Source organism: Desulfovibrio sp. GTC20076 (assembly GCF_055385905.1).
The window spans coordinates 2000408-2055542 of sequence record NZ_AP039366.1 but is presented as its reverse complement, the minus strand read 5'-3'; the positions used below and the strand labels follow the sequence as shown (position 1 = coordinate 2055542).

Sequence of the window (55135 nt, the reverse complement as noted above, 5' to 3'; positions counted from 1 at the left end):
GTTGGAGAGTACAAAGCGGTCGCGGTTGAACCACAGGGGATTGGCAGGATTATGCCTGAAACCGTGCCGCCAGAGGGCTTCGGCCATATCGGCCATGCCGAGGGGCGCACCGGGGTGGCCGGAGCGGGCTTTCTCAATAGCGTCCATGGCAAGGGCGCGGATGGCGTTGGCGCACTGTCTGCGGGTGGGCATGATCATTCCTCTATTTTTGCTTGGGATGAGTAAGGGCAAAGGTCTGACGCCGGGCGGCCTTTTGCAGCGCGGGGCGCTGCTCGCGGCCGTCCAGAGATTTCATGAAGGCCGCCAGGCGGGCGTCATAGGGCTTGTGCCCGAAAAAGGCCGAGCCTGACACCAGCACGTCGGCCCCGGCTTCTACCAGCTGGGCCGTATTTTCGGGGCATACGCCACCGTCCACCTGAATAAGAACGTCTTCGCCGCCGCAGGCATCCAGCAGGCGGCGGGCACTGCGGACCTTGTCAAAGGTGGCGGGAATGAAGGCCTGGCCGGAAAAGCCGGGGTTGACGCTCATGACGAGCAGCATGTCCAGATCATTGACAAGCCAGCGTATGGCGCCAAGGTCTGTGCCGGGGTTCAGCGCCACGCCCGCGCGGCAGCCCATGTCGCGGATGGCGGCAAGCGTGCGCTGCGGGTGGCGGTCGGCCTCTGTATGAATAACAAGCATATCCGCCCCCGCGTCCCTGAAGTCCTGAATATAGCGGGCGGGGTTTTCCACCATGAGATGCACGTCAAAAAAAAGCCCGCTGCCGGGCCTCAGGGCCTTGATCAGCGGGGGACCAAAGGTGATGTTGGGTACAAAGGCCCCGTCCATCACATCAAGGTGCAGCCAGGTAACCCCGGCGGCCTCAAGAGCTTGCAACTCTTCGGCCAGGCGGGAAAAATCGGCGGAAAGCAGCGAGGGTGATAGAATCATGGGAGTAGTTCTGTCTTGTGTTATGGGGAAGGGCCTTCGGGCTTGGCCGTCCGCAGAGTCTGACTGACCCGGCCGCCGTGTGCAAAGGAGTCGCCTTCCCCGCGTCCCTTTGCCTCAACCTGATGTTCCACCGTGCGCAACGACCGGATATTCGGCCGGATACCATATGCCCGGCCAGTATTGCACACCTGATCGTTTTTTGCCGCGCGGTGTACCGCGCTTTTTTACAGTCATGCCCACCCGGCGCATCTTTATTTTGAGAATATACCTCTCAAAATTTTTTACACGCCTGCTTTGGCAGCCAGCCGTGCAGGTATACTGCGCTGCTGCCTTCATCCGCAAGCTCTGCGGCACGTGCTGAAGCTGCGCCACGCCTTTGTGGCGGACGTTTGCCCGCGCCGTGGTCAGGCAACCTTATTGCACGATTGCCCTGCTGCGGGCCGATGCGCTTGCGGCATCTCTGGCCGGTTTTTTGTCCGGCCTTTGCTGTGCGGCTATGCGCCTACTGGCCGCTGAGCAGACGGCGCACCGCCGTAAGCTCGCGCCGGAGCATGCGCATGAAGTCCGGGTCCGGCACTGCGGCAACACGCTCAGGCAGGCTTTCGTCCAGTACGGCGCTGCCGTGCAGCACGCGGCGCGCGCCCTCAATGGTCATGCCCTGTTCATGCAGCAATTGCTGTATGCGACGCAAAAGACCTATGTGGTCTTCTGTATAAAGGCGTTGCCCCTTGCCCGTGCGCAGGGGGGCCAGCTGGGGAAATTCCGTCTCCCAGAAGCGCAGCACATGGGTCTTGAGGTTGAGCATTTCCGCCACTTCACCGATGCGGTAGGTTTTTTCTTCACTGTGATCCGACATAGGGCACCCCCTGACGCCCTCGCGCGGCATCATGCCGTCATAACGCATGCAAGCGCCAAGCGCCGGAAGCATGGCGTTCCATGCTCCGGCGGGCGGCGTAATTTTCAGAGCGGTCTCACTTTGCCTGCCGTGTTGCGGCGCGGCAGCGCGACTAGATTTTTACTCCCAGAGCCGCTACGAGCGACTGTGCCACTTTTTCCCGTTCCTTGTCCACTTCTGCATCCTTGAGGGTGCGGTCCGCGTGGCGGAAGGTCAGGCGGAAGGTGAGGTTTCGCACAGCCTCCTGCCCCTCGGCCGGCTTGGGTTCAAAGCAGTCTACAAGAACAAGGTCTTCGAGCAGGGGCAGGGCAAGGCCGCGCACATGCGCCATGACGGCGCTCACAGTAAGCCCCGGCCCGGCCATGACCGTAATGTCGCGGCGTACCGGCGGATACACGGGCAGAGGCCGGAAGCGCACCTGGGCCGCATCGTGCAGCTCGCGCAGGATTTCCAGGTTCAGCTCGGCCAGCCATACGTCTTTGCGGGCATGAAACTCATCGGCCATGGCGGGCTTGACACGCCCCATAACGCCTGCGGCACGGCCGTCAACGGCAACTTCAACGCAGGGCAGCAGGAAGGGATGTTCCGCGGCAAGCGTGCAGACCGGCGCCGGCAGGTGCAGAAAACGCATAAGGTTTTCCACAATGCCCTTGAGGTCCATATAATCCATGTCGCCTTCAGCCTGGGGCCATGCCGTGTCAAAACGCGAGCCGTACAGCAGCACGCCCAGCATGCCGGTTTCGCGGGCAGTGGTCTCGGAGGCGGCATCAGCCTCAAAGGTATGGGCAAGCTCGAAAAAGCGCAGCCCCTGTGCGCCCTGGGCCAGGTTGTTGCGCAGGTCGTGCAGCAGGCCGGGGGCCAGTGCGGTGCGCAGGGCGTCCTGCTCCGCTGACAGGGGATTCATGATGGAAATGCGGCCTTCGCGTGGCAGCCCCAGGTGATCCAGATCCTTATGGCCCACAAAGCTGTAGTTGACGGCTTCATTCAGGCCCAGCCCCGCTCCCCAGTGCTTGAGACGCAGCCAGAAGGCAAAGCGCGATTCCGGTTCGCCCGCATGCGCAAGATCGCGGCAGACGGGGGGCAGTTCGGGGGCGATGGTGTCCAGCCCGTGAACCCGGCCCACTTCTTCGATAAGGTCGGCCTCGCGGGTGAGGTCGGGCCGCCAGGAGGGCTGCCCCACGCGCCACACGTCGGTGGAGGCGTCTACCGTGCAGCCCATGCCGGTAAGCACGGCCTGGTCAAATTCCGGCGCGAGCTTTACCCCCAGCAGGGCATTGGCCCGGGCCGGGCGAAAGTCGATGCTCGCGGCCTTGAAGGGGCGCGGTTCGGAAACGGAAAGGCCCGGCTGTACCGTGCCGCCGCTCAGGGCGGCCATCATGGCGCAGGCGCGGTCCAGCGCCCATACCGTGCGCTGCTGGTCAATGCCACGTTCAAACCGGTAGGAAGATTCGGACGAAAGTCCAAGCCGGCGCGAGGTCTTGCGGATGGCCGCAGGCAGGAAAACAGCACTTTCAAGAAAAACATTGCTGCTTTCTGCGGTGATTTCCGTATTGAGGCCCCCCATTACGCCCGCCAGTGCCACGGCGCGCGAAGCATCGCGGATGCACAGATCCTGCGGGGTGAGGATGCGCTCCTGCCCGTCGAGGGTGGTGATTTTTTCGCCGTCCTTGGCGCGGCTGACTACAATGCGGCCGCCCTCGAGCTTGTCGAGGTCAAAGGAGTGCAGGGGCTGGCCGTATTCAAGCAGGATGTAGTTGGTCACGTCCACAATATTGGAAACCGGGCGCACACCCATGGCATGCAGGCGATGCCGCACCTGCATGGGGGAGGGGCCGATTTTTGCTCCCGTGATGACCCTGCCGGAATAGAGGCGGCAGAGGTCGGGATCTTCAATATCAATGGGAATGAGGCGCTGCGGCGCACTTTCGTCCACCTGAAGGGGCAGGCCCGGAATGTTCAACGGCAGGCTGAAGGCCAGCGCGGCTTCACGGGCGAGACCCAGGACGGAAAGGCAGTCTGCCCTGTTGGGCGTAACGGAGATATCCAGCAATTCACGGTCCAGCACAAGCTGGTCAACCAGTGGTTTGCCCACCTCAAAACTGTCGGGCAGCACCATAATACCGGCGTGGTCTTCGGTCAGGCCCAGTTCGCGCTCGGAACAGATCATGCCGAATGACGGCGCGCCGCGCAGTTTGGCCTTTTTGATGACGAGGCCGTCAGGCATGGTCGTGCCCACAAGGGCTACGGGCACCTTTTGGCCTTCGGCCACGTTGGGGGCGCCGCAGACGATGTCCAGCAGTTCGCCCTGGCCCGCGTCTACCTTGCAGACATGCAGGTGGTCGGACTGGGGATGGTCTTCGCAGGCGACTACCAGCCCCACCACAATGGAGCCGATGGCGTCAAAGGGACGGCGGATGTCTTCCAGCTCCAGGCCGAGCATGGTCAGGCGGTCGCCCAGAGCTTCAGCCGTGCCTTCGTAAGGCGTAAATTCACGCAGCCATGAAAGTGAGAGCAGCATAGCATGTCCTGTTTGCGCGGGGCCTTGGGCCGCCGCGTTGGGCGTCATAGGTAGTGGTGTTCATTACAAAACAGGGCCGCAAATAGATGCAGCCCACGCGCCGCAGGCCTCAGTTGAAATTCCAGACCGGAGTGTCGTCAACCTGTTCGGGGTCCGGCAGGGGGCGGTCATGCTCCTGCGCGGGCCTGTGTCCGTAAGCTCCTGGCCGTGGCCGCCGCTTGGGCGACTTTTCTTCCGGCTGCGACTCGGTGACAGTATTGCCGTAGGCGTCGGTATAGCCCATGCCGCCCTCGGCAGTACGGCTCATGTCCTTGCCGGGCAGGCCTTCAATGGGCTTCGGGCCGCCGGGAGGCTCCAGGCCGGAATTGCGCGGGCTGAAGGCTGATTTTGCCAGAGCAGCGCCGCCGGTCTTTGTGCCTGTCGGAAAACAGCCGTCCGTCAAGGGCCAGAACGCAGGAACCAGCAGCAGGGCTGCCGTCACTGCGCAGGTAAGGGCGTGACGCAGCATGCCGGAGGCGGCACGAGGACGGCAGGGACGGCTGGCGGAACGCAACACGGCTTTGGCCTCAGCGGGCGAATTGGCCCAGAAAGCGTACGTCGTTTTCAAAGAACATGCGCAGGTCGCCAATGCCGTATTTGAGCATGGTCACGCGCTCCACGCCCATACCGAAGGCAAAGCCGCTGACATCGGCATCATAACCAACGGCTTCAAACACTGCCGGGTCCACCATGCCGCAGCCGAGAATCTCAACCCAGCCCGTGGTTTTGCACACACGGCAGGGGCTGCCGTCAATATGGCCCTGGCCGCCGCACATGCAGCAGCTCATGTCCACCTCGGCAGAAGGCTCGGTAAAGGGAAAAAAGCTCGGCCGGAAGCGCACACGGGTGTCGCTGCCGAAAATGGCGCGGACAAAGGCCGTGAGTGTGCCGCGCAGGTGGGCCATATTGATGCCCTGACCAACCATCAGCCCTTCGATCTGATGAAACATGGGAGTATGGGTAAGGTCGCTGTCGCGCCGGTAGACCTTGCCGGGAACCACAACGGCAAGCGGGGGCTTGCGGTGCAGCATGGTGCGGGCCTGCACGGGCGAGGTGTGGGTGCGCATGAGCACCTTGTCGGTGATATAGAGCGTATCCTGCATGTCGCGGGCAGGGTGCTCGGGCGGCATGTTGAGGGCCTCAAAGTTATAGTAGTCCAGCTCCACTTCAGGGCCGGAGGCGACGTCAAAGCCGAGTCCCTGAAAAACGCCGCAGATTTCCTCCATCACCAGAGTGGTGGGGTGCAGGGTGCCGCTCCACGGTGCGCGCCCGGGTACGGAGGGGTCGAAGCGCTTGAGGGCTTCGGCTTCACGCCCGGCCTCCAGCGCGCCCTTGCGGGATTCAAACAGCGCATTGCAGCGTTCCTTGACGCTGTTGGCTGTTTGCCCCACGGCGGGGCGCTGCTCCGGGGCGAGCGAGGGAAGGCGGCTCATGATCTGGGCAATCCTGCCCTTGCGGCCCAGAAAATCCACCCGCAGGGCTTCAAGCCCTTCCAAAGAAGAAGCCTGATCCAGACCTTTTTCAAGCTCAGGGACCAGGCCTTCCAGTGCAGAAATCAGATCCATACGGATTCCCGATGCCGCCTGCGCGGCGCTGACGTTGAATTTTGTGTGGCTCAAAAACAGGGCGTGGGCAGCACATGTGCACCGCCCACGCCCTTATAGCACGTATGGCCCTGCTCCCGCAAGCCGACCCGCCGCACGTTATCATGTGCGGGCCAGCGCGGCCTGGAGGCCAGCTCCGGCGCGGGGAGCGCCAGCCCGGGGCTTATTTGCCCAGGGCAGCCTTGGCCATGTCGACGATCTTGGCGAAGTCGTCTTTCTTGTAGACGGCCAGATCAGCAAGAACCTTACGGTTCAGTTCAATGCCTGCAAGCTTGAGCCCGTGCATGAAGCGGCTGTAGGAAAGACCGCTCAGGCGGGCGCCGGCGTTGATGCGCAGGATCCACAGGGTGCGGAAGTCGCGCTTGCGCAGCTTGCGGCCCACATAGGCGTACTGCAGCGAACGCTCAACAGCCTCGCGGGCGGTGCGGTACAGACGGCTGCGGCCGCCGCGAAAACCTTTGGCGGCGGTCAAATATTTCTTGTGGCGACGATGACCGGAAAGACCTCTCTTGACACGCATGGTGTAACCTCCTTCTCCCAACCAGGCGGAGGAAAGCCCGTTGGGGGGTGTAAAGTATCATGAACCCTCGGTGAGGGGGGCGGATTGAACATCGGTTACGGCTCCGCACACGCCGCGACGCTTGCGCGTCTTGAATTTTCAAGCCTGCGGCAGGGCCGCTGCTGTTTCCAAACAGGCTTGCCCGGGACAATACAGCTGTAACAGGCTGTAGTTCTGCGCGGATAGTTAAAAAAACACACCGCCAGAGGTTCGGAAGGGAACCTGATTGCCGGGCAGGCAGGCCGGGGCAAAAGCCCTAGCCGTTGGGCAGCATGCGGCGCACGGCCTTTTCGTTGGCTTTGTCCACGGTGGTGGACTGACCCAGGCGCATTTTGCGGCTGGCGGCCTTTTTGGTAAGAATGTGGCGCAGGTTCTGGCGACGACGCTTGAACTTGCCGCTGCCGGTTTGCGAAAAACGCTTGGCGGCGGAACGCCGGGTTTTGATCTTGGGCATGGCGTACTCCTTACGAAAACATATACCCGGCAGGTCTGCAGACGCGCCAGGGGAAGGGCATAATGCCCCAAAGCGCCATAAGGCGCAAGAGCTGGAACAACTTCAATGCAAAATTGTTCTCGCGGATATGTGGGCAGGCGTTCTTCACGAGCCGCAGACAGGCATAGTAATCCTGCCGCCGCCGGACTGACCGCGTTCAGGCCTTGAGAATGCGTACTCTCAAGAGCCGGCTGCTCCAATGTGTTTTGCCGTATGAGGCCGGTTACTTTTTGGGTACCAGCATCATCTGCAGGGTGCGGCCTTCGGCGCGGGGTTCCTGATCGACCCTGGCAATATCGGCCAGGTCTTGCACCACTCGCTCCAGAATGGCTATGCCGCGGTCTTTATGGACGATTTCACGGCCCCTGAAAAACACGGTGATCTTACAGCGGTCGCCTTCTTCCAGAAAGCGGCGGATGTGGCGGACCTTGGTTTCGTAGTCATGGTCATCCGTCTTGGGGCGGACCTTGATTTCCTTGATCTGCACCACAGCCTGGCGTTTTTTGGCTTCCTGCTTTTTCTTCTGCTGCTCGTATTTGAACTTGCCGTAATCCATTATGCGGCAAACGGGCGGCTCGGAGTTGGAAGAAACTTCCACCAGGTCCATGCCCGCTTCTTTGGCCATCACAATGGCTTCGTTACGTTGCAAAATACCAAGCTGCTCGCCATCGGCGGCGATCACGCGCACTTCACGGGCGCGGATCATTTCGTTGCGACGTACGCTGTCTTGCGGCATGTCGCGGCGGAATCTCATGTTAGGCGAAGCTATAGCGCATCCCTCCTTGTTTGAAAGGCTCTTCGGCGTCCGTGCGTATGAGTGCGGCGATTTCCGCTACGGACTTGAGCCCCAGGTTGTCTCCATTGCGCAGGCGCACATTGGCGCCGCCCGCCTGCACTTCCTTTTCTCCCACAACAAGAATGTATGGAACTTTGGCCAGTTGGGCCTCACGCACCTTGAAACCCAGTTTTTCATTGCGCGTGTCGGCCTGGGCGCGGATGCCCAGAGCCTTGAACTCTTCAAGCATGCTGCTGACGGCTTCGTCGCCGGCTTCGGTCACCGTAAGCAGGCGCGCCTGCTCGGGCGCAAGCCAGGTGGGCAGCGCCCCGGCGAAGTTTTCTACAAGAATGCCGATGAAGCGTTCAAGAGAACCCATGATGGCGCGGTGCACCATGACAGGGCGGTGGCGTTCGCCGTCCTGCCCCACATAGGTGAGATCAAAACGTTCGGGCAGGGTAAAGTCCACCTGAATGGTGGAGCACTGCCATTCGCGGCCGATGCAGTCCAGCAGGCGCACGTCGATCTTGGGACCGTAAAAAGCGCCGTCGCCCTCATTGATGGTGTAGGGCAGGCCGGCCTTTTCCACTGCCTGCACAAGGGCGCTGGTGGCCATTTCCCACGCTTCATCCGTGCCGATGCTGCTTTCGGGCCTGGTGGATACTGCCACCTTGTATTCAAAGCCGAAGAGATTCATAAGGTCACGGATAAGATGTATGACCTCAAGAATCTCGCCTTCAAGCTGTTCAGGCGCGCAGATGATGTGGGCATCATCCTGGGTGAACTGGCGTACACGCAAAAGACCGTGGAGCACGCCGCTTTTTTCGTGGCGGTGTACTACGCCAAGCTCAAAATAGCGCTGCGGCAGGTCGCGGTAGCTGTGCAGTTCGTTCCCGTAAATAAGCATGTGCGAGATGCAGTTCATCGGTTTGACACCGTAGGCGTCTTCCTCGATCTGCGTAAAGTACATGTTTTCGCGGTAATGGTCGTAATGGCCGGATTTCTGCCATGTTTCAACACGCAGAAGCTGCGGCCCCTGTACTATATCATACCCGCGCTTGAGGTGCTCCTTGCGCCAGAAGTCCTCCAGAATGGTGCGCACAAGCATGCCCTTGGGCAGCCAGAACACCATGCCGGGGGCCACGTCTTCCTTGAAGGTGAAGAGCGAAAGCTCGCGCCCCAGCTTGCGGTGGTCGCGGCGTTTGGCTTCTTCCATCTGCTTCAGGTAGGCGGCAAGGGCTTTTTCGTCCGCAAAGGCCGTGCCGTAAATTCGGGACAGCATACGGTTTTTTTCGTCGCCGCGCCAGTAGGCCCCGGCAACGCTCATGAGCTTGGAGGCTTTGGCAAAGCCCGTGTGCGGCACATGCGGGCCGCGGCACAGGTCTGCAAAGCCGCTGCAGGTATAGACCGACACCGTATCTGCATCGATGCCTTCGATGATTTCAACCTTGTAGTCTTCGCCCATAGCCTTGAAGCGCTCTATGGCTTCAGCCCTGGAAAGCACTTCGCGGGTAAAGGGTTCGCGCGCATTGGCAATGCGCTGCATTTCCGCTTCAATGGCGGAAAAATCTTCGCTGGAAAAGGGTTTTTCCACGTCAAAGTCGTAGTAAAAGCCGGATTCGATGGAAGGCCCGATGGTAACGCGGGTTTTGGGAAAAAGCTGCTTCACCGCCGCCGCCATGACGTGGGCGGTGGAATGGCGGAGTATCTGCAGGCCCTCGGGCGAGTCGGCATACACCGGCTCGATGCCGGTGCAACCGGCGGGTACCGGAGAGGAAAGGTCAAGCAGTTCTTCCGCGCTGTCAAGGGCGCGGGCGGCCACAACGGCCTTGAACTTCTTGCCGCTCAAGGCTTTCTGGAGTATGGCGGCCACGCTGTCGCCAGCCTGCCCCTCTACCATCTGCCCTTCCACACGGACTTCCATGACAATCTCCTTGCATCGCCGGAGGCGCTGCCCGGCCAGACAAAAAAGCCAAAACAAAATGGGGAGGTAAACCTCCCCACTGCGCCGATACCGGTCATTCGGCCACCCTGCGGCAGCCTGTGCTATGGGCGGGGCCAAGGCCTTCCGCCGTTAAGGGGAACCATCCCCGAAGTTTCTTTTGGTAGGAACGAGCAGACTTGAACTGCTGACCCCTTCCGTGTCAAGGAAGTGCTCTAGCCACCTGAGCTACGCTCCTACATGAGGCAAGGGGTTATATAGCTACTCATGTGTGGCCCGTCAAGATTTTTTTATGCCTTTCTGCATTTTCTTTAATTTGCTTACGAATCCCATTTTTTTGCCGTAAAAGAGATGACCATCTGTTTTTGTGTTTTATATAAGGAAGTGCGCGCCGGAAAGATGGTGGAGCAGGGCCGGAGGCCGGATGCGCCTGTGGTGTGGTCGTCATCCGGCCTAATGCGTTGCCGGCCACGATCCCCTTTGTTGCATAATATGCGCGCGGTGCGTTGCGGCCCGACATCTGGCACTGGCGGGGCAGTCTCGTTGTGGCCGGAAGAAATGATGAAAAACGTGGGTATATCGGGATTTCAAGCTACGCGCGGTGTTTTTTCATCTGTTTTTCGGAGGAATTGCCGGGACGCAGGGTAATGGATACGTTGACTGTAAAGGGCGTTGCCGGGGGTAGAGCCGCGATTGCGGACAATGGGCAATGGGCGGAGAGTGTCGCGCTGACGCCGCAGGCCCTGGCGTGGGCCTGATCCGGCCCGCACAGTATTAATGAGTGTATCTGTAAAACATAGGAAGATAGTATGGGTATTATCAAGGCCATCTGTGTCAGCTCCAAAAAAGGTACAGCCAAGCAAACCGCTTCTTCCGCCACGCTTGTGGTGGATCACGGTATTGAGGGTGATGCTCACGCCGGAAAATGGCACCGTCAGGTCAGTCTGCTTTCCTGGCAGGCCATCGAGGCATTCAAGGCCAGGGGAGCCATTGTGACCCACGGGTGTTTTGGTGAAAATCTTGTCGTGGACGGCATTGATTTTGCGGCTCTGCCCGTGGGAACCCGCCTGTCCTGTAATACTGTGCTGCTGGAGGTTTCGCAGATAGGCAAGGAGTGTCATAACCACTGTCAGATATACCACACTATGGGGGATTGCATCATGCCCCGGCAGGGTGTGTTTGCCAGGGTTCTGAAGGGCGGGCTTGTTCGGCCCGGCGACGTCATGGATGTGCTGCCTGCCGCAACGGATTGCCCGGAAGGGACGGCGCCGTAACGCGGGATGGCCCTGTCGTGCGCATCACGTTGAGGAGATGGCTTCAAGGCCGTACCGTTTAGAATCCAAGCCACATCCAGAGTTTTGTGAAGGGAAAAATAAGCACAAGGGATGGGATCATGGTAATAATGGGAATGGTTTTGATGCCACACATCCGTATTCCTGTCGCAAGAAAAATGATGCCCCCAGTAGAGGTGAAGTTTTGCAGCATTTCAGGAGTAATCAGCGGTATGATTTTATTTCCTGACCAGCATAGCCCGGCAAGTATCAAGAATTGAGGAATAGCAATAATCCCGACGTTGGCCCCCAGGCTGGCTCCGAAGATAATGCCGCTGCATAAATCAAGAACGCTTTTTGTTAATAATAGTCCTGTAGTTCCGGTGATGCCTTCTTCAACCGCGCCGAACAGTCCCATACTTCCGAAGCAGAATGCGGAAACAAGCGTTATATACTGAAGGGCAAGTTCTTCGTTGTTGATGTCGCCGGATTTTCTTGAACGTGTCAGAAGGCGTTTGATTGCAGTTTCAAGGCCTTTTTCAAAATAAAACAGTTCCCCAATGGCAGCGCCGACAAGGGTGGAAAGAACAACCGCAGGAAAATGTGCGGCTTTTCCGACCAGGGAGCTGCCCAAACTTAGCGTGATAAGCCCTGCTGTCAGGGGAAGTGATGATTTTACACGTGCTGGAATATAGCAGGCAAAAACAGCTCCTATGATGCTGCCTGCCGCCAAGCAAGTGCTGTTAATTATGGGACCTGTCATGGGCTGCCTCCACAATAAGATTTGCCGATGCTATCCGCTCACATGGATATGGTTGTGTGTCAAGATGGGATTTGTGCATGATATTTGCGTGGTGGTGCGGCTTTTAAGGCAGGGCCGCGTATTTCATCCATCTGGATGGACTGCTCAATGCCGCGGCGGCCATCTTGTGCCGGGCCGGAGCGGAGCTGTTCGCACACGGGGCGTTGTGAGCGGGCTTCCAGGGGGAGTGCGTCTGGATTATCTGGCAGGAAAGCGTGAGATACACAGCGATATTGTGCTTGGGCTGAAATATCGGCATGGCTCCAAGCCTCGTCAGGCAGAACTGCAAAATGTGCGGAAATTATGAATACTGCAAAAGTTGCCGGGCTACGCGGCGTAGCATTGTAACTTTCAAGCAACAAGCCGGCATCGATAGTAGCGATCGACGCCGGTTTGTTATTTATTTTTTATGATGGAGAGTATTTTTTCTTCTTTGCTTTTGAGAACATTTAAAACAAGGCGTAATTTGTAATTCATAGTTACTCCATTTTTTTTAGATACCAGAGGATCACAATACAACCATATAATTGTTGTGCAAAAATAATTATAAAAATAATTTTATGCTGCTATCTAGCTACCAATGCTGGTAATAATTTAACAAGGTTTGGTTTTTATGTAATAATAACAAATCTGCTAAAATAGTTATTGACAACGTGCGGCCCTGTCTTTACGTTTAGAAATCATTGATTGGGTATAGTAAATTTTTCGCCAGAGACTTTACATGGGTAAGGCTTCAGCAGAAAGTCTACCTCCCCCGTAACCCCCCCATGGAGTCTTTTATGGCTACTTCTATTTATGTTGGTAATCTTTCTTGGTCTACCACGCAGGGCGACGTTGAATCCCTGTTCAGCGCTTTTGGTCAGGTGCTTTCCGTTAACCTGATTTCAGATCGTGAAACCGGTCGTGCTCGCGGCTTTGGTTTTGTTGAAATGGAAGATGACGATGCTGCCAACGCGATCTCTGCTCTTGATGGCAAGGAAGTTGACGGCCGCAGCTTGCGCGTGAACAAGGCCGAGCCCAAAAAGCCGGCCGCCCGCCGCTGGTAAGCCTAGCGCATACTAATGAAACAAAGCCCCCGGCACAGATTGCCGGGGGCTTTGTTATTTCCTTTTCCGCGCTGGCGTCATGACGATTACTCCCCCCCAGCAATTGCACCGTACTGCCAACGTTATCCTGAAATGCTGGCCGGCCGGGCTGTGGTAGAAAGAAGAGGTGTGAAAAAACAGGTCGTTTTCATGCGTCTGCCTGTTTTTTGCGGTGAAGCTGTCAAACACATGTTGCTCAGGAATAATACATGGGCTGCCAGCCCTGCTGGGTATGAGTCGTCCGTCAGAGGCCATGTTTCCGAATCCGTGAACTATCATGACGCCCTTGGCGTATACCCTTGTCTACACACAGGCCAAAGATGCAGACGGCCTGTGCCAGGCCACAGCCGCCGCAACCCCACGGCGTGGCGTGTCCGTAACGGCGCCCGCCATGCGAAGCTGTACAGACCAGTGCGCTGCCGGATGTTGTCGGAAGGAGGTCACTGGCTGTCAGCGGCCAGCGGCGTACAAGGGCTTTCTTGACCTTAGGGTGGCACCAATGCCGAGAGCAACGCCAGCATGCTGACAACCCTGCTTGACTACATGCGCAACCCACCCGCCGGCGGCACAGTGGCAGATTGTCGCCGCTGGCGCGGTCTGTTCCCCGGTGTGGTAGATGTCACGGTTTACTGCTACAGCAGGGATCGGGTAGCCACACCGCAGCGTTTTACGATCTGGACGGGCAGACATACCATAAGATGTTCTGGCAGCGCACCTTAAAAGCGGTCAGCGAGAGGAGTATCTGCGCGATAATTTCCATCGCACTACAGTGCATAAACTCCGGCAGTTCCGGTATGTGCGGTTTCTCAAGACGAACTGGCAACGTCGCCTGAGATTGCCCATCGAGCCGTATCCCAAGCCGGAAGTGATGTGCTGAAAATGACACAAAAGCTGGGTTGTTACCCCGCTTTTGTATGTGCCAACGTGCGCGCGAATCAGTGTCAACTTTCGCGCCTGCTTATTGTTTCGGCCTAGTCCCCTTATCCCGCTATATCCCTATATATTTTGGAATATCCCGGATCACCTTCTCGGTAACTCTATGTATCGCTTAACATTAAAACCGTGATTGACATGCAGTGGTACACAAGAACAGCTTGAAAGGGCCTTATGGTTTTACCCATAAGGCCCTGTTTTTGCTTGGTACCCGGAGCGGGACTTGAACCCGCACACCTTAACGGCCAGGGATTTTAAGTCCCTTGTGTCTACCGATTCCACCATCCGGGCATGCACGTAACCGAAGGCCGCGCAGTGTCGGCCTTTTCCTCATGGGCGAGTGGCAGGTGCAAATTTATTCCGCCCCTTGATCTCTCGCTGCAGGCGTGCCCTCGCCAGTGTGCCAGACCCTGAGGCCCGGCGGCGGCTCAAGGGGAACAGTGCGTTCCTCTTCCTGCCATTGCCCTGCGCGCAGCCAGTATATATGCAGGGAATTGAAGTCCTTGTCCAGACACAACATCTGCCCCCGCACGCCCGAAGGCAACAATGCGGCCGTTTCCAAGGCAATTTTTCGGTAAACGTAGAGCTTGTGTGCTTCAAAGGCGCACTGGAACATGAGCGCGTCGCCCAGTGGGGTAAAGTCCAGGTGCGCGGCGTCTGCCCGCAGCAGCAGGGCCGTGAGGTCAGCGGTAAGGTTTTCTTCCACAGCCAGCAGATCCTCATAGGTCAGGCTGTCATCATAGCTGAAGCGCCCAAAAAGTTCGCTGCGGTTTTTGTCCATGCCATGCCTATACGGGAAAGCTGTTTTTTAGGCAATAATGCGCAGGTCGAGCATGAATATCGGGGCGGAAAAGTATGCGTCGCGCTCGTTTTGTATCCGGCCATGCGTGTTTTCATTCTGGCCCTGGATACATAAAATGGCTAGACTGCATGCGCGAGAGTTTTTTGCCAGGCAGGAGGACGGTATCCGCATTTCGGTTGCGCGCTGAACCTGGTCCCTGTCTGCCTGCTGACGTTTTTTTGCCGCACTGTGCGGCGCTCAAATCTGTCCGGAGCAATAATGCGCCTGAAAGACCAGTTGGTTCTGTACTTTTGCCGTCTCGGTGTGGCCGGGCTGGACCCCAAGGCTCCCGGAACCTGGGGAACGGCCATGGCCTGTTTGCTGGCCCCCTACATTTTTTTGCCCCTGAATATCTGGCTGCGGGCGGGGTTGCTGCTGGCGCTCTTTTTTCTTGGGGCCATGGCTGCCACGCGCGCGGAAAAGCTGTTGGGCCGCAAAGATCCCGGTGAGGTCGTCATTGACGAACTGGTGGGGGTGTGGCTGGTGCTGCTGCCTTTTCCTGATCCGAGTTTTTTTATGGTGCTGGCGGCTTTTGTGGCTTTTAGGATTTTTGACATCGCCAAGCCCTGGCCGGTCAAGGCTTCGGAAAAGTGGCTACCGGATGGTTACGGCGTCATGATTGACGACGTGGTAGCCGGTTTGTGGGCCTTGCTGTGCGTAGGCGCACTTGCCTGGATGGGGCTTTCGTAACGGAAATGAAGACGCAGCATGGCTGCGAAAAGAGAAGAGGGGGCGCGGCCAGGGGCGGTTCGGCCACAGCAGTGGCTATAGAAAAGCCGCCGCGCCCGCTGCTACTTCATGCGGTAGGTGATGCGCCCGCGGGTAAGGTCGTAGGGAGAAAGCTCTACCTTGACGCGGTCGCCGGGCAGGATGCGGATATAGAATTTGCGCATTTTGCCGGAAATATGGGCCAGCACTTCGTGACCGTTTTCCAGCTCCACGCGGAACATGGCGTTGGGCAGGGCTTCCTGCACTACGCCGTCAACTTCAATGGAACCTTCTTTAGCCATGTGATCTCCGTAAAAAATGATTAGGATAAACGGCAGACAGCTTCACAAAAAAGTGGGCTGGTGTCAACTGCGCGGCTGTTTGACACAGGCACGGTCAGGCGGCAGCCTGCAGAAGCAGGGCCGCCTTCTGTGTGTCGTGAGCTGTCCGGCGTTGCTGTGTGCGGGCCGTGCGGTGGCGCTACAGCAGGGTTTGTGCGCAAAATATGTTATAGGCTGCCGGGCGTGGCGTGTGTCTGCAATGCCTGTTTCAAGCCGACAAGATGACGTTGCCCGCAGCAGCAAGCGGAAAAACGCTCTGCGCCCGGCGCCTCGTGTGCCGGATGTGCTTCAATCCGGAGCAAGGCTACTTTTTCGGCTTGCGTTTTTTATTGTTGCGGCCGTCCGGCTTTTTTGTCCCGGGCCGGTCTAGGACCACATGCATGCCCTGTTGCATGACCGGAGCCTGACGGCAGAGCAGCCACAGGCCGACAGCCATGAGCGGAAGGCAAAGCACCTGCCCCATGGTCAGCCAGCCGAACGCAAGGTAGCCAAGCTGGGCATCGGGTACGCGCACAAACTCGACGATAAAGCGGAACAGGCCATAGCCAAGGGCGAACAGGCCCGAAACAGCTCCCCGCTTGCGCGGTTTCAGCGAATATATCCACACCAGGGCAAAAAGAACCAGTCCCTCCAGCAGCGCCTCATAGAGCTGACTGGGGTGGCGCGGCAGGGAACCGGCGCCGGGAAAGACCACGCCCCAGGGGCCAGCCGTCACCTTGCCCCACAATTCGCCGTTGATATAGTTGCCCAGGCGCCCGAAAAAGAGACCCTGGGGAACCAGCGGGGCCACAAAGTCCGAAATATCCAGAAAGGAGCGGTGCCGTGTTCTGGCAAAGTACCAGAAAGCACCAAGTACGCCAAGCAGGCCTCCGTGAAAGGACATGCCGCCGTTCCAGATGCGCAGGATTTCCATGGGGTCAGAGATGTAGACGGGCAGATCATAAAACAGCACATAGCCCAGGCGTCCGCCCAGAATAATGCCGATCATGACGCAGGTCAGCAGGTCGTCCACATCGGTGGCCCGCCAGTCTGAGCCGGGCCGTGAAGCGCGCCAGCGGCCCAGCCACCAGCCCAGGCCAAAGCCCGCCAGATACATGAGTCCATACCAGCGCAACTGCAGGTTGCCAATGCTGAAAGCAACGGGATCAATGTAAGGCAGCATCATTCTTCCATATCAGGCGCGTTGAATTCGCCGCTTTTGCCGCCGCGCTTGTGCAGCAGGCGCACCCGGCTGATGATGATATCGCGCTGCACGGCCTTGCACATGTCGTAAATAACGGCTGCAGCGGTTTGCGCGGCCACGATGGCTTCCATCTCCACGCCGGTATTGCCCACGGTGCGGGTTTCGGCCTCAATGCGGATGCGCGGCGGCGTTTCGCTTACTTCAAAGCGGATGTCGGCATAGGTGAGGCTCAGCGGATGGCACAGGGGAATAATCTCGCCAACGCGCTTGGCAGCCATGATGCCGCCGATTTTGGCGCAGGTGAGTACGTCGCCCTTGGGCAGGGCCACCTTGAGCAGAAGCTCGAGGGTTGCGGGGCGCAGTTCCACCACCGCTTCGGCAATGGCCACGCGCTCTGTGGCCTGCTTGCCTCCAACGTCCACCATGGTCACATTGCCCTGCCCATCCAGATGCGAAAAACTGCTGTTCATAAACACCTCGTCGGCATTGTTGTAACGTGTATGGGCGATTGTGGCCGCCCGGCGGGGTAGCCTCAGCGCAGCCCGGCCAGCCAGTCTAGAATCCCGGGTGAAGCGGGCGGCTGGGGGGGCTGCCAGTGTGAATCCTTGCCGCTGTCGGAAAAGCGCAGACGCTCAAGCAGAAGATGCACTTCAGGCGGTACTTCCGCCTCCGGCGTACCGTCTTTTTTTGCAGCGGGCATTTCCAGTTCCGCCATGTACCGGAAGGGAATATCCGCATTGGGGCGACTGGCCATGGCGGCGCGCACCAGCTTCAGGCTGCTGCCGAAGCGCAGGTCATGAAAAAGCATGTATGTGGTACGCCCTGAAGTTTCAGGGACTGCGCTGCCAGCGGCCCGAGTGCCGGGAGCGCCGGGCGGCATGTCATCGGCAGGCAGCGGACGCATGACGGGCAGCAGGGTAAAGTCGAAAAAGGCATCCGCCGCCACGGACTGGCGGGCCAGTACAGCCACAAGCTCCGGCGGCGCGGCCTTGTGGGGAACCGGCGCGTCGTGAGGGCGGCCCAGGGCATCAAGCCCCTGGCTGTAGACAATGCGGCCCTGGGGGCCGTCCTCTTCATAAATGGTGCGCCAGAACAGGGGGGCGAAGCCGTCGGGCAGCACTACAATCCGGCTTGCTGCGCGGCCTTCCGCGATCAGCCGCTGTTCGGCCTGTGTCGTGTGCCATGCGTTGAGCCCGATGCACAGGGCCGGGTAAACAATAACCCAGGCCAGGGCCAGCCTCATAAGGCCACGCCGCCCGCGCCACCGCAAGACGGCCCAGAGCAGGGGCAGGGTCAGCAGCAGGTCTATGATAAAGACCGCATTAAGGCGTACCCTTTCATGCGAGAATGGCAGATATATCATGGTTCCGTAGGTGGTGATGACATCCAGCCAGATATGCAGCAGTACCATGCAGACCATGAATAGCCAGACTTTGGCAAAGTTCCAGTGCTCCGGCGTGTGCGCCCGCCACAGGGGCCGCGACAGCAAGGCCAGCAGCAGGCCCATCAGCGGGGCCGCCGCCAGTGAATGCGTGATGCCCCGGTGTAGCAGCAGGAATTGCAGGGGGGTGTGGCAAAAGATCACATCTATGTCAGGCGAGGCTGCCGCAAGGGCGGCCAGCGGTACGGCCCACCGGGTGGCGGGGCGGCGCGGCATGGCCAGCATGGCCACAGCGCCGCTGGCGGCATGGGTAATGGGATCCATAGGCTATTGCTTGAAAGGGCTGCGTTGTTTGGGAACGGCCCTGTATTCCGGGTGTTCCGGGTTCTGGTCGCGGTCAAGGCCATGCGCACGGTTGAATTGCTGCAACCGCCATTGCTGCGTGTTGGCCATGACGTCGGGCCTGTTCTGGATGTAGAGCAGTTGCTGTGTCCGGCTGGACCCCATGATGGGATAACGCAGCTGATCTTCAGGGGTTACGCCTTGCGCGGTTGCGGGGGCGTCGCCGGAAGTTCCCGCGCCTATGTCTTTGGGGCCGCACCCGGCCAGCAGGCATGCCAGGGCAAGACTGCATATGACGGCTCGGGCCGGAAGGCGGCGGGTGAACATGCTGCTCATGCATTATAGTATAGTCCCGGCGGCGGCATACGGCAAGGGGCGCAGCGCGGTCATATTTTGCGGCAATGGTGATGGGGCGGCCCGCGGCCGTGCCGGTCATCGGCCGTGCCGCCCTGTGTCGAAACCGTTTTTTTGGGGCCGAATGCAGGATATTGGCGCATTTTACCTTTGAAAAGGCTTGCATGCGCTAACGCTGCACGAGAGTGCAACGTGCCGTAATACGGCGTGGATCCTGCCGAAAATTGTATTTCATCAGAATGACAATTTTTTTTAACATGTAAGGCATTGCAACGTGAATCTGCTCCAGGCATGCTGCGGGTAAGGCGGTCCGCCCAGTGCCTGCTTTTTTACTTCCGCTTGCCATGCGGTCCACATCAGTCTATGGTATTGCATTGATTGCGCAACAGCGCGGCCCGGCCGCGCATTACGTACAGGAGATGCCATGCGTCCCGCCCATTGCGGAATTACCCCCGAAGGATGGCCCTGCATCGGCCTTACCGGGTTTTCGGCCCTTGTTTTTGCCGCCCTTGGCTGGTGGCCCCTGGCTCTTGTTTTTCTGGTCCTGTGCTGGTTCAGCATGCATTTTTTCCGCGATCCCGAACGCGTTACCCCTCGGGGTGAAGGGCTGGCCATCAGCCCTGCCGATGGAAAAATCATCCGCATTGAAGAAAAAGCTGATCCTTTCAGCGGCGAAAAACGCCTGTGCATCAGCATTTTCATGAACGTGTTCAGCGTGCATGTGAACCGTTCGCCCGTCGCCGGAACGGTGGAGGACATCCGCTATTTCCCCGGTGCCTTTGTCAATGCCGCCTTTGACAAGGCCGCCACCGACAACGAACGCTGCGCTTACAGCCTGCGCGATGCTGACGGCAAGCTGTGGAGCATGGTGCAGATTGCAGGGCTTGTGGCCCGGCGTATTGTCTGCCGCACGGACGTGGGCGATGCCCTTGAACGCGGGCAGAGGTACGGCATGATACGTTTTGGGTCACGTGTTGACCTTTACCTGCCTGAAGGATATGTTGCGGCTGCGCAGTTGGGGCAGCAGGTTTTTGCCGGGCAATGTGTTGTTGCCCGTGCAAGGCAAAGCTAGCCTTTTTCGGCGCTTAACGGCCCCCGGGCCATAACTTGGTGAAGTATGACCACAGAAGTCAAAAAGCCGCGCAAGGGAGTTTACCTCCTGCCGAACATGATCACGACGTTGAGCATGTTTCTTGGCTTTTTGTCTATGGTCTGGGCCGGGCAAGGGCGCTTTGAAGCTGCCTGCATGGCCATTCTGCTTTCCGCCGTTATGGACGGGCTTGACGGCAAGGTGGCCCGCCTGACCAATACGGCCAGCGAGTTCGGCGTACAGTACGATTCGCTTTCCGACCTTGTGGCCTTTGGCCTTGCCCCCGCCATGCTGCTCTGGCAATGGCAGTTGCAGAGTTTTAACCGCGTGGGCATTGCCGCTGCCTTTATTTATGCCGCATGCGGGGCCTTGCGCCTTGCGCGTTTCAACGTCAGCACCGCTGCTGCGGGCAAGCGTTTTTTTATTGGCCTGCCCATTCCCGCCGGCGGCTGCACCATCGTGACATTTGTGTTTTTTGCCGCTCTTTTTCCCGAAGTGTTGCAGCCTGTTACGCCGTATGTGGCCCTTTTGCTGGCCCTGGGCGTGGGTACACTGATGGTGAGCCGGGTGCGTTATTTTTCTTTTAAGGAATACGACTTCTTGCGCGCGCACCCCGTCCGCACCATGCTTGCCTTTCTGCTCGTTCTTGCCACTGTGATATCGTTTCCGCGCGTCATGGGCTTCATGCTCTGCGCCGTGTACATTGCCGGTGGCCTTGTCTACACCTTCGTTATCCTTCCCCGCCGCGACCGTCAGCTACTACGCGCCCTATCGCCCCAGAGCGATTAAGGTTGCGTAACGGCTCGCCGCCCCTATGGGCGGAATGCCTCCCTCCCTGGACCAGCCGCCCTGTCGGTGGCCGTTATGCAAGAGATATTACTTGTCATACCCAGAGGAGTTTCTCATGAATAATCGTGTGTATTTTTTCGACACCACCTTGCGCGATGGCGAGCAATCGCCCGGCGCCACCATGAATTTACAGGAAAAACTGCGCCTTGCCCATCAGCTTGAAGTGCTCGGCGTGGATATTATGGAGGCCGGTTTTCCTGCCTCCAGCCCCGGTGATTTCGAGTCTGTGCAGCGTATTGCCGCACAGGCCGGAGACATACAGGTAGCGGGCCTCGCCCGCTGCGTTGCGGGCGACATTGACCGCTGCTGGGAAGCCATCAAAAACGCGCGCAATCCCCGCATTCATATCTTTCTTTCCACTTCGCCGCTGCACATGCGCCACAAGTTGCGCAAAGATCCCGATGACGTGCTCAGAATGGCCGTAGAGGGGGTGAAGCGTTGCGCCATGTATACGGATAACGTGGAATTTTCCTGCGAGGATTTTTCCCGTTCCGAACCGGAATTTCTCTGCCACGTGGTTGAGGCCGTCATCAAGGCCGGGGCTACCACCGTCAACCTGCCGGACACCGTGGGCTACGCCCAGCCCGCCGAGTATGCGGCCCGCATAGAGCATGTCATCAGCAATACGCCCAACAGTGACAAGGCAGTTTTCAGTGTGCACTGTCATAACGACCTGGGGCTTGCCGTGGCAAACACGTTGGCGGCCTTCAGGGTAGGGGTGCGCCAGGCCGAGGTGACGCTCAACGGCATCGGCGAGCGCGCGGGCAATGCCTCACTGGAAGAAGTTGTCATGAACCTGCGGGTGCGCCAGGATTATTTTGGTCTGGAGCACAATATTGTCACCGAGCAGCTTTACCCTTCGTGCCGGCTGCTTTCCATGACCATCGGCCAGCCCATACCCAACAACAAGGCCATTGTGGGGGCCAACGCCTTTGCGCATGAGTCCGGAATCCATCAGGACGGCATGCTCAAAAACCGTGAAACCTACGAGATAATGACGCCACAGTCAGTGGGCCGCACTGAGAGCAACCTTGTCATCGGCAAGCATTCGGGCCGCAATGCTGTGCGTAACAAGTTTGAAGCTATGGGCTACAAGCTTGATGACGACCAGCTCAACCTGATTTTTGAAGCTGTAAAGCAGTTGGCCGACCGCAAGAAAAATCTGCATGACGACGACCTTATGGCGCTTGTGCAGGAAGAGATATACCGCGCACCCGACCGCTTCCGTTTGCGCCATGTGAGTGTGCAAAGCTCGGATACCGGCGGCGTGCCGCCTACTGCCGCCGTGATTATGGACGTGGACGGCAAGGAAAGCAGCGGTGCGGGATTTGGTGTTGGCCCGGTGGATGCGCTTTTCAATGTCATTGCCGACATGGTGGGCCGTGAGGCGGAGCTTGAACAGTATGCCATCAATGCCATTACGGGAGGAACCGACGCCCTGGGCGAAGTGACCGTACGTCTGCGCGATGGAGAATACAGCGCGGTGGGGCGTGGAACGCATCCCGATATTTTCGTGGCCAGCGCCCGTGCCTATGTCAATGCCCTGAACCACCTTGCAAAGAAAGAAGAAGAGGGGCCGCGCCTGCATTGCCAGCACGACTGAGAGGCGTTTTTTTCCTGAACGGACGACCGGCGGCATGCCGGTATAAACGGAACCTCGCGGCGCAGGCCGCAATGCCGGGTTACGGCAGCTCCCCTTTTTGAGTGGTATGTCCGCGGCAGGGGATTCATGCAACAGCGAATCCCGCCGGGCATTTTTCAAGGGGCGGTTCAAGCTTCAAAGGAGAACAGATCATGGCTCAGACGCTTGCGCAAAAAATATTGCAAGCCCATACGGACGATGCGGTAGAACAGGACGGCCAGATCGTCCAGTGCCGTGTATCCATGGTGCTTGCCAATGATATTACCGGGCCGCTGGCTATCAAGTCTTTTTACGGCATGGGCGCGAAAAAGGTTTTTGACCGCACAAAGATTGCCCTGGTGATGGACCACTTTACCCCGCAAAAAGATATTGATTCGGCCAATCAGGTGCTCATCAGCCGCCGTTTTGCCGAAGAGCAGGACATTGTGCATTACTATGAAGGCGGTGACTGTGGTGTGGAACATACCCTGCTGCCGGAACAGGGGCTGGTGGGGCCCGGTGATCTTGTTATCGGCGCTGACAGCCACACCTGCACCTATGGCGGCATCGGCGCTTTTGCCACCGGCATGGGGTCCACAGACATCGCGGCGGGCATGGCCCTGGGCGAAACCTGGCTTAAGGTGCCGTCCACCATCCGCGTCAATATCAGCGGCGACATGCCCCGGTGGCTGCGGGGCAAGGATCTGATGCTCATGCTTATCGGCGCGATCGGTGTGGACGGCGCCCTGTACAAGGCTCTGGAGTTCGGTGGCTCCGTGGTGGACGCTCTTTCCGTTGAGGGCCGCCTGAGCATGGCCAACATGGCTATCGAGGCCGGGGGCAAGGCCGGGCTTTTTGCCGTGGATGCCAAGACCCGCACCTATTGCGCCGAGCACAAGCGCCCCGGCGTGCTGGAAAACATGGCCGCCGATTCCGGTGCGGTATATGAGCGCGTGGTGGACATGAATGTGACGGGCAAGGAGCCGGTGGTGGCCTGCCCGCATCTGCCGTCCAATGTGAAGCCTGTTTCCGAAGTACGCGATACCGCCATACAGCAGGTTGTTATCGGCTCCTGTACCAATGGCCGTATCAGCGACATGCGCGATGCCGCCGAGGTGCTGCGCGGCCGCAAGGTGGATAAAGGCGTACGCTGTATCGTGTTGCCCTCCACGCCCACAGTGTGGAAGCAATGCCTCCGCGAAGGACTTATCGAGGTATTTATGGAGGCGGGGTGCATTGTGGGACCCAGCACCTGCGGACCCTGTCTGGGCGGGCATATGGGCATTCTGGGCGATGGCGAGCGCGCTGTGGCTACCACCAACCGCAATTTCAGGGGGCGTATGGGCAGCCTGAGTTCCGAGGTTTACCTGGCAAGCCCGCTGGTGGCGGCTGCCTCGGCTGTAACGGGGTATGTGGCCGGGCCGGACCAGTTATAAAAACAGTGTGCTGCGGCCGTTCAGTCCGCTGTCGGGCAGCGTCCCGAACGGGGGTGAACAGCAGGGCGTCACTGGCCGGAAGATGCAAGGAAATCTGCACAATCCATGCCGGGCAGGCAATAAGGACCATAATCATGAATTACAAGGGCAAGGCCCACAAGGTGGGCGAACATATTGACACGGACGCCATCATTCCCGCGCGCTTTCTTGTAACCACCGATGCACAGAAGCTCGGCGAAAACTGCATGTCCGGTCTTGAGCCAGGCTGGGCAAGCCGCGTGGCCCCCGGCGACATTATGGTGGCCGGGCGCAATTTCGGTTGCGGCTCATCGCGCGAGCATGCCCCCATCGCCATTCTGGGGGCGGGCATGCCCGTGGTTATCGGCCACAGTTTTGCGCGCATTTTTTACCGCAACGCCTTCAATATGGGGCTGCTGCTTATGGAAGTGGGCGATGAGGTGGACAAGATCAGTGATGGAGATGCACTGGAAATTGACGCCTCCACAGGAGCAATCCGCAACCTGACCACCGGGGCTGAAATCACCTGCCCGCCATTGCCTGCGTCAATGGCCGCCATTCTGGCAAAGGGAGGGCTGGTGGGCTACGTGAAGGAAAGGCTCGCTTAGGTATAGAGGCTTTTCATTTTTCTGCGTGTATTGTCGCTGAAGCAGCGTCATGTTGCCATTGCTCTGCGGCTGCGTGTAAAGGCGTCTGCCACAAAGGCGCAGCGTCTCAGTGCGGTGGCGTGCCGGAATGAGGTTTGAAAAAGGTTGAGCATGCACATGCTCAGCCTTGCAGCCCCCAGGGAAAGGTCCACGCGGCGACTGGAAAGCTTGAACCGGGGAAGGAGCCATCGCGGCATGTACGCGCCTTCCTGGCGGGATGATCAAAATATGCAAGGATGTTTCATGAAAAAGACTATCTGCCTGTTGCCCGGCGACGGTATCGGCCCGGAAATAGTAGCCCAGGGCGTCAAGGTTCTGGAAGCCACGGCTGAAAAATCCGGCCATCAGTTTGTTTTTGAGACGGCCCTTATCGGCGGGGCGGCCATTGACGCCGCGGGCGATCCCTTACCTGAGGACACAGTACGGCTGTGCCGCACTGCTGATGCCGTGTATCTCGGCGCGGTGGGCGGTCCCAAATGGGATGGCATGAGCCAGGATCTGCGGCCCGAAAAAGGGCTGCTGCGCATTCGCAAAGAGCTTGGCCTGTTTGCCAATCTGCGTCCGGCCATGCTTTTGCCCGAGCTTGCGGGGGCCTGCCTGCTGCGGGCCGACATTGCGGCCAGGGGGCTTGACCTTATGGTGGTGCGCGAACTGACCGGTGATGTGTATTTCGGCGAACCACGCGGCATTGAAGTGCGCGACGGCCTGCGCACCGGCTACAATACCATGCTGTATACTGAGGAAGAGATCCGTCGTATCGCCGTGATTGCGTTTGAAACGGCCCGCAAGCGCAGACGCCGGGTATGCTCGGTGGAGAAGAGCAACGTGCTGGAATGCTCGCGCCTCTGGAAAGAAGTTGTCATGGAGGTGCACCGGGAATATGCCGATGTGGAACTGAGCCACATGTATGTGGACAATGCCGCCATGCAGCTTGTGCGCGATCCCTCGCAGTTTGATGTGATTCTGACCGGCAATATTTTTGGCGATATCCTGTCGGACGAGGCTTCGGTCATTACCGGTTCTCTGGGCATGCTGCCTTCGGCCTCTACCGGGGCAGAAGGGCCGGGGCTGTTTGAACCCATACACGGCTCGGCTCCGGATATAGCGGGCCATGATATAGCCAATCCCCTGGCGACCATTCTTTCAGCCGCCATGATGCTGCGGCTGGGCTTTGATATGGCCGAAGAGGCTGACCATATTGAAAAGGCCGTGCGCAAGGCCCTGGCTGACGGTTTTCGCACTGCCGACATTATGGAGCCCGGTAAAGAACTGCTGGGCTGCGCTGCCATGGGTGATAAGGTGGTGGAACGCCTGTAGGGCAATTTGCATTGTGCTGGCTGGCGCGCGAGGAAACGTCCGCCTTCGGAGGCCCGATCATCTTCCGCCGCTGCCTGCAGGGCTTGTGGATGAAAACATCTGTGCCTGGGCTTTGCCCGGCAAGCCCGCAGTGTTTTGAGAATATATCTTCGTAATGGTCAATGTGTGAAAAATGGCCGCAAGCCATAAAAAAGCCCGCATAATGCGGGCTTTTTTATGGCGTTATTGTGCGATGCTCTGTGCGATGTCCTGCGTGGTACCTTGCAGCATGGGCATTTGCCCGGCATCATTGCTCTTCGGGAAAAAGGGAATCGTGAGCGCTTTTTTGTTCCCCGGCGGTCAGTTCCGCATAAAAAACGCACTGGTTGCGGCCCCGTCTTTTGGCCTCATAGGTGGCCATGTCGGCATGTTTGTAGAGTTCCGAAAAATCATGCCCGTCAGTGGGGTGGCAGGACACTCCCACGCTGGCGGTAAGGGGCTGGTCGTCTTCCCCCTGTCCGCAATGAAGCCGCAATTGCCTGACGAGGGTTGCGGCTCTTTCGTGTATTTTGGAAAGCGGCATGGTTTCGGTGCAGAAGACAAGAAATTCATCGCCGCCCACACGGCCCACAATATCACTGCTGCGGAAGTTACGGCGGATGATCTGGGCCATCTGGTAAATGGCCTTGTCACCCACGGTATGGCCAAACCTGTCGTTGATGCTCTTGAAGTTGTCAAAATCTATCATGAACATGGCGTAAATGCCGATACTGGAGCCGTTGTGCAGGCTCAGAAACCGCGAAATGGCCTGTTCTGTGGCGCGTTTGTTGTACATGCCTGTGGCGCTGTCGCGCGTGGCCTGGGTGCGCAGGCGCAGTTCCAGCGTTTTTTGCCGGTCTATATCGGTAATGATGCCGATAAAATATATGGGCTTGCCCTGGGCGCTGATGAGGCTTGAGGCCTCAATGCGGTACCAGTGGTACAGGCCGCTGGCATCGCGCAGGCGCAGTTCAACCTGTTTTTTATGTTCGTGCATGTCCTGATGTACGCGCTTTTGAAAATCTTCAAGCAGTTCGTGGTCTTCTGCATGCACGGGAATGCGCCCCTGTTCCGGATTCGGCTCAAGAATGTTGAACACGTGACCGAAGGTCTGCATCCATTTTGCAGAACAGGAGAAGTTGCCGGTAATAAGATTCTGCTCAAAGATAATAATATCATGCTGCTCCAGAATGAACTGGTAGCGCTCGTCGGAAATCCGTTTGGCCTGTGCGGCCTCTTTATTTTGGGTAATGTCAAAAACGATGCTCTGGATATACGTTTGCCCTGGTCCGGCCTGCACCGGAGACCCCTTGTGGTACAGCCAGATAAGAGCGCCGTTTTTGGCGCTGGTGCGGTATTCCACATCAATGGGAATGCCAGCTTCCAGTTGCTGCTGCATGGTGCGGAGGGCGTTTTCCCGGTCAGGCTCAAAAATGGACAGGGCAAAATCCTTGCCGAAGCGTTGCTCGAACTCGTCTTTGCGGTACCCCAGCATCTTGAGAAAATTGGGGCTGATAAACTGGAATGTGCCGTGCAGCCCGCCGAATTTGATGACACCGCCGGATATGCTTGCAATGATGGAGCGGTAGTCTTCCTGCTGGCGGTGGATGGTGCGGTGGTAGCTTTGCATGACGCCGATGATGAGAACCAGCAGCAGCCCGGCCAGGATGGACAGCCGCCAGGCCAGCGTGGTGGTAATGTCGTTCTGCCTGTCCACCAGATGCTTCACCACTTCTTCCGGCAGCAGCGAAACCACCTGCCAGCCATATTGCTGTAGCGGCACGTGCGTCACGTAGTAGGAGTGGTGGTCGTCTTTTATCAGGCAGTCTGTTTTCCGCTGACAGTCCGGCCCGGGCCTGATATCGGAAAAAATGGTCAGCAGGTGTTCACGCAGTGAGGTGGGCAGCCCTTTTTCCGCCATTTGCGGAAACAGCCTGTCCAGACTGCCCGGCGGCGCGGCCGAGAACAGCAGGCGCCCGTTGCCGTCGAAAACCATGTTACAGGTTTTATCGCCAAATGCCCTGGTAAACAGGCTTTTTTTCATCGGCTCGTCTTCAAGTTCGCCGATGAGAACAGCCACAATTTCCTTGTTTCGCTGTATGGGCAGCGCTACGGCAAGCTTGCTGCCCTTGCCGTCAGGCACGGCGGCAATATTGGCTGTTCCGGCCAGGGCACGTTCGAACAGGCTTTTTTTGCTGTTCTGTTCAATATCAATGGGTAGCCCCGTCATGGAGCAAAAGCCCTGGCCGTCCGGGCTGATGATGGCAAACCTTTTCAGGCCGGCGGCACGCAGCAGCGGGGCATAATGCAGCACACAGTCTTTGCGGGGCAGGCAGTCCTCTTTAGCCAGAAAACCGGTAATGCCTTGCAATTCAGTCAGTTTGTTGTCAATGCTGTGTTCAAAGTCGTCGGCCACACGCAGGCTCACTTCGGCAAGCCGGGTAGTGATGTCCTGTGACAGATGGCGTGTTGTTTCCACGGTGTATTCGCGCACCACTATGAGCAGCGCGGTGAATAACATCGCGAGAACAACGATAGCTATGAAGGTTTTGGACGACTTGACCATGCGTTTGCCCGTGTTAGAATAACCTTTTAACAATACGCATTTTGGATGACGAAGGGAAGAGCGCCCTGGGCATGCAAAAAAGCAGTCCGATCATGGCGATCTTTAAGGATAACAACTTCGATATAAAAAATAACATGTTATTGATTATCGCTCTCATACTTGCCAGAAGCCTTTTTTTCTTACACTCTGCCCGCAGAGGAGAATATATGCAAAAATTGTCCATAGCCGTGGTGGGTGGTGGCCTTGCCGGCTGCGAATGCGCGTTGCGCCTGGCCCGCTCCGGACATACGGTGGAGCTTTTTGAACAAAAGCCCCTGTTCCGCTCACCAGCCCACGTCAGCGACCATCTGGCGGAGCTTGTATGCTCCAACTCCCTGCGATCGGACGAACCAACCTCGGGCGTGGGGCTGCTCAAGGCTGAAATGCGTGCCTTGGGCAGCCAGTTTATGGAGGCTGCCGACGCCTGCCGCGTACCTGCTGGCAAGGCCCTTGCCGTAGACCGAGAGGCTTTTGCCCGCAGCATGAGTGAACGTGTTGAGGCCGAAGCAAACATCCGTCTTGTGCGGCAGCAGGTGCAGTCGCTGGACGATGCGGCGCTGGAGCCGTTCAAGGGAGAAGGGCGCGCTGTCATCGTGGCCGCAGGGCCGATGGCGTCCGACGGGCTGTCGGCTTCTCTGGCCGGAGCGCTGGGCGAAAAGCACTGCTATTTTTACGATGCCATAGCTCCTATCATCTGGACGCATTCCTTGAATATGGACATTGTTTTTCGTGCTTCGCGTTATGGGCAGGAAAATGGCGAGGCCGAAGGAGAGGGCGATTACCTGAACTGTCCCATGAGCCGCGAGGAATACGAAGTTTTCTATCAGGCCCTGCTGGACGCTCAAAAGGTGGCCGCGCACGAATTTGAGCAGGAAAAACATTTTGAAGGATGCATGCCGGTGGAAACACTGGCCGAGCGCGGTCACCGCACGCTTACCTTTGGTCCGCTCAAGCCTGTGGGCTTTGTGGACCCGCGCACAGGCCGCCGCCCCTGGGCCATTCTGCAACTACGGGCTGAAAACGCCAACAGCGATACCTGCAACCTTGTGGGCTGCCAGACCAAGCTGACCCAAGGGGAGCAGGCGCGTGTTTTCCGCCTTGTGCCGGGGCTGGAAAAGGCGGAATTTGCCCGCTTCGGCAGCATGCACCGCAATACCTATGTAAACGCGCCGCATGTGCTGGATGCTGACCTGTCCCTCAAGGCGCGGCCGGGCATTTATCTTGCCGGGCAGATTACCGGCGTGGAAGGCTATGTGGAATCCGCCGCCAGCGGCCTGTGGCTTGCCCTCCTGCTGGATGCGCGCGCCCGTGGAATTGATCTGGAGCGCCCCCCGGCGGAAAGCGCCTTTGGGGCTTTGCTCGGGCATCTGCAAACCCCGGCCAAACGGTTTCAGCCTTCCAACGCCCACTTCGGCCTTATGCCGGACCTGGGGGAAAGGGCGCGCAAAAAAGACCGCAAGGCGCTTTATTCGGCCCGGGCGCAAGAAGCATTCGCCCCCTGGCTGCATGAACTGAAGACAGCCGGTTTGGCCTGAGCCTGCCTTGTCTTTGCAGGAAGCGGCCAGCTCCCGGCAGGAATCGGTCCGAAGCACGTCTGAAGTCCGGCCCGGGCCGCCAGTCCTGCCCGAAGTCAGCATGACCGCCTGACGCACAGGCATACTATAGTACCTTATCATTATCATTGTTTACGCCCGGATGCTGTATCGGCATCCGGGCGTTTTTGTTTATACAGAAATTTTGTCAGGCAGTGCAGACGGCGATGCCGCATATGCGGGTAGACAGGGCGGGCGGTGTCACCGGCGGGTCAGCGGCCGGATGCTCCGGGATTGTCACCCGTGCGCCTTGCTTTACGGCGCTCCAGCAGGTGGCGTATGTGGCCGCCAAGCATGACCAGAACCACCGAAACCGCAATAAGGGCCAGTCCTGTAACCAGCGACAGGCTGAACGGCTCGTTGAACACCAGTATGCCCACGACCACTGCGGTAACAGGCTCCAGCACGCCCATCACTGCCGCCAGGGTAGAGCCGATGCGCTGTACGGCCAGGATGAGGGTGTAGTTGGAAAGCACCGCTGTTACTATGGCCAGCAGGGCGGCCAGGGCCAGTTCCTGCCAGCTTTGCAGCAACTGGAAGCTGTTTGTTGCCAGCGAGTTTGCCAGCGAGCATAACGCGCCGAAGGCCATTACATAAAAAGTGAGCACAAGGCCCGTCATATTGCTGATGCGGGCTGCGCAAAGGCTGGTGATGTAGATGGCATTGCACAGGGCGGAAGCCAGGGCCAGCGCCAGGCCGAACATGCTCATGTCCGCTACGCTGCCGGGCTGCGCGCCGCCGCTCAGCAGGTATACGCCACTGATGGCCAGAACCACGGCCAGAGCGGTGACCGCGGAAAAACGCTCATGAAAGAAGACAATCATCATGAGCATGACCATTACCGGGTAAGAAAAATGCAGGGTCGCCGCCACGCCGCTCGGCATGTACTTGAACGCCTGCATGAACAGCAGGGCCGCCATGGCGTACATGAGGCTCATGCCCGTCAGTTTGGCAAGGTTGCGGCCCGAGGTATGCAGGCGCTCGCCGCGTAGGAGGAGCAGTATCCCCAGTACAATGGAAGCAATGAAAAAACGGTAAAAAAGTACGGTAGCCGGAGAAAGTCCTCTGGCCATGAGCGGCAGGCTGAAAAGGGGGATAAGCCCGAAGGCTGCCGAAGAGAGCATGCTGTAAAAAAAGCCCATGACATCCTTCTTTGAACATGAGGTGCAAGAGGCTCATACAGAATAAGCACAGGGGTGGCAAGGCCCCCGCTCCGGCGGTGGAAAATGCCTGTCGGCCCGAGCCGGATCGGCCTTTTTGCTGTGGGCAGGCAGGAACTGTTTTTACAGTGCTCCTGTGGACTCTCTTGTCCATAAAACAAACCCCCGGCCCTGTGCGTCATACAGGGGCCGGGGGTGATGCCTGCAGCCTGAACCCGCTCTGCGCGGGCCGGGTGGTCGCAGTATTACGACCGTAGCGAGGCCGTACATAACTGTGCCGCAGGCGCTTGCCTTTGGTGCGGCGCGCCGGGCGACTGAAAAGATTGCCGAAAAATCGGTGCTGCGTGTGCTGCGCTACAGATACAGGCTGCTAGCGGGAGTGCCCCAGTACAACTTCTGCTTCGGGATGGGCCTGGCGCAGGGCCTCATGCATGGCGGCGGCATCCGCAAAGGCACGGAAGGGGCCGATGCGTTCGTCTCCCATGGCGGCATTGTAACGCACATAGTAGGCCTGATCGGCCTGCAGGGGGGTTCCGCTTTCGTCGCTGACCACCTCAAGCTCCACCTTGCCCACGCCACGTGTGCCAAGGTCAAGCTGCTGGGCAGCGGCAAAAGAAAGGTCAATGATGCGGCCGCGCACAAAGGGGCCGCGGTCTGTCACGCAAACCATGACGCTCTTGCCGTTCTCCTGGTCGGTCACACGCACGACAGTGCCCATGGGCAGAGTACGGTGGGCAGCGGTGAAGGTGTACATGTCGTAGTTAAGGCCGCTGGCTGTGGCGCCGCCGTGAAAGTCGCGGCCGTACCAGGATGCTTTGCCGGTGAAAACTTCGCTTTGCTGGGCGCGTTTGAGCCATATGTCGCGGCTGTCAACGCTTTGTTCGGATACGGCTTTGCTTTTGGCAGAAGACTTTGCTGCCTTGCCGCTTTTGGCAGTTTTAGCCGCTTTGCCGGACTGGCTGGTTTTAACAGCTTTTTTATTCTTTTCAGACTTGGCGGGGCGCGCTTGGGATGATTTTTTTACAGCTTTGGAGGCGCCGGATGAGGATGCGTTTGAAGAGAGTTCAGCGGAAGGAGCGCTTGCAGAAGCCGCGTCGGCTTTCATGGGGGCGGCCAATAGCATACATGCGACCGCGACCGCCAGCATGGAAGGCCAGCGTGAATACTTCATGATCATTCCTTGGTTACAGTTCGAGGCTGTCCGGCGGATGCCGGGCGGACCACGCCCGTGGTCCTGACCCCGGAGACTCTCCAATGACGGTGGAAGCGCCTTGCGCTCCTGACCGGTCCGTCTCGTTGGGGGATGCCTTTTCTTGATAGGGGAATATACCGTAATAAAAACTTCGGTGTCAAACTGACAAAGATATGTAATTCAAGTTGTTATCAGCAAATTTTTTCTAGACAAATGCTAGAGTACTGTAAATAGAATGTAGTATATTGTTTTGCATGTTTGCAGGGTGAAGCAAAAATACCTCTCCGCGCGCCAAGCGGAAAAGAAGAATCCAGCCGGAAAATGTGGGCGGCAACAGAAAAAGCTACCCGGCCGACGCTACTGTTCGGGCAGCTTCCAGGCAGATCTCGTTGTGTGTGCGCTGTGCGCTGCACTGCTGTCTGCGAATATGGGTAGCAACTGCATGTGGATTGGGGATGCAGAAAAATGCCCAGCGGCGTGGTGAAAGGGTGCGCAGCTGGCTGTGTGCGGGGAGCCGCCTGCGGGCGCGGCCCAAACGAAGTGTGTGAGAGCGCGGTAAACTGGTAGCTGCTTCAGAGCATTTTCATTTTAAAGATGCTCTGGCGGCTGCGTGAACGAACGCCTGCTGTGGAGTGCAAGTATAATTTACTTGCGTGGCTAGGCGCCGGCGGGATGTATAACTCACCTGGAGAACGCACATTCGCGCGGGAAGAAGACTCGACAAGGATTTGTCTCCAAATTCTTGTCGCCAGATGCTTGTAGGACGGCTTTGCCGACCGTTAAGCAATCATTTGAAGCCGTAATTACTCTAAACCCGTAGGGTACATGTTGCCAGCTTTGAGAACATGCATTCTCAAAGGATAAATCGTCCTATATGTCACTGCGGGGCGGCCGTTGCAGCAGCAGTTCCAGGGCAGCGGAGGCGGTTTCGCTTGTAAGCCCCTGACGCGGAGCCAGCTGGGGCAGATTTTCAACCGCATCGCAGGGGCGCACATAGAAAGGTTCCAGGTCGGCATTGGCATAGTCGCCGTGCCGGGCAAGCAGGCACAGGGACTGGATGTCGGGGTTTACCAGGTCATCCAGTGCCGTGACCGGCGCGTTTTCGGTGTCGGCGCAGTACTGGCTGCCGTCCGGGGAGGGGCGCAGGGGATCCAGCGAGGAGAATACCGCGGCATTCCGGGCAAGCCCGCTGCCGCAGGCCCACACTATGCGGCTGCCTGCGGGAACCCCCTGGGGCAGGGGGGCTGTGCGGCTGTCCAGAATGCGGGCAAGGGCTTCGTGCGGCGTGCACAGGTCTACCGGAGCCAGCGGCTGCGCGGGAATCATCGGCCCGTAGGACAAAAAAAACTGGCAATGCACGAGGCTGCGCCGTGCATGGGTAATCGCCCACACGGGCGCGCCGAAAAGAAGCTGGCGGCGCTGTACGGCCGTGGTGGCAAGGGCCTGCATATAATCCAGCCCGGCCAGCCCGGCCCTTCCGCCCCTGCGCAGGGCGGCCGCCGTAGCCAGTACAAGCCGTATGCCCGTAAAGGAACCCGGGCCGCGTACGCAGGCCAGCCGCCTGAAAACAGCGGGTTTTATGCCCAGGGCGGTGCAGATGTTTTCCAGCGCCGGGGCCAGGATTTCCGTGGCGCGGTCAGCTCTGCGCCATTCCTGGGCGCAGAGCAGTTTTTCGTCATCCGTGACAATGATCTGCAACACGCCCTCGGCCGCATTGAGAATAAGCTCAAGCCCGGTGGAATATGCGCTCATGATCCGCTCCCGAACCAGCCGGCCCCCTTTACTATGCGCCAGATGTCATTGTAGGTGGCCAGCAGCATGAGTGTGACCAGCAGGGCCAGCCCGGCCCGCATGGCATAGTCCTGCACCCTGGCGTTGACCGGGCGGCGGAAGATCATTTCCCACAGGCAAAAGACGATCTGGCCGCCGTCAAGCACGGGAATGGGCAGGAGGTTGAGTACCCCGAGGTTGATGCTGATAAGCGCGGCCAGGGCCAGCAGCCCGGCCATGCCTTCATGGGCCTGTTTGCCCACCATCTGCATGATCATGATGGGACCGCCCACCTGATCAAGGGGAACCACCCGTTCAACCAGCTTTACAAAACTTTTCCAGGTCAGGGCAAGCATGTTTGAAGTCTGGCTTGCCCCGGCCACAGCAGCGCCCCAGAAGCCGTGCTCCACAAGGCGTACAGCGCCGGTATTGCGTATCCCCACAAGCCAGGCTTTTTCATCCTCACCGAATATGGTTTTGCGCACGGCCATTTCAGGCCTGATTTCCACCGTCAGCAGGCTTGCGGGCGCGATGGCGTCGCCGTTGGCCGCTGTCTGGGCATGGCTGCCTTGCGCGGTGGCGCCTTCATCCGCCTGGGGAGCGACGCTTTCCGCCCTGTGGGGCCGCTTGAGCTTCACGAGCATGGCCTGCCCGTCGCTGGCGGCAATGGCGCGGGTCATGTCTTCCCAATCCACAATGGGCTGACCATTGATGCTCACGATGGTGTCGCCGGCCTCAACGCCGGCTCTGGCGGCGGGGCCGTCCTCCACAAGGCCGCCCACCTGGGGCAGCAACTGGGGCGTGCCCCAGCCGAAAGCCAGTATCCAGCACAGCAGCCAGGCCAGCAGCATGTTGGCTACAGGGCCGGCAGCCACCACCAGCAGGCGTTGCCACGCGGGGCGCAGAGAAAAACTTTCTTCACGGGTAAAGCCCTCGGGCAGTTCGCTGTCGTCCTGTTCGCCCACCAGGGCCACGTAGCCGCCCAGGGGAATCAGGGACAGGGCATACTCTGTTTTGCCCCATTTGCGTTTGAGAATTTTGGGTCCGAAACCAAGGGAAAAAGTGGAAACACCCATGCCGAATCCACGGGCCACGGCAAAATGCCCCAGCTCGTGAAAAAAGATGAGGCCGCCAAGAACAAGGGTGACTGCTATAATGGTCGTCAGCATGCGGATTCTCCGTCGCGGGCCAGCTTGCGCACCAGCTCGCGGCTCTGGCTGTCAAGCTGCGTGATGCGCTCCGCCAGGGTATGGGCCTCGCTTTGCAGGGCGGCCATACCGGCCGGGGCCGGGGGCATATCCTGATGCAGCGGGGCGCAGAAAGACTGATTGCCGGGTTCTGTGGCGCTGTGCGCCGTCAGAGCCGCTTCTATCAGCCGGGGGATGTCAAGAAAGGCGCAGCCGCCTTCAAGAAAAAGTTCCACGGCGGCCTCGTTGGCCGCATTCATGACTACACAACGCCCTCCACGCAAGGCGAGAGAACGGCGGGCCAGTTCAAGACAGGGAAAAACGCCGCTGTCCGGTTCGTGAAAGGTGAGGGCCGCGGCGGTAAGGTCAAGGGGCGGCACGCCCACAGGCAGACAGCGCGGCCACAGCAGGCAGTTGGCGATGGCAAGGCGCATGTCCGCTGTGCCAAGCTGTGCCAGTTGGGTTCCGTCCTCCAGTTCCACCAGCGAATGGATGACGGACTGGGGGTGCACCAGCACTTTTATGCGCTCGGGAGCCGCGCCGTAGAGGTGATATGCCTCAATGACCTCAAGCCCCTTGTTCATGAGGGTGGCCGAATCGATGCTTATTTTTGCGCCCATGCTCCAGTTGGGATGCTTGAGGGCCTGGGCCGGTGTGATGTGGCGCAGGTCTTCGAGTGACCGGCCACGGAAAGGGCCGCCGCTGGCAGTGAGAATGAGGCGGCGCACTTCCTGCCCGCGCCCTGCGAGGCATTGAAATATGGCGTTATGCTCTGAGTCCACAGGTAGTACGACGGCTCCCGTGCGGGCGCAGATGCGGCGCACCAGATCGCCTGCCAGCACAAGGGATTCCTTGTTGGCAAGGCAGATGATCTTGCCCGCCAGGGCGGCGGCCAGGGTTCCGGCAAGTCCGGCGGCGCCCACCTGTGCCGACAGCACCGTGCGGGCCTCGGGCAGGGCGGCAAGTTCGGCATAGCCTTCACGCCCGGTCAGGATGCGGGGGGAATAGCCGGAAGGCAGCAGGGCCTTGAGTCTGGCGGCGGCATCTTCATCAAGCACTGCGAGGTGCGAAGGGCGCCAGCGGTTGGCCTGTTTTGCCAGCAGTTCCACCTGGCGGGCGCAGGCCAGCCCCTCAACGCGGAAGGCCTGTGGGTGGCTTTCAACAACAGCGAGGGCACTGCAGCCAATGGACCCCGTGGAGCCGAGAATGACCAGACTGCGCGGCCATGTATCGCGCCACGCGTCGTCCGGCGGACCGGAGATATAGTCTATGGAAGGGCCGCCCTGACCCGGCCAGAGATGTGCCATGTCTGCATCCTGTGGGTGCCGCCGTGTAGAAATGCTGTTTTATGGGCAGGCGGCTTGCCCATAAGAAAAAATAGGTACGCTGGCAAAAAAATCAAGCGGCCCCGGCAGGGGCCGCCTGAAATGGCGCACCTTCGGCCGGAAACCACAAAGATGACAACACGCGGAACCGGGCGTCAGCCGTGCAAAATATCTGCCCTGCTCCGTCTGTTGCCCGTGGTTGCAAAATCCTGGACGGCGCTGCCCGGTGCAACCGCAGCTTGTCATTGCCCTGACGGATGCACGGGCAGGCATCCGCCGCAAAGGCGCATGCGCTGTGTGTGCGGTCAAGCGTTAGCGTCAACGCCGGAAAAATGTTGCGAATGTATCTTTCCGGCATGCTCTAAAAGAAAAAGAACCACTGGTCCACAACTGCCACCATAGGCATGGCAAAGAGCAGGCTGTCTGCCCTGTCCAGCACGCCGCCGTGTCCCGGCAGGAGGTGCCCGGAATCTTTTACATTGACCGAACGCTTGAGGGCCGACTCAAAAAGATCGCCCACCTGGGCAAAGGCGTTGACCGCAATACCCAGAAGAGCAAAGGACAGCCAGCCTGTTTTGCCGTAAAGCTCGCCGTAAATGGCGCAAAAGATTACGCAGGCCACCAGGCTGCCTACAGCGCCTTCGGAGCTTTTCTTGGGGCTGACGCGGGGCCAGAGCTTGTGATGCCCGAAGCGGGTACCCACAAAATAGGCGGCAGTGTCGGAAATAGCCACGGCAGCGATGACGAAGATGAGTTTGGTGGTGGAAAGATAGGTGGCCGGCAGAAGCAGCAGGGGGACATAGGCCAGCCCGGCCATGAAGATACCGCTGGACACAAAGGCATTATCCTCTTCAACAACGTCCCAGCGAAAGAGAAAGCTCATGGCCGACAGGACAAAGCCCGCGCCAAGGCACACCAGGGCGTCCTGCGGGCGGTTCATCCAGGTGAGGCAAAGCATGCCCCAGCCCAGGCCGATGGCGCATACACGGCTGGTGATGCGCCCCTTGGGACCCCAGAAAAGAGAATAGAATTCCCACAGACCCAGGGCCGACACCAGCAGAATGACGAACAGCAGGGGCCAGCCCCGCAGCCAGAGCACCAGCAACAGCACTGCGGCCAGCAATACGCCGGTTATGATGCGGCGGATGTCGATGGGATTGGCGGTGGGTTCAATGGGCATCTATTTGCTCCTGTGTTTTGCCAAAGCGGCGCGACCGCGCGGCGTAAGCTTCCAGGGCCAGACGCAGTTGCGCGGCGTCAAAATCTGGCCAGGCCACCTGGGTAAAGTACAACTCACTGTAAGCGCACTGGTACAGCAGGTAGTTGCTCAGGCGCTGCTCGCCGCTGGTACGGATGAGCAGGTCCGGATCGGGCTGTCCCGCGGTATAAAGGCGCTGTGCCAGGCTTTCTTCAGTAATATCTTCGGGCCGTGCACCGTCATGCAGAAAAGAGCGCATGGCGCGCACCAGTTCTGCCCGCGAACCATAATTGAGTGCCAGGTTCAAAACCATATGCGGGCCGTCGGCCGTGCGTTTTATGGCGTGGCGCAGGGCAGTGCGCTGTGCCAGCGGCAGGCCGTCCAGATCACCCAGCACCCTGAGGGCGATGCCCTGTTCTTCAAGGCGCGGCAGTTCCCGGCGCAGAAATTCCAGCAATAGTGAGAACAGGGCGCTTATTTCCGCCTTGGGGCGGTTCCAGTTTTCACTGGAGAACGTATAGAGCGTCAGGTGGCGTATGCCCAGCCTGCGGCACTCTGTAACCACGGCGCGCACGGCCTCGGCCCCTGCCTTGTGCCCTGCCTCGCGCGGCAGGTTTCGGGCCTGTGCCCAGCGGCCGTTACCGTCCATAATGATCGCCAGATGAACAGGCAACTGCGTGACCGGCAGGTCACCGGCGTGGCCGCTTTCCCGGCCATCGTCAGCTGCGGGTTGTGCGGCGGTTGCTCCGGCGGCTGTGGCGTCCGCCTGTGTGCAGGGCTTCTGCCCCGGCAGGAGAGTGTCGTGTGGGGTCATACTGCTCAGCCTGTATAAAAATGCTGCCCGGGCCAGCGGCGCGGATTCTCAGGCAAAAAACACACCGCTGCCAGAACGCGCCGCCCCCGCCCCGCTGTAGCAGAAACGCGGCGGGCGGCGGCACGTGGCGGATGAGCCGCCACGGCTATATTTCCATAATTTCCTTTTCCTTGGCAGCGCAACGCTTGTCCACTTCGGCCACATATTTGTCGGTAAGCTTCTGCACATCGTCAGTGGCGCGCTTTTGTTCGTCTTCGGTAATGGTCTTTTCTTTTTCCAGCTTTTTCAAGCTGTCGTTGGCGTCGCGGCGCACGTTGCGCACGGCTACCTTGCCTTCTTCACTGTATTTACGCGCGACCTTGCTCAGTTCTTTGCGGCGTTCTTCAGTGAGGGGGGGCATGACAATGCGGATCAGCTTGCCGTCATTGACAGGCGTAAGGCCGAGGTCAGACTTGAGAATAGCTTTTTCTATCAGGGCAATACCGCCCTTGTCCCAGGGCTGGATGGTCAGGGTGCGGCTGTCGGGCACAGCGATGGAGGCCATCTGGCTGATGGGGGTGGGGGTGCCGTAATAGTCGGCCTTTATGCCGTCCACAAGGGCGGTGGTGGCGCGGCCGGTGCGCAGTTTGGCAAAGTCGCGGTCAAGAGCGGCAAGGGCTTTTTCCATGCGGTCTTCGGCATCAAGAAGGATGCTGTCGATATCCATAAATTATTCTCCTTGGGGCTGCGGCCTGCGGCCTGTTCCTTTGGGGATGGCGCTGCGCCTCCCTTTGCGAAAAAATCCGGAACGGTCTGACGCTGAAAAAGCCAGACCGCCCGGCACGGTTGCAAATTTCAGGTTTGCCTGTGCTTGCGGGGCCTCGTCCGTTTTTCCGGGCGGATATGCGCCTGCCCGCAGCCGGGTTTTCCGCAGCAATGCGACAAACATGACGCACATCTGCATCAGCAGTTGCGCACGATGGTCCCCACCGGTTCGCCCATGACGGCACGCTGGATGTCGCCGCCGAACATGCGGCAGACAATGATGGGCACATTGTTGTCGCGCACCAGGGCAAAGGCCGTGGCATCCATGACGCCCAGGTGACGGGCCAGGGTTTCATCGTAGCTGATGGTGTCAAACTTTACGGCATCGCTGTGCTTGGTGGGATCTTTGTCGTAGATGCCGTCAACCTTGGTGGCCTTGATGATGGCATCACACTTGAGTTCCATGCCGCGCAGCACTGCCGTGGTATCGGTGGTGAAATAGGGATTGCCCGTTCCGGCGGCACAGATGACCACACGGCCTTTTTCCATATGGCGCAGGGCGCGGCGGCGAATGAAGGGCTCGCACACTTCCTGCATGGTGATGGCCGAAAGCACGCGGGTGGGATAGCCTTGTTTTTCCAGCATATCCTGTACGGCCAGGGCGTTCAGCACCGTAGCCAGCATGCCCATATAGTCTGCCGATGAACGCTCCATACCTTTGGCCGAGCCGGAAAGCCCGCGAAAAATATTGCCGCCGCCGATTACCAGGGCCATTTCCACACCCATGGCAAGCACCGTGCCGATTTCGCGGCATATTTCCGCCACGGTGTCGGGATTGATACCGGTCTTGTTGGACCCCGCAAGGGCTTCGCCGCTCAGTTTGAGCAGAACTCGCTTGTATGTCAGTGACATGTATCCGCCTTCATCTGGATGGGAGGCCCGTATGAGGGCCGTTGTGCTGTGGAGCGCCGCAGTACGCGGGCGTGAAAAAACGGGACCGGGCCTCCCCGGGCCCGTTCTCCCGCAACAGGGCTTTCATAACAGAAAATGTGGCTATCTCAAAGCATTTTTGCGGCCCTGCGGCCGGGGGGCAAAGGGCCATTCCAGCAGCTCAAAGGGCAGGCTGCAAGACATTTCTGCAAGCGCCCGGCGCGTCTCTTTTTCCAGATGCGGCGAAAAAATGATTTTAAGCAGGGCGGTTTTGGGTTCAAGCACAGTGAAGTAGGCCGTGTGGTCGTAAGCCTCAAGCAGAAAACGGAAAAGGGCTGTGTGCTGCGGTGCCAGGCGCACAAGCAGGCGGCCGCTGTGCCGGGGGGCCGCCAGGGCGGGAGCCGGCTTGCGCCGCCTGCGCAGGGTGGGGAGGTTGTGCGGGGGGCTGCTTTCTTTACTGTCCGGCGTGATGTGCCCGGTGTCCGGAGCGGGCGTGCGCGCGTCCATCAGTACAACCCCGAATAGCGGGCCAGAATGACTAGGCCGATGCCCACAACAATGGTCAGAAAGTAGTTTTTGCTCCACCACGCCACCACAAGAGCGGGCAGGGCCGCCATGAGAAAGAGGTTGGACGGCCCGGCATTGAACGAGCCTTCGTAAATGAAAACATCCGGCCCTACCAGTGCGGCCATGACTGCCACGGGTACAAAGGAAAGCCAGTGCCGGAGCAGCGGGGGCAGGTTGTCCCCTTTGAGAAAGGTAACGGGCAGGACTTTGGGCAGCAGGGTCACCAGGGTGCTGCCCAGGATGCACAGGATGAGGCCCGTGTTGGTATCAAGCCAGCCGGGTTCGTTCATGAGTGTACCTCATCAGACTTCGCGGGTGTGCGGGAACGCGCGTTTTTCTTGTCCCGGTACAGCAGCAGTGCCGTACCCAGGCTTGCGCCCGCCACAGTGGCAACAGCAATATTCCACTGGCTCATGCCCGCGCTTTTGAGGGCAATGGACAGGCTCATGGTGAAAAGGGCCACCAGAATATGCAGGCGGCTTACGCACTGCGGAACCAGCAGGGCCAGAAACATGGCCGTAAGCGCGTAATCAAGGCCGAGCGGCTTTACGTCGCTGACCAGTTCGCCGCAAAAAGCGCCGATGGCGCTGCCGCCTACCCAGGCAAGCTGCGTGGTCTGGTTGCAGACAAAGAGCGTGGTGAGGTTGCGCTGCCAGCCGTTCTGAAAAGCTGTGATATGAACGGCAAAGGTTTCGTCCGTGAGGCCCAGCCCCAGCAGGAAACGCTGCATGCGGGGCAGGCCGGCCAGCCAGGGTGATTCTGCGGCCGACTGGAGCAGGTAACGCAGGTTGACGATAAAAACCGCCGCCATGATGGACAGTGCGCCCGCTCCCGCTCCCCACATGCTTGCAAAGACAAACTGGCCCGAACCGGAAAACATGAGTACCGCCATGGCCACAGCCAGGGAGGGGGGGATGTTGTTTTTGACCGCCAGCACGCCAAAGGCAAAGCCTACAGGGGTATACCCGAGAACAATGGGCAGTGCACGGCGCAGCCCCTCCGCCAGGGGGGATGCGGGGGAAATGCTCGACATGTTGCAAACCTCACCAGATGCCGGAAAAGAAAATGGCTACCCTTTTTGGTGCGGTGTGGCAAGTCGGCACTTCACCACCAGAATGTGGGATACTTTTTGCCGGCGGCAAGGTTGTTGGCTGCAAGGGCCAGCAAAAGCATGCATACGGCCCCGGCGGCGCAAGGCAGCAGCACGTACCAGTACCCCATGCCGTGTATGCCCGGCCCGCCGATAACGGCAATAAGGGCCGTGGCACCGCCCGGCGGGTGCAGGGTCTGTGTCATGTGCATGAGGGCAATGGCCGTGGAAACGGCCAGCGCCGAAGCAAGAACCGGGTCTGCCCCCAGCATGGCCTGGCTGCTTACGCCCACAATGGCCGAAAGCACGTGCCCGCCCACGAGGTTGCGCGGCTGGGCCAGCGGGCTGTGCGGCGCGCCGAAGGCCAGAACCGCCGAAGCCCCGAAAGAACCGATCAGCAGGGGCAGGTTCCATTCCTGGGCGCAAACTTTTTCCAGCAGGGCCAGGCAGGCTACTGAAAGGCTGCTTCCGGCCCAGGCCCAGAAAATTTCGCTCCAGCCGGCGCGAGGCTGGGATGGGCTTGTGCCGATGCGTTTCAGAAGACGTGTCATTGTTCATCCTTGGGGCATGTTGATTTTGACAAATATTCGTTCAAGATTTTTACGGCGCGGCTTCGGCATTCAGGGCAGTCGATACTGAAAATGTTCTGTCGTACAGATCGTTTCAGCTTGTTATTCGCCGCGCACAGTTGCCTGTGCATCCCCCGGGCGATGGTAAAATTGCCCTGCGGGGCTGCCTCTGCCATGTCAGATGCGGGCCATGAACAGAAAGGCCGCGTGCAGCCCGGCCAGCAGTGCAAGAAAAACAGTTCCGGCCCAGTTCCGGCTGCCGGTTTTGCCAAGCCATGTCAGCGCCAGAGCGCCCTTGGGGCAGACATGGATACAGTCGCGGCACAAATGGCAGGTGTTGGCGGCAATGCCTTTTTCAAGAGCCGCTTCGTTCATGGCGTCCTGCCTGCACGCCCGCACGCAGGCCATGCAGTCACAGCAGTCGCCCACACGGCGCACGCGCCAGGGGGCGGCGCGGCCCAGCCATTGCGCCAGAAGCCCCAGAGGACATATGCCCCGGCAATAGGCGGCGTATCCCCGGGCGCGGCTGAACAGCAGGGCGCAGGGGACAAGCAGAAGCCCCAGCAGCAGGCCGCAGGCCAGAGCCGCGGCCGCAGACGTTCCCGCAAGGCGCAGGCCCAGTGCCGTCAACAGGGTGAGGGCAAGCATGCCCAGGCGCAGACGCGGCAGCCAGCGCGGGGCGGGGCGGGATTTCGTGTTTGCCGCCGCTGTGGCGTCCCATATGCCGAAATAGCAGAGCTGGCTGCACCATGCCGCGCCCGCCAGCAGGGTGGACAGGCCGAAAAGGCCCAGCATGAACCAGCCTCCGCCCCGGTAGACAGGCCCGGCCGCGATCAGGCCGGGAACGGGCAAGTGAAGACTGCCCGTGAGCAGAAAACGGCTTTCCACTGCCAGTCCGAGCACAAGCTGCCCGAAAAACACCAGAGAAAACAGCCGCCAGAGCCGCATGCGGGCCTGTGACGCCATGCTCCGGTCGCCAAGCCAGCCCGCCGCCAGTGTGGCCCACAGGGCGGCCAGCGTGATCTGCACCAGCCCCCCTTGGGGAATAAAGCGTTCCAGCAGCAAGAGTTGCGGATTCATAAACCAGGCAGGCAGCAGAAGAGCCAGGCATACGCTCATGGCTCCCAGTTGCGCGGCAGCGGTGTCTTCGCGGCGGCAATAACGCTGCTGCGCCTTTTGCCCCAGAAGAAGCAGGGCCGCCAGAACCGTAAGCAGTGCCACAGACAGGAGGATGGCTGCCAGGCGCTGCCAGGGTTGTTCCATCAATTGCCGTATCTGCACAAACTGGCCTGTGGTCCATATCCAGCGGGCAGCCAGAAGGGGCAGCCCCAGAAGCAGAAACTGCCGCACCCACGCAAGGCGCGTCCAGGCCAGCAGGGCGGCAAGCACACAGGCCGTGGCCAGGGAAGCCCAGCCAGCCCGCCAGAAGTGCGCCGCAGCCAGGGCAAGAGCCAGAAAACTTGGCAATGGAATAAGACGGGAAGCTCCGCTCATATCAGACTTCCTTTAAAATCAGTGTGTTAAAAAATGTTTACATTTCCGGCCAGGGGCGGCTACGGGCAGCGCATATCGCTGCTGGCGGCCTGCCCGTCTTGCCCGGGTGATGTCGCGGCGGCCGCAGGCCCCGCTTTGGCGCTCCGTCTTTTCAGGCCGCGCCGGACGGCTGCCTGCGTTTACCGACCAGCTCTTCAATATCAATACGCACGATGCCGGTGCGCCGTATGCTGGCAGATGGAGCGGGCTGCGGGCACAAGGCCGCATAGCGGACGGCAATGGCATCGAGCGCGCGACCTTTTTCGGCCTCGTCTTCAACAATGCGGGCAAGCCCCTTGCCGCAGAGCGATTTGAAGTACGTGGTGGATTTTTCGCGGTGTATGGTTACGTCCGCAATGATGGTAAAGGCCACACGGGGATTCTGCCGGATACAGTCCAGCTTGTGCCCCTCAAGAGCGCAGTGGATGTAGATGACCTGCCCCAGGCGGGCGAAATTCAGCGGCAGCACATAGGGGTAGTCTCCGTCATGCATGGCGAGAAAGATTTCGTCGGCTGCGGCGAAGACTTCATCGAAAAAGGCCGGATCATTACATTCACGATTTTTCTTGCGCATAGGTGGCTCCTTGTTGATGGAAGACGGCGGCCGCCGCTTCCAGGCAGTGCCGCCAGGACTGTCCGGCGGCCTGCAAATCTTCTCCGTCGGGGTGGCGGGCGGCTTCCTGCAGCCGCGCCAGCCGGGCCGGAGTCATCGGGTGGGTACCCTTGCGCTGTGAAGCGGCAATGACCCGGGGATTGACCTTGCCCTGGCATAAAAAGCCGTCCAGCACGGTATTGCCGTTTTCTTGCAGCAGGGCCTCGGCGGCCTGTGCGCAACGCAGGGCATGCGCCGACTGGGGCCAGGCCCCAAGTGTGCCGAAGTAGAAAACAGGCTTGCCGTATATGCGGCGCATGTAGCGCTGGGCGCGGGCATCGGGCTGGCCTTTGCGCACCCAGAAACCCACGGCCAGGCAGTCGTAATCCGCAGGGTCGGGAGCATGACGCACGGAGTGGCAGGGCAGGCCGGTGGCTGCCCCGATGGCCTCGGCCACCTTGCGGGTATTGCCCGTGCAGGAAGAGTAGACAATGCAGACGCGCATAGTTGCCCTTTACGGATTTTCAGCTTTGAAAAAATGTTGTTTCGCGGTGTGAAGGCCGTTGCCCCGGCGCTTGCCGCGCGCATGAACAGCTCTAGCCTTGCGCCCGCAGTTTCAGGGCTTCGTGGTCCAGCAGGGTGATGCTGCGCCGCTGATGCTCTATGATGCCTGCGGCCGAAAGGGCCGAAAGTTCGCGGCTGAGGCTCTCCCGGCTGATGCCCATGAGGCGGGCCAGAATTTCTTGTGTAACACCAAGGCGCAGTGTGGCGCTCTTTTCCATTTTTGCCCGGTGCAAAAGCCATGCGGCCACGCGCCCGGCCACGGATATGCGCCCCTGTGAACCGGCAATTTTGGTAATAAGCAGGCGCTGGCGCAGGCTCATGGCCCCCAGAAGGCTGACGGCCAGCGGAGCATTGTTTTCAAGGGTGTGCAGAAACGCGCGCCTGTTCAGGCTCAGCACGGTGGTGTGCTGCAGAGCCACGGCTGAAATGGGCAGCCCCCCCTCATAAAAAAGTACGCCCGCGTCGATAAATTTGCCGGAATGCACGAGGTGGAGCACACATTCCTTGCCCTGGCTGCTGTGGCGGCACAGTTTGACCAGACCAGAAAGCAGCAGCATGGCGTCTGCGCTTTCGTCGCCTTCCTGAAAAAGCGCCACGCCGGGAGCAAAGCTTTGCAGGCGGGCGTGCCGGGCAAGCACATCCCTTTCGTGATGGTTCAGGCCCGCCAGCAGGCCGGTACACAGGGCATCGGCCACGGTGGGGGCGGCTTGCAGGCTTTCTTCGTTCATAAGAGAATCCGTGTTGGCGGCATATTGTCGGTTTGTCATAGTACAATCTCCCGGGCTTTCGGCTTCAGGAATGCCGGACTTCGGAGGCGGTACGGCAGCAGCCGAAACCTTCCGGTGTACGCGCGCGGCAGCGGCAGTGTACCGGCCACTGGTTCAGTGTACAACACAAAAACCCCCCGCAATCTGTGACTGTAGTCACAATTGCGGGGGATATGCATTTTAATGTTCCGGGCAGAACGGCACACGTCCCGAAGGTCGCCCTGCTGCCGCTGCCGCCCTTGTGTCCTTGCGGCGGAGCATTGTTTTGCACCTGCCGGACAGGTGAAATGTCCTGGATGCAGTACCTGCCCCGCCGGAGCCTATTCCTGAGGCGTGGTTTTGCCGTAAGCGCCCGGCAGACGGCCGGGCGCAAAGCCTGCGCCCGCAGGGGGCATCTGGCTCATGGCCTGGTCAAAGGCCTGCACATGCGCCCGGGGCGCTGCTGCGGGCTGACTGGCATCGGCACCGGTTGCCGGGACCGCTGCCGCAGCCGGAGCCGCCGGTGCAGGGGAATAGCCGGGAATGGCGGGTTGCGCCACGGCCTGCGGCTGGAAGGGCATGGCATTGCGCCCGTAGGCAGCCTGAGCCTGGGCGCGGGGAATCGGCATGCCCTGATGCTGCATGAGGGGCTGGGCTGTTTTGGTTACCGAGCCGGTGGGCTGCATGCGGCTGGCAATATCTGCTGCGGCCTTGCGCGCCTCGGGGGTTTCGATGATCTGGGCGTAGGCCCCGCGCAGGCCTGAAAGAATGCTCTCCACGCTGTCGAGCGATTCCATATCCATTTTCAGGTTGGCGCGCAGCAAGCGCGCTGTGCAGAGCAGGTACAGGTTGTTGAGGTTAACGGCCAGACTGCCGCCCCTGTCCATATTGAGTGATGCGGCAAGTTCGTTAACGATGTCGATAACCTTTGAAATCATGATGCCTTTGCCCGCAAAGTCCTTGGCGATCATCTTGGTGCGGGCCTGCTGGATGTATTTGAGGGCGCCGTCATAGAGCATGAGCAGAAGCTGCCCCTGGTCAGTGGTGCCGATTTTGGTCTGAAAGTAGGCGTGCGCCGCTTTGTTCATGTTTCTGTCCTTGTGGCGTGCGTGTTTTTATAGCGTACCGCGCTTGAAACGTGCTAGCTCTTGCTGCTGTTGTTCATCTTGGCAATCTGTGACTCAAGCTGTTTTTGCATGGTTCCATAGTTGTTCAGCAGGGTTTCCAGATTGGCGAAATATTTTTTTTGCCGCGATTCCCAGAGGGCCAGCCGGCTTTGTTCTTTGCCGATCTTTTTATCGATATTTTCCATGATGGTCTTGTAGTTGTCACGCAGGACCATCAGTGCGCCGTTCTGCGACTTGAGGGCAATGGCGTCGGCGGTTTTGGCCGGGTCTGTGCCGGACATTTTCACATCATTGAATACCAGCTCGCTTTTCAGAAAGCTGTTTACCGACTGCACCAGACCTTCTTTGATGCGCACCTGGCCTGTATGTTCGCCTTCGCTCAGGTCGTCAATCAGAATGGCAAGACCGCGCCCATCGCCTGAAGCCACGCTGTAATAGTAGCCGGGCATGCTTGTATCGCGCTTGGCCTCCACACCGCCCACCATGACTTTTTCAATATTGCCGTGCGCATCGACAGTATACGTTACATCATATGAGCCGGCTTTGGTAATGCCGGGAACATGGCTGCCGTAGCGGAAATCCGGTGACGTGGTGGTTCCTGTGCCTTCGGTGCAGAAAAAATCCACCACGGCTTCCAGGTTATTGGTGATCATGTCGTTATAGTTTTCCTGGTCCATCTGCTGCAGGGCGGCAATGGAGGACGAGGGCGCTATTTCCAGCAGGCCGAACTTGTCGCTGGCCTCATTGTTGTTCACCTTGATGCCCAGGTTGGCCAGGTTGGCGAGCACATCGCCGGAAAGCACGTCTTCAGCGCTGGTGCGGCTTTTGAAGCCCGGAGGCGATCCGGTCAACAGGCTGTTGAAGCGTGATTTGAAAAGCTGCACCCCATAGTTGCCCTGCAAAAGCCCGCCTTTTTCCGCAGTAAGCTGCGACGGGCTGTAGTTGTCGTTGTCGGCCAGCTTGGGGTCGTTGGTTGTGGTGGCCTTGTCTTTGTCAAAGCTTGTGAACTCGCGGATGGTCAGCAGGACAGAGTTTACGGCATCCAGAAATGTCTGGATGGATTTTTCCACCGAGGTGATGTCGGTGCTGATATTGATGCGCGCCTGCCCCTTGTCCTGCAGGGTAAAGACCACTCCTTCAATGACATCGCTGACCGTATTGGTGGCGGATTCCATCTCTACGGGCCAGTTGTCCACGGTAAAACGGGCATTGGTGGACCGCTGGATGTTCCAGTTGGATGATGAGGCCACCTGCCCCTTGATGCCCGGCCCGCTGACTCCCTGCACGTTGGCGACTTCAAGGTAGGCGGGGCCATCGGCCTCGCCGGTCCAGGGGGTGCCGTCCGCTTTTACAAGCTTGGCGGTGGCTCCGGCGGCCTGGGCGGCGGGGTCGCTGTTCAGGGTGGCCTGAATGGCGTTCACCACATCCTGCATGGAGGAGCCGCTGGCTATGGGGCCGACACCGATGGGCGTACCGTCATTAAGAGTGATGGTATAGTTGAGGTCCGGCTGTGGATTGTCCAGCGTGCCGTCCGGGAGCATGCCCGTATTGGTGGTGGTAGTGGCGGTGTTTGCAGTAAGGCCGTCCATGCCGCCGCCTGTTCCCTGGCTGAGGTAGAACTTGACGGTATCATCCAGCGACAGGGAAAGATTGCCGTTGTTTGTGGCAAGGGTTGCCCCGGTTTCTGCGGCAATTTTATCGGCCAGGTCCTGATAGGTGGCGGTATTTGCAATGGCTATGTTTTTTGCAACCCCGTCCTTGCCCACAATGGTGTACGTGAACATGCTGCCGTCGGGATTATTGCCGCCGATGGCCTTGTCCAGCATGTCGGCCTTGAAAACCAGCGCCGTGCTGGCGGATGCAAGGTCGCCTACGCGGTTCCCCATCTGCGCTGCGGTATAGGTGGGGGTATAGGATGCCGCCTGATCGCCGCTGAAGCTTATATTGGTAATATTATCAAGCTTGACGGACCAAACACCGTGTGCGTCCATGCTCATGTCCGCCGACTTCATGCCGGAAGCCTGGGCCATCTGGGCGAGGGCATCGCGCATGGTGGTGCCTGCCTTGATGGTGACCGTGCGCTCGCCGCTCGTGATGCCGTCGTCATACTGCATGGTGACGGTCAGGTCGCTGCTCAGCGTATCGTTGGCTCCGCCGGACGTAAGGGCAACTTTGGTGCTGGCGGGTATGGATTTTTCTGTGGTTGTCGTGTCGCGCTGGTACATGGCGGCCACACCCGTAAGGGTCAGGTTGCCGCTGCTGTCCAGGCTGGCCACGTTGCGCCCTGTCTGGGCGTTTATCTGATCTGCCAGATTCTGGTTGGTCTTGTCGCCGGTAATGGCAACTTTGAATTTTGCGCCGTCCTCCATGATCAGGTCATAGGAGTATTTTGTTGGATTGGTCAGTGATTCTGCAAGATTGAGAGAATTGTTCGTTCTCCATGCCGAGGTGCTGCCCGCAGAGTTCATGCCCACAAGGCCGCTGTCGTGGATGACGAGATCGTTGGCCGCGCCGGTGCTCTTGCCGGCCACCTGAAAAACGTAGCCCGCGCCGGTCTGTACCGTGCTCACCTTGATGCCGGGATTATCGGTGGAATTGTTGACCATGCTGACAAAGGATTCCAGCGTGGTCTTGGGCGGAACCTTTATCTCCTTGGTGACGCCCGCATAGGTGAACTTGAAGTACTGGTCGGTGCCGGTATCGTTGATGATGTCGTTCTTGGAGCTGAATACATGCCCGGTATTGGCCCAAACAGCGTTGTTGGCCGTTTGCAGCACGTTGATGGAGTGCTGCACGTCCTGGGCCGAGGCGTTGGCCACAGCGGTAAGAACATGCTCGTTGCTGGAGGCGACATTCTTGGTGACGAAATTGTTCCGGTTGCTCAGGGTTCCGAGTACGTTGCTGGCGATCTGGATCTGCTCAATGATGGAGCCGAACGCTTCATACCTCAGATTCCAGTCGGACTTCCACGCGGTCAGACGGTTGAGCTGGATGGACTCCACCTTTTTGAGCTTGGCAAGCACGGTATCAAAATCGGTACCCATGTTGCTCAGGCCGGATATGGAGTTTGAGCCGGATATACTGATAGCCATAAGCGCCTCTCATAAAAAATTCTGCCCGGCAGGGAGGGGCATATGTGCCGGACACAGCCCATATTGCAAAATGCGTGCAACTTTCAGGGGCATTTTTTGCCTCTCCTTACGAAGAGGGTATTCCGGACAAGCGCATGCCCGTATTAGAAATAACGGCCATGCGGCAAAAAGGTTTAGCGGAACAGGCCGGCTCCGGCAGCCTTGCAGCATGCTGGTTATGAACAATGCCATGAAATTGTTGCAGGGTGGGCAGCGCCAGCCGTTTGAAGAAAAACAGAAAAATCCACGCATTGCTGTTGCGGTCCGGGCGCAGGGGCAGAGCATGTGTTTACGGCAGGGGACGTATCCGTTATTTGCGACTGCAGGGAGATGCCGTACAGGGGCCGTGACCGGCAGGATTTTTTATACGATGCACGTTGACAGGCCCGAGGTAATGCCTTAGGAGAAGCCCATACAAACTCTTGGAGTTTGGCGTAAGCGTTAACGTCACACAACGCATCACTTCCCGCAATTGCGGCAAGGGATGCGTTTTTTGTGTCCCTAACCCGTTTGCGACAAACTACAGGATTTTTTTATGCAAAAGGATACCCGCTGCCTGTTGTGGAACACGGCGGCACTGCTTTTTTCGTACATGGCTGTTGCCATGCCCCTGCCCGTTATTTCTGTTTTTGTGACCAGGCATCTCGGCCTTTCCAATGGGCTGAGCGGCCTTGCTGTGGGCATCGCTTTTTTGACGACCATTCTTTCCCGCGGTTTTTCCGGACGATTCGCCGACCGTAACGGCGGCAAGGCCTGCATGATGCGCGGTTTGCTGCTCTATGCCGCGGCCAGCGCCATCTGCCTTGTCGCCGGTGCGACGGGCGATCCCGCCTGGGCTTTCGCCCTGTTGATTGCCGGGCGCCTGGTGCTTGGCCTTGGTGAGAGCATGGCCATTGTAGGCATGCTCAGCTGGAATATCGCCCTTCTTGGGCCGCAACGGTCCGGCACGGTATTTTCCCTTGTGGGTGCAAGCCTTTACGGCGCATTTGCCCTTGGCGGCCCACTAGGGCTGCTGTGCTTTGGGCAGTTTGGCTTTACCGGGCTTATGCTGTTGTGCAGCCCGCTGCCCTTGCTGGGTTGGCTTATGGTTTGCCGGATGCCCGCTGTGGTGCCGGCATCTGCCAGACCAGGCGTGTCGTTTCTGCGTGTGCTCGGCTCCATCTGGCGTCAGGGGGCCATTGTCGGTTTTCAGGGTGTGGGCTTTGCCGCTATCGGCGCATTTATTTCCCTTTACTTTACCAGCAGAGGCTGGCAGCACGCCGGGCTTGCCCTGACCTGCTTCGGCATCGGCTTTGTGCTGGTGCGCCTGTTTTTCGGCCATCTTCCCGACAGGCTCGGGGGCATGCGGGTTGCCGCAGTTTCCCTTGGGGTTGCCGCTGGAGGCCAACTGGCGCTCTGGCTTGCCCCCTCGGCGGAGATTGCCCTGACTGGTGCGTTTTTGACGGGAACCGGATGCTCTCTGGTGTATCCGTCTATGGGCGTTGAAGTTATCAGGAAAGTACAGCCTGAACTGCGCGGCACGGCCGTGGGCGGTTTTGCCATTTTTCAGGATGTGGCCTATGGCGCAACAGCACCGATTGCGGGCCTGTTTGCCGATCATTTCGGCTATGCGGTGGTCTTCATGATCGGCCTGGCCGCTGCTCTGGTTGGCCTGCTGATCGCCATTGTAACGGCTGTGCAAAAAACTGCCGTAACACACTAGGAAAGCAGCTTCAGCGGGTTTTTCGCGGGCTGCAAAATGCACGGCGCTGGCGACTGTTTGCAGTTGAGGCCCCGTGCCCCGGTGATGCCCTTGAAATGGTAAAAAGAAGCTGCCCTGAAAAAAGGCCTGCCTGTTGCAAGGGCATTGAAAAAGCGGGTGTACGCATGCGTACACCCGCTTTGGGCAAAAACTGCTTTACAACTTTGACCGCATGCCCCACAGGCCGGAGACCGGGTTCTGCCTGGAAGGCCTGATTCCCGGATTTCTGCTGCAAGGCAGGAAAATACCTGCCACAGACTGCAACGGGAATAAAGGTTTCAGGGGGTGTGGGGGAGGGGCTTTTTTGCAAAAGGGTCCCGCCCTCACAATACCTTGCAAGCGTTCACCTAGTGCATGATCTGCGACTTGCGGAAGTTTGCATAGGCTTCGCGCATGGCAATATAGGGGTCCACGGCGGCGCTGTTCAGGTCTTCATACAGGGGCAGCACATCACCAAGGTCGTTAAAACGAAATCCTGTGGCCAGTCCCGTGCCCAGTTCCCAGGGCTTGAGGTAGAAGAGGGGGTCTGTAAAAACGTCGCCCACGCGGCCAATGGTATCACGCGCCGAGCTTGGGCCAAGTATGGGCCATACCAGGTAAAAACCCTGGCCTATGCCCCAGCGGCCCAGGGTCTGCCCGAAGTCCTCGCCCGTGGGATCAACCGGCACAATGGTGCGCTTGCCCTTGGCTACATCGGCAAAGCCTGCGCTGGAGGTGGTGTTCATGATAAAGCGGCTGAACTCCACCCCGGCTTCCATAAAGCGGAACTGAAGAATATTGTTCACAAAGCGCACGGGAAACAGCAGGTTGGAAAAGAAGTTTTTCAGCCCGCCGCGCAGCTGGTGGGGCGTGATGAACACCCATGCATCGTAGGCCGGTCTGGCAACATAAAGGTAGAAGATGTCATTGAAATGAAACCAGAAGCGGTTCCACGGCTCAAAGGGGTCGGCTATGCTGGCATCGGCGGTGTCATAGTCGTCAAGATCGTCCGTCGCGCGCAGTGAGCCGTAGGGTGTAACCGTGATGGCCCCGGCGGGCAGCATGGGGGAAGCCCCGTAGACGGTCGAGGGCGTAGGCTCTTGCCGCACCCCCCGGGCTGCCAGGGCTTCATCTGAAGCAATACAGGCAAGGCCCGTCAGCAGCAGAAGGTTCAGCGCCAGCAGGCGCAACCGGCGCAAGCAATGATTATTTGCCATGTTCCTGCCGCACTTCCATTGCCTTGGCCTTGATGCGTGCAATGAGGTTCTCCGGTGAGTCGGTATTCAGGATGTCCTGAAACTGGGTGCGGTAGTTTTTCACCAGGCTGATATTTTCTATCAGCACATCATAGACAAGCCATTTGCCGTTTTTGGGCAGCATGCGGTAGGCCACGGGAACTTTTTTGCCGTCTTTCATCGTGACCACGGTGCGCACTTCGGTGCGGTCGCCTTTGGCCGAACTGACTTCGCCCGTGTAGAGCACCTGTTCGCCGTTATAGCCGTCAATCTTGTTGAGATAGGTATTGATGAGCAGGTCGGCAAAGGCGTCACTGAACTCACGTTTCTGCTGGGCCGTAAAGTTGCGCCAGCGCGGCCCCACGGTACGCGAAGAGAACTCGCTGAAATCAAATATATGCAGAACCTCGTCTTCGATCTGCTGGCGGATGGGACCGCGTGTGGCGGGGTTCACATAGTCGGGATTTTTTATGAAGTTCAGTATGCGGTTTGTGGCTGTTTCAAGGGACTGCCGGGCAGGAGAGTTGGCCTGCGCCCCGGCGGGAAGCAGTACAAGGGTCAGCAGGAAGGCACACAGAGCAATTGTGATACGGCGCGGAAGCGCATGGGTGAACATATCTATTTCACTCCTCCGAAGGCGTATTTACTGATAAGAGAGCCGAGATCAACGGCGGATTCTGTTTCCGTGATGCTGTCGCCGGGGGCGAGCATGTGGTCCGAGCCGCCCCTGGATATACTGACGTATTTGTCGCCGATGAGGCCGCTGGTCAGGATGGAGGCGATGCTGTCGTCCGAAAGGTGCAGGTCCTTGTCAAGGCGCAGCCGCACAACGGCCTGATTGCGCATGGGGTCCGGGTCCAGGCTGATGCTGATCACCTTGCCCACCGGCACCCCCGACATTTCCACGTCTGCGCCGACGCGCAGGCCGGAAACAGAGTCGAAATTGGCAGTAAGTTCGTAGCCCTTGTTGGACAGAACTTCCATCTTGCCGAGCTTGATGGTCAGATAAGCCACACAAAGCAGGCCAATCAGCACAAAAAGGCCCACAGCGGTTTCGCGTACAGTACTCATAGGGTTCGCAATACTCCCCCGTAGCCGCTGGCTACAGTCATTCTTTCATAACTATATGGAGGCGGGCGCAAAGTTTCAAGTCCCGGCAGCGGAACAAGGCTACTTTGCCGCGGGGCCGCCAGGCCGGCATCCGGCTAAAAATCAGCACGATGGCGAAAATGCAAGGCAAAAAGTCTATTTTGCCAGTGGTTGCTGTTTGCCGCGTTTCGGTGTGCCGGCAGCAGGGCTGCAGGTTTCGCCGAAAATCTGTGCTCCGGAGTAGCGCGCAGCGTTGCAGCAACTGTGCGGAGCGATCTGACCGCAACATTCCTGAAGCAGGTCGACAGCAGAAACCGTTGCCTGCTTTGCGCAGTTTTTTGTAAAAAAATCGCGCCATCAGCAAAACGGTGTTTGCAAGCAAAACTGCTTTGACCACTGCGCTGAAGACAGATGCGATGCTTCGCCGCTACGCAAGCATTCAAAGTAAAAAAATTATGAAGTCAGCCACCTGTCCAGGGCTTCGCTCACCTTGGGATCAATGGGCTGATGCAGGTCGCGGCGTTCGTCGCCTGCCTCACGTCGTAAAAACTGCCGCAGGTAGGGGTTATCGCTGGCTTCAAGTTCGGCCAGCGTGCCGGAAAACAGTGCGCGCCCTTCGCCAAGCACAAGCACATGGTCGGCAATGGCCTTGAGGCTCGCAA

At 59.0% G+C, this 55135-nt stretch carries 55 protein-coding genes and 2 tRNA genes (2 of these 57 cut by a window edge); 14 read left to right on the top strand and 43 right to left on the bottom strand.

Annotated features, from left to right (window positions below; genetic code table 11):
• The 11 genes from tkt to ACZ495_RS09130 all read right to left on the bottom strand — a co-directional run.
• Positions 1-192: the 5' end (the start) of a transketolase gene (gene tkt / locus ACZ495_RS09180; RefSeq protein ID WP_072311541.1), read on the bottom strand. The gene continues 1812 nt to the left of window position 1, outside the view; only the first 192 of its 2004 coding nucleotides appear in the window; the start codon lies at positions 190-192; its stop codon lies beyond the left edge, outside the window.
• A 10-nt stretch (positions 193-202) separates the two neighbouring features.
• Complete coding sequence (gene rpe / locus ACZ495_RS09175) at positions 203-931, bottom strand: ribulose-phosphate 3-epimerase (protein ID WP_012624121.1); 729 nt, start codon at positions 929-931, stop codon at positions 203-205.
• A gap of 502 nt (positions 932-1433) precedes the next feature.
• A complete protein-coding gene (locus tag ACZ495_RS09170; protein WP_072311561.1) occupies positions 1434-1787 on the bottom strand; it encodes a MerR family transcriptional regulator in 354 nt (117 codons plus the stop codon).
• A gap of 151 nt (positions 1788-1938) precedes the next feature.
• On the bottom strand, positions 1939-4344 hold the full coding sequence (gene pheT, locus ACZ495_RS09165) for a phenylalanine--tRNA ligase subunit beta (RefSeq protein WP_012624124.1): 2406 nt from the start codon (positions 4342-4344) through the stop codon (positions 1939-1941).
• Positions 4345-4453: 109 nt separating this feature from the next.
• Positions 4454-4900 carry a translation initiation factor IF-2 gene (locus ACZ495_RS09160; protein ID WP_464262108.1) on the bottom strand — a complete coding sequence of 149 codons (447 nt, stop codon included), beginning with the start codon at positions 4898-4900 and terminating at the stop codon, positions 4454-4456.
• A 10-nt stretch (positions 4901-4910) separates the two neighbouring features.
• Positions 4911-5948, bottom strand: a complete 1038-nt coding sequence (pheS, locus tag ACZ495_RS09155) for a phenylalanine--tRNA ligase subunit alpha (RefSeq protein ID WP_072311539.1) — start codon at positions 5946-5948, stop codon at positions 4911-4913.
• A 202-nt stretch (positions 5949-6150) separates the two neighbouring features.
• On the bottom strand, positions 6151-6507 hold the full coding sequence (gene rplT, locus ACZ495_RS09150) for a 50S ribosomal protein L20 (RefSeq protein ID WP_012624127.1): 357 nt from the start codon (positions 6505-6507) through the stop codon (positions 6151-6153).
• 295 nt (positions 6508-6802) lie between these two features.
• A complete protein-coding gene (rpmI, locus tag ACZ495_RS09145) occupies positions 6803-7000 on the bottom strand; it encodes a 50S ribosomal protein L35 (RefSeq protein ID WP_012624128.1) in 198 nt (65 codons plus the stop codon).
• Between the two features lie 262 nt (positions 7001-7262).
• The gene (gene infC, locus ACZ495_RS09140; protein ID WP_012624129.1) at positions 7263-7793 is read right to left on the bottom strand and encodes a translation initiation factor IF-3; all 531 of its coding nucleotides are present in this window, start codon (positions 7791-7793) and stop codon (positions 7263-7265) included.
• Between the two features lies 1 nt (position 7794).
• On the bottom strand, positions 7795-9738 hold the full coding sequence (thrS, locus tag ACZ495_RS09135) for a threonine--tRNA ligase (RefSeq protein WP_012624130.1): 1944 nt from the start codon (positions 9736-9738) through the stop codon (positions 7795-7797).
• Positions 9739-9917: 179 nt separating this feature from the next.
• Positions 9918-9994: transfer RNA gene (locus tag ACZ495_RS09130), tRNA-Val, on the bottom strand.
• Between the two features lie 571 nt (positions 9995-10565).
• Here ACZ495_RS09130 and ACZ495_RS09125 point away from each other — a divergent pair.
• Positions 10566-11030: an MOSC domain-containing protein gene (locus ACZ495_RS09125; RefSeq protein ID WP_012624131.1), complete on the top strand. Its 465-nt coding sequence runs from the start codon at positions 10566-10568 to the stop codon at positions 11028-11030.
• 58 nt (positions 11031-11088) lie between these two features.
• Here the strand turns inward: ACZ495_RS09125 and ACZ495_RS09120 are convergent, their stop codons facing one another.
• On the bottom strand, positions 11089-11790 hold the full coding sequence (locus ACZ495_RS09120; protein ID WP_296983846.1) for a DUF554 domain-containing protein: 702 nt from the start codon (positions 11788-11790) through the stop codon (positions 11089-11091).
• Between the two features lie 818 nt (positions 11791-12608).
• Here ACZ495_RS09120 and ACZ495_RS09115 point away from each other — a divergent pair.
• Positions 12609-12875, top strand: coding sequence for an RNA recognition motif domain-containing protein (locus ACZ495_RS09115; protein WP_012624133.1), 267 nt, complete (start codon positions 12609-12611; stop codon positions 12873-12875).
• Between the two features lie 742 nt (positions 12876-13617).
• A complete protein-coding gene (locus tag ACZ495_RS09110) occupies positions 13618-13791 on the top strand; it encodes a Mom family adenine methylcarbamoylation protein (protein WP_464262898.1) in 174 nt (57 codons plus the stop codon).
• Positions 13792-14052: 261 nt separating this feature from the next.
• Here the strand turns inward: ACZ495_RS09110 and ACZ495_RS09105 are convergent.
• Positions 14053-14138: transfer RNA gene (locus ACZ495_RS09105), tRNA-Leu, on the bottom strand.
• Between the two features lie 64 nt (positions 14139-14202).
• The gene (locus ACZ495_RS09100) at positions 14203-14628 is read right to left on the bottom strand and encodes a hypothetical protein (RefSeq protein WP_012624135.1); all 426 of its coding nucleotides are present in this window, start codon (positions 14626-14628) and stop codon (positions 14203-14205) included.
• A gap of 279 nt (positions 14629-14907) precedes the next feature.
• Between ACZ495_RS09100 and ACZ495_RS09095 the strand changes: the two genes are divergently transcribed.
• The gene (locus tag ACZ495_RS09095; RefSeq protein ID WP_012624136.1) at positions 14908-15378 is read left to right on the top strand and encodes a phosphatidylglycerophosphatase A family protein; all 471 of its coding nucleotides are present in this window, start codon (positions 14908-14910) and stop codon (positions 15376-15378) included.
• A gap of 101 nt (positions 15379-15479) precedes the next feature.
• Here ACZ495_RS09095 and infA read toward each other — a convergent pair whose 3' ends face one another.
• The 5 genes from infA to ACZ495_RS09070 all read right to left on the bottom strand — a co-directional run bounded on the left by infA (position 15480) and on the right by ACZ495_RS09070 (position 18979).
• Positions 15480-15698 carry a translation initiation factor IF-1 gene (infA, locus tag ACZ495_RS09090; protein ID WP_006008898.1) on the bottom strand — a complete coding sequence of 73 codons (219 nt, stop codon included), beginning with the start codon at positions 15696-15698 and terminating at the stop codon, positions 15480-15482.
• A 343-nt stretch (positions 15699-16041) separates the two neighbouring features.
• Positions 16042-16902 carry a prolipoprotein diacylglyceryl transferase gene (gene lgt, locus ACZ495_RS09085; protein ID WP_081428271.1) on the bottom strand — a complete coding sequence of 287 codons (861 nt, stop codon included), beginning with the start codon at positions 16900-16902 and terminating at the stop codon, positions 16042-16044.
• Positions 16899-17390 carry a cyclic pyranopterin monophosphate synthase MoaC gene (gene moaC, locus ACZ495_RS09080; protein WP_394026338.1) on the bottom strand — a complete coding sequence of 164 codons (492 nt, stop codon included), beginning with the start codon at positions 17388-17390 and terminating at the stop codon, positions 16899-16901. The genes lgt and moaC overlap by 4 nt, the downstream gene beginning before the upstream one ends.
• Before the next feature lie 62 nt (positions 17391-17452).
• A complete protein-coding gene (locus tag ACZ495_RS09075; RefSeq protein ID WP_464262107.1) occupies positions 17453-18625 on the bottom strand; it encodes a metal-dependent hydrolase in 1173 nt (390 codons plus the stop codon).
• Between the two features lie 3 nt (positions 18626-18628).
• Positions 18629-18979 carry a chemotaxis protein gene (locus ACZ495_RS09070; protein ID WP_232088748.1) on the bottom strand — a complete coding sequence of 117 codons (351 nt, stop codon included), beginning with the start codon at positions 18977-18979 and terminating at the stop codon, positions 18629-18631.
• 442 nt (positions 18980-19421) lie between these two features.
• Between ACZ495_RS09070 and ACZ495_RS09065 the strand changes: the two genes are divergently transcribed.
• From ACZ495_RS09065 to leuB, 6 genes are all read left to right on the top strand, one after another.
• Entirely contained in the window at positions 19422-20069 is a 648-nt protein-coding gene (locus ACZ495_RS09065; RefSeq protein ID WP_012624141.1) for a phosphatidylserine decarboxylase family protein, read from the top strand.
• Positions 20070-20114: 45 nt separating this feature from the next.
• Positions 20115-20876: a CDP-diacylglycerol--serine O-phosphatidyltransferase gene (gene pssA, locus ACZ495_RS09060; protein WP_012624142.1), complete on the top strand. Its 762-nt coding sequence runs from the start codon at positions 20115-20117 to the stop codon at positions 20874-20876.
• A gap of 115 nt (positions 20877-20991) precedes the next feature.
• Positions 20992-22539 carry a 2-isopropylmalate synthase gene (locus tag ACZ495_RS09055; RefSeq protein ID WP_464262106.1) on the top strand — a complete coding sequence of 516 codons (1548 nt, stop codon included), beginning with the start codon at positions 20992-20994 and terminating at the stop codon, positions 22537-22539.
• Positions 22540-22730: 191 nt separating this feature from the next.
• Entirely contained in the window at positions 22731-23993 is a 1263-nt protein-coding gene (locus ACZ495_RS09050) for a 3-isopropylmalate dehydratase large subunit (RefSeq protein WP_012624144.1), read from the top strand.
• A gap of 134 nt (positions 23994-24127) precedes the next feature.
• A complete protein-coding gene (locus ACZ495_RS09045; RefSeq protein ID WP_296983863.1) occupies positions 24128-24619 on the top strand; it encodes a 3-isopropylmalate dehydratase small subunit in 492 nt (163 codons plus the stop codon).
• Positions 24620-24901: 282 nt separating this feature from the next.
• Positions 24902-25975, top strand: coding sequence for a 3-isopropylmalate dehydrogenase (gene leuB / locus ACZ495_RS09040; protein WP_296983865.1), 1074 nt, complete (start codon positions 24902-24904; stop codon positions 25973-25975).
• Positions 25976-26261: 286 nt separating this feature from the next.
• Here leuB and ACZ495_RS09035 read toward each other — a convergent pair whose 3' ends face one another.
• Positions 26262-28559, bottom strand: a complete 2298-nt coding sequence (locus ACZ495_RS09035; protein ID WP_072312291.1) for a sensor domain-containing diguanylate cyclase — start codon at positions 28557-28559, stop codon at positions 26262-26264.
• 206 nt (positions 28560-28765) lie between these two features.
• Between ACZ495_RS09035 and trmFO the strand changes: the two genes are divergently transcribed.
• The gene (trmFO, locus tag ACZ495_RS09030) at positions 28766-30133 is read left to right on the top strand and encodes a methylenetetrahydrofolate--tRNA-(uracil(54)-C(5))-methyltransferase (FADH(2)-oxidizing) TrmFO (protein WP_012624149.1); all 1368 of its coding nucleotides are present in this window, start codon (positions 28766-28768) and stop codon (positions 30131-30133) included.
• Between the two features lie 269 nt (positions 30134-30402).
• On the opposite strand, the gene ACZ495_RS09025 is transcribed toward trmFO, so the two are convergent.
• Both ACZ495_RS09025 and ACZ495_RS09020 read right to left on the bottom strand, forming a co-directional pair.
• Positions 30403-31332, bottom strand: coding sequence for a DMT family transporter (locus ACZ495_RS09025; RefSeq protein ID WP_394026327.1), 930 nt, complete (start codon positions 31330-31332; stop codon positions 30403-30405).
• A gap of 388 nt (positions 31333-31720) precedes the next feature.
• Positions 31721-32209, bottom strand: a complete 489-nt coding sequence (locus ACZ495_RS09020; RefSeq protein WP_394027789.1) for a septal ring lytic transglycosylase RlpA family protein — start codon at positions 32207-32209, stop codon at positions 31721-31723.
• Here ACZ495_RS09020 and ACZ495_RS09015 point away from each other — a divergent pair.
• Positions 32172-32588, top strand: coding sequence for a hypothetical protein (locus tag ACZ495_RS09015; RefSeq protein WP_394027834.1), 417 nt, complete (start codon positions 32172-32174; stop codon positions 32586-32588). The genes ACZ495_RS09020 and ACZ495_RS09015 overlap by 38 nt on opposite strands.
• A gap of 824 nt (positions 32589-33412) precedes the next feature.
• Here the strand turns inward: ACZ495_RS09015 and tsaB are convergent.
• The 17 genes from tsaB to fliD form a co-directional block, all read right to left on the bottom strand.
• Positions 33413-34294, bottom strand: a complete 882-nt coding sequence (tsaB, locus tag ACZ495_RS09010; protein ID WP_464262105.1) for a tRNA (adenosine(37)-N6)-threonylcarbamoyltransferase complex dimerization subunit type 1 TsaB — start codon at positions 34292-34294, stop codon at positions 33413-33415.
• Positions 34291-35481 carry a M50 family metallopeptidase gene (locus tag ACZ495_RS09005; RefSeq protein ID WP_012624153.1) on the bottom strand — a complete coding sequence of 397 codons (1191 nt, stop codon included), beginning with the start codon at positions 35479-35481 and terminating at the stop codon, positions 34291-34293. The genes tsaB and ACZ495_RS09005 overlap by 4 nt, the downstream gene beginning before the upstream one ends.
• A complete protein-coding gene (gene dxr / locus ACZ495_RS09000; protein ID WP_012624154.1) occupies positions 35475-36806 on the bottom strand; it encodes a 1-deoxy-D-xylulose-5-phosphate reductoisomerase in 1332 nt (443 codons plus the stop codon). The genes ACZ495_RS09005 and dxr overlap by 7 nt, the downstream gene beginning before the upstream one ends.
• A 379-nt stretch (positions 36807-37185) precedes the next feature.
• Positions 37186-38004 carry a phosphatidate cytidylyltransferase gene (locus tag ACZ495_RS08995; protein WP_012624155.1) on the bottom strand — a complete coding sequence of 273 codons (819 nt, stop codon included), beginning with the start codon at positions 38002-38004 and terminating at the stop codon, positions 37186-37188.
• Positions 37994-38671, bottom strand: a complete 678-nt coding sequence (uppS, locus tag ACZ495_RS08990; RefSeq protein ID WP_232088791.1) for a polyprenyl diphosphate synthase — start codon at positions 38669-38671, stop codon at positions 37994-37996. The genes ACZ495_RS08995 and uppS overlap by 11 nt, the downstream gene beginning before the upstream one ends.
• A 310-nt stretch (positions 38672-38981) precedes the next feature.
• Positions 38982-39542, bottom strand: coding sequence for a ribosome recycling factor (frr, locus tag ACZ495_RS08985; protein WP_012624157.1), 561 nt, complete (start codon positions 39540-39542; stop codon positions 38982-38984).
• Between the two features lie 236 nt (positions 39543-39778).
• Positions 39779-40492 carry a UMP kinase gene (gene pyrH / locus ACZ495_RS08980; protein WP_012624158.1) on the bottom strand — a complete coding sequence of 238 codons (714 nt, stop codon included), beginning with the start codon at positions 40490-40492 and terminating at the stop codon, positions 39779-39781.
• A 141-nt stretch (positions 40493-40633) separates the two neighbouring features.
• Positions 40634-41017, bottom strand: a complete 384-nt coding sequence (locus ACZ495_RS08975; RefSeq protein ID WP_012624159.1) for a DUF4911 domain-containing protein — start codon at positions 41015-41017, stop codon at positions 40634-40636.
• Positions 41017-41367 (bottom strand): AzlD domain-containing protein, encoded by a 351-nt coding sequence (locus ACZ495_RS08970; RefSeq protein WP_464262104.1) that lies wholly within the window; start codon positions 41365-41367, stop codon positions 41017-41019. The genes ACZ495_RS08975 and ACZ495_RS08970 overlap by 1 nt, the downstream gene beginning before the upstream one ends.
• Entirely contained in the window at positions 41364-42110 is a 747-nt protein-coding gene (locus ACZ495_RS08965) for an AzlC family ABC transporter permease (protein ID WP_296983878.1), read from the bottom strand. Before ACZ495_RS08965 ends, ACZ495_RS08970 begins: the two co-directional genes overlap by 4 nt.
• A 71-nt stretch (positions 42111-42181) precedes the next feature.
• Positions 42182-42718, bottom strand: a complete 537-nt coding sequence (locus tag ACZ495_RS08960; RefSeq protein WP_012624162.1) for an HPP family protein — start codon at positions 42716-42718, stop codon at positions 42182-42184.
• Between the two features lie 195 nt (positions 42719-42913).
• Positions 42914-44230, bottom strand: coding sequence for a 4Fe-4S binding protein (locus ACZ495_RS08955; RefSeq protein WP_464262103.1), 1317 nt, complete (start codon positions 44228-44230; stop codon positions 42914-42916).
• Between the two features lie 151 nt (positions 44231-44381).
• Positions 44382-44843, bottom strand: a complete 462-nt coding sequence (locus tag ACZ495_RS08950; protein WP_012624164.1) for a pyridoxamine 5'-phosphate oxidase family protein — start codon at positions 44841-44843, stop codon at positions 44382-44384.
• Positions 44824-45366 (bottom strand): flavodoxin family protein, encoded by a 543-nt coding sequence (locus ACZ495_RS08945; RefSeq protein WP_012624165.1) that lies wholly within the window; start codon positions 45364-45366, stop codon positions 44824-44826. The genes ACZ495_RS08950 and ACZ495_RS08945 overlap by 20 nt, the downstream gene beginning before the upstream one ends.
• Positions 45367-45457: 91 nt before the next feature.
• The gene (locus ACZ495_RS08940) at positions 45458-46192 is read right to left on the bottom strand and encodes a Crp/Fnr family transcriptional regulator (protein WP_012624166.1); all 735 of its coding nucleotides are present in this window, start codon (positions 46190-46192) and stop codon (positions 45458-45460) included.
• A 320-nt stretch (positions 46193-46512) separates the two neighbouring features.
• Complete coding sequence (fliS, locus tag ACZ495_RS08935; RefSeq protein WP_464262102.1) at positions 46513-47259, bottom strand: flagellar export chaperone FliS; 747 nt, start codon at positions 47257-47259, stop codon at positions 46513-46515.
• Positions 47260-47312: 53 nt separating this feature from the next.
• Positions 47313-50390 carry a flagellar filament capping protein FliD gene (gene fliD, locus ACZ495_RS08930; RefSeq protein ID WP_072312305.1) on the bottom strand — a complete coding sequence of 1026 codons (3078 nt, stop codon included), beginning with the start codon at positions 50388-50390 and terminating at the stop codon, positions 47313-47315.
• 44 nt (positions 50391-50434) lie between these two features.
• Between fliD and ACZ495_RS08925 the strand changes: the two genes are divergently transcribed.
• Positions 50435-50611: a hypothetical protein gene (locus tag ACZ495_RS08925; protein ID WP_464262101.1), complete on the top strand. Its 177-nt coding sequence runs from the start codon at positions 50435-50437 to the stop codon at positions 50609-50611.
• Between the two features lie 353 nt (positions 50612-50964).
• Complete coding sequence (locus ACZ495_RS08920; RefSeq protein ID WP_296983892.1) at positions 50965-52131, top strand: MFS transporter; 1167 nt, start codon at positions 50965-50967, stop codon at positions 52129-52131.
• A gap of 386 nt (positions 52132-52517) precedes the next feature.
• On the opposite strand, the gene ACZ495_RS08915 is transcribed toward ACZ495_RS08920, so the two are convergent.
• The 4 genes from ACZ495_RS08915 to ACZ495_RS08900 all read right to left on the bottom strand — a co-directional run.
• Complete coding sequence (locus ACZ495_RS08915) at positions 52518-53366, bottom strand: MlaA family lipoprotein (RefSeq protein WP_012624170.1); 849 nt, start codon at positions 53364-53366, stop codon at positions 52518-52520.
• Positions 53356-54000, bottom strand: coding sequence for a Tgt2/MlaC family protein (locus ACZ495_RS08910; protein WP_012624171.1), 645 nt, complete (start codon positions 53998-54000; stop codon positions 53356-53358). The genes ACZ495_RS08915 and ACZ495_RS08910 overlap by 11 nt, the downstream gene beginning before the upstream one ends.
• Before the next feature lie 2 nt (positions 54001-54002).
• Positions 54003-54455 carry an outer membrane lipid asymmetry maintenance protein MlaD gene (gene mlaD / locus ACZ495_RS08905; protein WP_012624172.1) on the bottom strand — a complete coding sequence of 151 codons (453 nt, stop codon included), beginning with the start codon at positions 54453-54455 and terminating at the stop codon, positions 54003-54005.
• Positions 54456-54926: 471 nt separating this feature from the next.
• On the bottom strand, positions 54927-55135 hold the 3' portion of the coding sequence (locus tag ACZ495_RS08900) for an ABC transporter ATP-binding protein (RefSeq protein ID WP_012624173.1). Its footprint extends 607 nt past the window's final position; only the last 209 of its 816 coding nucleotides appear in the window; the start codon falls outside the window, past its right edge; the stop codon is at positions 54927-54929.

Excerpts from the sequence above, each read along its gene's own strand:
- rpe (WP_012624121.1), bottom strand. The coding sequence starts at position 931 with ATGATTCTATCACCCTCGCTGCTTTCCGCCGATTTTTCCCGCCTGGCC.
- ACZ495_RS09170 (WP_072311561.1), bottom strand. The coding sequence starts at position 1,787 with ATGTCGGATCACAGTGAAGAAAAAACCTACCGCATCGGTGAAGTGGCG.
- pheT (WP_012624124.1), bottom strand. The coding sequence starts at position 4,344 with ATGCTGCTCTCACTTTCATGGCTGCGTGAATTTACGCCTTACGAAGGC.
- pheS (WP_072311539.1), bottom strand. The coding sequence starts at position 5,948 with ATGGATCTGATTTCTGCACTGGAAGGCCTGGTCCCTGAGCTTGAAAAA.
- rplT (WP_012624127.1), bottom strand. The coding sequence starts at position 6,507 with ATGCGTGTCAAGAGAGGTCTTTCCGGTCATCGTCGCCACAAGAAATAT.
- rpmI (WP_012624128.1), bottom strand. The coding sequence starts at position 7,000 with ATGCCCAAGATCAAAACCCGGCGTTCCGCCGCCAAGCGTTTTTCGCAA.
- infC (WP_012624129.1), bottom strand. The coding sequence starts at position 7,793 with ATGAGATTCCGCCGCGACATGCCGCAAGACAGCGTACGTCGCAACGAA.
- thrS (WP_012624130.1), bottom strand. The coding sequence starts at position 9,738 with ATGGAAGTCCGTGTGGAAGGGCAGATGGTAGAGGGGCAGGCTGGCGAC.
- ACZ495_RS09125 (WP_012624131.1), top strand. The coding sequence starts at position 10,566 with ATGGGTATTATCAAGGCCATCTGTGTCAGCTCCAAAAAAGGTACAGCC.
- ACZ495_RS09120 (WP_296983846.1), bottom strand. The coding sequence starts at position 11,790 with ATGACAGGTCCCATAATTAACAGCACTTGCTTGGCGGCAGGCAGCATC.
- ACZ495_RS09115 (WP_012624133.1), top strand. The coding sequence starts at position 12,609 with ATGGCTACTTCTATTTATGTTGGTAATCTTTCTTGGTCTACCACGCAG.
- ACZ495_RS09100 (WP_012624135.1), bottom strand. The coding sequence starts at position 14,628 with ATGGACAAAAACCGCAGCGAACTTTTTGGGCGCTTCAGCTATGATGAC.
- ACZ495_RS09095 (WP_012624136.1), top strand. The coding sequence starts at position 14,908 with ATGCGCCTGAAAGACCAGTTGGTTCTGTACTTTTGCCGTCTCGGTGTG.
- infA (WP_006008898.1), bottom strand. The coding sequence starts at position 15,698 with ATGGCTAAAGAAGGTTCCATTGAAGTTGACGGCGTAGTGCAGGAAGCC.
- lgt (WP_081428271.1), bottom strand. The coding sequence starts at position 16,902 with ATGATGCTGCCTTACATTGATCCCGTTGCTTTCAGCATTGGCAACCTG.
- moaC (WP_394026338.1), bottom strand. The coding sequence starts at position 17,390 with ATGAACAGCAGTTTTTCGCATCTGGATGGGCAGGGCAATGTGACCATG.
- ACZ495_RS09075 (WP_464262107.1), bottom strand. The coding sequence starts at position 18,625 with ATGGATCCCATTACCCATGCCGCCAGCGGCGCTGTGGCCATGCTGGCC.
- ACZ495_RS09070 (WP_232088748.1), bottom strand. The coding sequence starts at position 18,979 with ATGAGCAGCATGTTCACCCGCCGCCTTCCGGCCCGAGCCGTCATATGC.
- ACZ495_RS09065 (WP_012624141.1), top strand. The coding sequence starts at position 19,422 with ATGCGTCCCGCCCATTGCGGAATTACCCCCGAAGGATGGCCCTGCATC.
- pssA (WP_012624142.1), top strand. The coding sequence starts at position 20,115 with ATGACCACAGAAGTCAAAAAGCCGCGCAAGGGAGTTTACCTCCTGCCG.
- ACZ495_RS09055 (WP_464262106.1), top strand. The coding sequence starts at position 20,992 with ATGAATAATCGTGTGTATTTTTTCGACACCACCTTGCGCGATGGCGAG.
- ACZ495_RS09050 (WP_012624144.1), top strand. The coding sequence starts at position 22,731 with ATGGCTCAGACGCTTGCGCAAAAAATATTGCAAGCCCATACGGACGAT.
- ACZ495_RS09045 (WP_296983863.1), top strand. The coding sequence starts at position 24,128 with ATGAATTACAAGGGCAAGGCCCACAAGGTGGGCGAACATATTGACACG.
- leuB (WP_296983865.1), top strand. The coding sequence starts at position 24,902 with ATGAAAAAGACTATCTGCCTGTTGCCCGGCGACGGTATCGGCCCGGAA.
- ACZ495_RS09035 (WP_072312291.1), bottom strand. The coding sequence starts at position 28,559 with ATGGTCAAGTCGTCCAAAACCTTCATAGCTATCGTTGTTCTCGCGATG.
- trmFO (WP_012624149.1), top strand. The coding sequence starts at position 28,766 with ATGCAAAAATTGTCCATAGCCGTGGTGGGTGGTGGCCTTGCCGGCTGC.
- ACZ495_RS09025 (WP_394026327.1), bottom strand. The coding sequence starts at position 31,332 with ATGGGCTTTTTTTACAGCATGCTCTCTTCGGCAGCCTTCGGGCTTATC.
- tsaB (WP_464262105.1), bottom strand. The coding sequence starts at position 34,294 with ATGAGCGCATATTCCACCGGGCTTGAGCTTATTCTCAATGCGGCCGAG.
- ACZ495_RS09005 (WP_012624153.1), bottom strand. The coding sequence starts at position 35,481 with ATGCTGACGACCATTATAGCAGTCACCCTTGTTCTTGGCGGCCTCATC.
- dxr (WP_012624154.1), bottom strand. The coding sequence starts at position 36,806 with ATGGCACATCTCTGGCCGGGTCAGGGCGGCCCTTCCATAGACTATATC.
- ACZ495_RS08995 (WP_012624155.1), bottom strand. The coding sequence starts at position 38,004 with ATGCCCATTGAACCCACCGCCAATCCCATCGACATCCGCCGCATCATA.
- uppS (WP_232088791.1), bottom strand. The coding sequence starts at position 38,671 with ATGGACGGTAACGGCCGCTGGGCACAGGCCCGAAACCTGCCGCGCGAG.
- frr (WP_012624157.1), bottom strand. The coding sequence starts at position 39,542 with ATGGATATCGACAGCATCCTTCTTGATGCCGAAGACCGCATGGAAAAA.
- pyrH (WP_012624158.1), bottom strand. The coding sequence starts at position 40,492 with ATGTCACTGACATACAAGCGAGTTCTGCTCAAACTGAGCGGCGAAGCC.
- ACZ495_RS08975 (WP_012624159.1), bottom strand. The coding sequence starts at position 41,017 with ATGGACGCGCGCACGCCCGCTCCGGACACCGGGCACATCACGCCGGAC.
- ACZ495_RS08970 (WP_464262104.1), bottom strand. The coding sequence starts at position 41,367 with ATGAACGAACCCGGCTGGCTTGATACCAACACGGGCCTCATCCTGTGC.
- ACZ495_RS08965 (WP_296983878.1), bottom strand. The coding sequence starts at position 42,110 with ATGTCGAGCATTTCCCCCGCATCCCCCCTGGCGGAGGGGCTGCGCCGT.
- ACZ495_RS08960 (WP_012624162.1), bottom strand. The coding sequence starts at position 42,718 with ATGACACGTCTTCTGAAACGCATCGGCACAAGCCCATCCCAGCCTCGC.
- ACZ495_RS08955 (WP_464262103.1), bottom strand. The coding sequence starts at position 44,230 with ATGAGCGGAGCTTCCCGTCTTATTCCATTGCCAAGTTTTCTGGCTCTT.
- ACZ495_RS08950 (WP_012624164.1), bottom strand. The coding sequence starts at position 44,843 with ATGCGCAAGAAAAATCGTGAATGTAATGATCCGGCCTTTTTCGATGAA.
- ACZ495_RS08945 (WP_012624165.1), bottom strand. The coding sequence starts at position 45,366 with ATGCGCGTCTGCATTGTCTACTCTTCCTGCACGGGCAATACCCGCAAG.
- ACZ495_RS08940 (WP_012624166.1), bottom strand. The coding sequence starts at position 46,192 with ATGACAAACCGACAATATGCCGCCAACACGGATTCTCTTATGAACGAA.
- fliS (WP_464262102.1), bottom strand. The coding sequence starts at position 47,259 with ATGAACAAAGCGGCGCACGCCTACTTTCAGACCAAAATCGGCACCACT.
- fliD (WP_072312305.1), bottom strand. The coding sequence starts at position 50,390 with ATGGCTATCAGTATATCCGGCTCAAACTCCATATCCGGCCTGAGCAAC.
- ACZ495_RS08920 (WP_296983892.1), top strand. The coding sequence starts at position 50,965 with ATGCAAAAGGATACCCGCTGCCTGTTGTGGAACACGGCGGCACTGCTT.
- ACZ495_RS08915 (WP_012624170.1), bottom strand. The coding sequence starts at position 53,366 with ATGGCAAATAATCATTGCTTGCGCCGGTTGCGCCTGCTGGCGCTGAAC.
- ACZ495_RS08910 (WP_012624171.1), bottom strand. The coding sequence starts at position 54,000 with ATGTTCACCCATGCGCTTCCGCGCCGTATCACAATTGCTCTGTGTGCC.
- mlaD (WP_012624172.1), bottom strand. The coding sequence starts at position 54,455 with ATGAGTACTGTACGCGAAACCGCTGTGGGCCTTTTTGTGCTGATTGGC.